We start from the raw sequence: 47,500 nt of genomic DNA on the forward strand, positions 1-47,500 counted from the left end.
GTATCGGCTTTCGCCGACGCTGCGCGAACGGATACACGGGTTACTTTATTAACGATACGGTCAGAAGTTACCGCTTAAAGAGTGGAGCCTTTATGGTTAGCAGGCTATGGGTAAAGGGTTAAAACTTATTGATTAAGGCGACCCTGTCTTGATGCAAAGCGCGAGTGGGGGAAACCACGCCAGTTGCTCATGGTTTGTTCGCGTTCGCCTTTGGCGTGGCCTACGGCCAAGCGTCGCCAAAGGCGATAGTTACCGTAAGATAGTGGAGCCTTGTCTTGATGCAGTCGCTCATGGGGGAAACCCCCAAGACCGCGCTGCATCGCTATTAACAAATATTTAACCCTTTTCTGCATAACCTGCTAACTATAAAGGCGACCCTATCTAAGGTTTCGTCTCCGGGGGAGACCCCCTTTGGCGGCACTGGCTCCCCAAGACCGCGCTGCATCGCTCTTCTAAGGTTTCGTCTCCGGGATGCCCCGACCCACCGGAACAATATAATGAGTTCTATTTTAAGCACTTAGGTGGCGGTTAGCTCTTAATTTGATTTACCCTACTACTTTCATTATAGACGATATAGGCGATATAAACGAATTTNTGGGGGAAACCACGCCAGTTGCTCATGGTTTGTTCGCGTTCGCCTTTGGCGTGGCCTACGGCCAAGCGTCGCCAAAGGCGATAGTTACCGTAAGATAGTGGAGCCTTGTCTTGATGCAGTCGCTCATGGGGGAAACCCCCAAGACCGCGCTGCATCGCTATTAACAAATATTTAACCCTTTTCTGCATAACCTGCTAACTATAAAGGCGACCCTATCTAAGGTTTCGTCTCCGGGGGAGACCCCCTTTGGCGGCACTGGCTCCCCAAGACCGCGCTGCATCGCTCTTCTAAGGTTTCGTCTCCGGGATGCCCCGACCCACCGGAACAATATAATGAGTTCTATTTTAAGCACTTAGGTGGCGGTTAGCTCTTAATTTGATTTACCCTACTACTTTCATTATAGACGATATAGGCGATATAAACGATTTTGAGTTCCCTGCTTGGTAAAAAAACTCTGTCCGCGATTCATCCCATGTTCGTTGTGAGGCTTCTCGCGGTTGAAGCTAAGGACTAATAGAACTCTGCTGAAAATCATGGCTCTACTGTTGGTCAGGTCTGAGCTAAACGTTAATTTTCCCAGAGTTCTAATTACTAATGACTAATGACTTTTTGAGTAGGATTAGTTAACCGTTTAAGTCAAACCCCTAAAAGAAATTCGGCTGATGGCGAATTAGGTTGAGGAATTCCTCACGAGTTTTTTGATCCTCTTGAAAAATCCCGACCATCGCACTGGTAGCGGTCCAAGACCCTGGTTTTTGCACACCGCGCATCACCATGCACATATGGGTAGCTTCCATCACCACAGCCACACCCTTTGGATCCAAGACAGCTTGAATGGCTTCGGCAATCTGGCGAGTCAGCCGTTCCTGAACTTGCAGTCGCCGTGCATACATCTCGACCACACGGGCTATTTTACTGAGTCCTACCACTTTTTGGTTAGGGATATAGGCGACGTGAGCCTTACCCATAAATGGCAACATGTGGTGTTCACAGAGGCTAAAGAAATTGATATCCCGCACGAGTACCATTTCATTATGACCTTCGTCAAAAATTGCCCCGTTGACTATTGCCTCTAAAGACTGATTGTAACCACTAGTCAAGAATCGCATTGCCTCGGCTACCCGCTTAGGGGTTTTGAGCAGTCCCTCTCGTTGCGGGTCTTCACCAACACCCAATAGGATAGTGGTGACAGCGTTGATCATCTCCTGGTTCAGTTCTTCCAAAGGAGCTTGTAAATTGGGCTGGTGACCATTCTGGGTATTGCGCTCAGGACGGGTCTCTAGCTGATGTTTCTCATTACCATTGATACTTTTAGCAGTTGAAACAGATTCAACACGGTTGAAACCATTGGAAGAAGCAATAGTCATGATTAATCTGATTAGATTGTAAACAAAAATGAACTTGATATTGCCAGACCATAGGGACAGGTTAAATTGACACAGCAATAACCTTTCAGTGAACCAAAAGTGTGCTATTATTTGTACCTATACCCTAAAGAATCCCGGCACTGGGCATCAGAGTCAAGGACTCGATGACAGCCTGTTGTGGTAGCTCGACGGTGTGCAAAATTGACTGGGCAACAATTTCTGGGGTCAACATCCCTGACCGATTTAATTGCACCTGAACTGTATCTGTATCCCATAAAGGGGTATTGACTGCACCTGGACAAATGCTTACTACCCGGATACCATGGCGGCTTTCCTCCGCTGCTAGAGTCTTGGAGAGGGCAATCATACCTGCCTTACTAACGCTGTAAGCCCCCCATTTAGGCAAGGCTTGCTTAGCAGCAATTGATGCCACGTTAACGATCGTGCCTCGGTGTTGGGCACGCATAGCAGGCAGAACCCCCTGGATGCACTGAAACACACTGGTCAGATTCAGGTCAATTAAGCGCTGCCAATCTGATAGCGGTGTCTCACTGAGATATCTAGCGTAAGCCATTCCCGCATTATTGACGAGAATAGTGATAGGAGCAAAATCTGCTGTGATTTTTTCTATCCAAGATCTAACCTGCTCCAGATCAGCTAAATCATATGGATAAGCCTTAGCTTGCACCCCAGCTGCCCTAGCAGCAGCAGCAACCATCTCTAAGTTGTTCCGGGAACGGCTGACTAAGGCTACACTGATTCCTGCCTTAGCAAAGGCTAAAGCTGTTTCCTTGCCAATACCACTGCTCGCTCCAGTAATTATGGCGCGTCGCTCAACAGTCGATATCATCAAATTTTACAAGATTTTGTTACAAATGCTTGTCTACCGTCTCGATAAAACTCAGGATTGATCCGAAGCAAATGCCCACATAACGCAGGTATTTGGTTTAAATCTGCTAGCTTTAAATCTGCTAGGTCAGCTACCAGGTCACCAGAGGTGGACGCCGTTGAATTAAGCTTAGGTTTAGTGAGTTGGTTAGGCACCGAGATTATAGACACTCCCTTAGGGCAGTTAATCTCCAAAGGCACAGCTAGGTTTTCGGTGTATCCGAAATTGTTTAGCAAACTGACTAACTACCTTAGACTATTGTGAACAATTGTTAATTGTATCATCATCCGCAGACTATTCAGCTACCATTCGGCTGTCAATAATAAACTTTGAGGATAGAAAAATCGGGATACGGTAATTCGTAATTGGGCTACCAACCTAAACATCAGACAAAATGCGGAGCATGATTAGCTCAATACCCCAGAGGATGAACCCCTTGCTATATATAGCAATATCATCTGTCACGCCTTAAGTTAGTAGCCGTAGCCGTAATTGGCAGGCGAACCTAACTATACTTGAGATTAGTCCTTAGTTCAGCAGCAACGCCTTGGCGACTTGACAGATAGACCTCTGACCCATTTACCTGTTAACTCCTTCAAGACTAACTTTCTAGAAAAATCCCCATATTTCGGAACTTCTGATAGCGCAAATCCCGGCGCTGTTGAGGGGTTAATTGAGTTAGTTCTGCCAGGTTTTCCAATAGAGCCTCTTTGAGGATAGAGGCGGTTGCCAAGGGATCCCCATGAGCTCCTCCTATGGGTTCCGATAAAACTTTGTCAATAATCCCTAATTCTTTGAGGTCCCAAGCGGTAATCTTTAACGCTGCTGCTGCCTGCTGTCCTTGGCTAGCATCTTTCCAAAGGATGGCGGCACAAGCTTCTGGGCTAGCTACGGTGTAGACAGCGTTTTCAAACATCAAAACCCGATCACCAACACCAATTCCCAAAGCACCGCCGGAACCTCCTTCACCAATGACTGTACACATAATGGGGACATCCAGACGAAACATTTCTCGGAGGTTATAAGCGATCGCTTCTCCTTGTCCGAGTTCTTCCGCCTTTACACCAGCCCAAGCACCAGGGGTATCAATAAAGGTCAAAATTGGCATATCAAAGCGATTAGCGTGTTCCATCAGCCGCATCGCTTTACGGTAGCCCCCAGGGGAAGCCATCCCGAAGTTGCGAGCTACATTATCTTTAGTATCACGACCTTTTTGATGTCCTAATATTACCACAGCACGACCCGCCAAAGAGCCAATCCCCCCTACTAGGGCTGGGTCATCATAACCACCGCGATCGCCATGCAACTCAAACCACTCATCAGTGATTGCCTGAATATAATCGAGGGTACTTGGACGCCTAGGGTGACGGGCTAGCTGTAGCCGTTGCCCTGGTGATAAACTATTGAAAATTTCCTGACGCAGTTGGATTGCTCTTGTCTCCAGTTGGCGGATTTGGTCAGAAACATCGACATTGTTTTCCTCTGCGAGTTCCCGAATTTGCTTAATTCGTTTTTCCAGTTCAACCAGTGGCTTTTCAAAGTCGAGACTAAAGGTTCTGTTTTTTGCTGGTGACATAGTTACTGGTCATTCGTCAATGGTCAGTGGGTTTCTGTGTAAGATTACAGGCCATAACTCCAGAGTAGCAAACCCATCTAAAGAGATGGGAATCCCACGCTTCTGTTATATCATCTGGTAGGATGAAAATTTTTGACAACTTAATATTTGCCTCAATCATTTGCTTCAATTGACCCTCTGCCCATCTGTCCATCTAGGGATCAGTGTTTAAGAGACCGTTTATAAAGTGATTATTAAGAAGCAAGGCGACGTACCATGAGTCGAATCATTGCGATGTAAATAAGAGCCTCGCTCACAACTGGAACGTGTTTCATAGTCCACCACTAAACGTCGACAACCCATAAACCAAGAAAAGGTACGTTCCACAACCGATGCGTCGAGGTAAAATTTGAAATCCTGATTCTGTTTTTTGAATGACTTCTACAAGAGCCGTACATAGTTGATCCACCACACGAGAAAAATTAGGACCACTATATCCACCATCAACCCAAAGAACGTTTCAAGTCGGATAGTTCTTCAATAGCTTCTAGCATGCAAGCTATACCTCCTAATCTTTCTGGAGTATACGCTTGCTGTAACTACTACTGCCAGTAATAACCCAAGGCTCATCTACCAGAATATGGCGCTTTCTTCCTTTGACTCTTTTCCCACAATCATTGCCATATACTTCCCCCTTTTTCCAGTGGTTTTCACTGATTGAGAATCGGTTGCTACCGGCAGATGGTTTTTCTTGTCGCTCTACACTTGTTCTCAACTGACGCCTGAGTTCTTGATTAATTTTTTTCCACACTCCCTTACGCTCAAAAACTCGAAAATAACTGTATACAGTTGAAGACGGTGGCAAATCCTTGGGCATCATTTCCCACGAACATCCTGTCAATAGAACGTAGAATATACCGTTAACTCTCAGTACAGGACAAAAGGCTTGAAAATTTGACCAGGGTGGGGTTTCATCAGAATTACCACAGTCATCAGAAACCCCATGAATCAATAAGCGCGAACTTAAGAAAGCTCTCCAACCCCATCTTGACTGGCATGGAGCCAGACTCTCGTTTAAGCGCCATGTTCTTGCTAGCGCTGATCAAAGTAAAAACTGTCAACCTCAGTGAGCTGGCATTAGGTATGGGATGATTAGCGTTACCAGAGTCGAACTACAAACGCATGCAACGGTTTTTCCGAAAATTTGACATCGATTACACCGTGATCGCGCTTACTAGTGGTAAGTTGGATGCAAATTCCGTGTGGAGTGGGTATTGAGTCTAGATCGTACTACCTGGGAGTTTGGCTCTCGGTGCTACAACATCCTAACCTTAGGCATTGTCCATGAAGGGGTGGCCTTTCCTGTACTGTGGTGGATACTCAACAAAAAAGGAAACTCCAACAGCGATGAGCGGATGCGATTTATCGAGCAGTTGTACAAAATTTTTCCGGATGCTCAGGTCTCCTGCTTGTGCGCCGACCGAGAGTTCATTGGGTTTTGCCTGGGTACGCTATCTACGGCTCGTGCCATCAATGCCATTTCGATTGAGGATTCGAGCCACAGACAAGATTGAGCACAATGGCCGTTCTCTGGCAGCCCAAGTAGTCTTTGCCCACTTGAAGGTGGGTCAATCCCAAACCCTCAAGGGAACTAGTCGCGTTTGGGGTCAATGTGATTGCCGTTGAGGGATTGCGCCTTGATAATGGCAAGCTTTTGGTGGTCATTGCTCCTGCCAACAGCGAGGGGCTGGTGGCCGATTACGCTTTGCGCTGGGGTATTGAAACCCTATGCAGGCATTTTCAAGACTCGGGGCTAATGCCCTTGAATCGACTCACTTCACCGAGGCAGAGCGCTTGGGAAAGCTCTTTGCGCTTTTGACTTTGGCATTATGCTGGTCGATGCGAACAGGGTTATTCCTTCATCAGCTCCAGCCCATTTCGATTAAAAAACATGGTCGCCGAGCCAAGAGTATTTTCCGATATGGTCTTGACCATCTTCGTCATATTGTACTTAATCCTTCTTTCCTCAATCAAAGAGATTTTCTTCAATCTCTGCAGTTTTTGTCCTGTACTTAGACCGTTAACTACTTCCCGCATATTTACTGTACGTGGACGACCTCCGGTTTTGGCTGCTGGAATCAGAGGCTCGATTATTTTCCACTGTGCATCTGAAATGGTCGCTCTTATAGGCTTTTCTTGAATTTGAACACACTTGGCTGGCTGGCTTGTTTTCTTCCCATAAACCTTAAGTCTATATTTGGCGTACGCTCACCTTCTTTATTTTTACTTTATAAATGGTCTCTAAGTAGGTGGGCTTAATTATCCGTAAAATAGCGCTTGAAATTTAAAATAATGAAACCCCTGTGAATAGAGGCTTCCAGCTTGATTTTCGTCTTTTAAGTTTTAACGTTTATTTATGCCCACCTACTTACAGTTGACCATGTAAACTGCAACGATATGATTACAAAAATCCCCCAAGCCTTCATCCCCGCTCTTTAGAGACGGGGATGAAGGCTCGCAGCGGCTTTAGCCGCCGTGAGAAAAATATTCTGGGAATCTCCAAAATTTGTCGCTGAATAGTATAGACTAAAATAGTAACAGTTGAGGTCGAAGCTGGTGATAATAATTGAGTTCAAAGCATACGGTAAAAAGCACCAATACCAAGCCATTGATGAGGCTATTCGGACGGTAAGATTTATCCGCAATAGCTGCATCAGGCTCTGGATGGACAATAAAGGAACTGGAAAATATGACTTAAGCAAATACTGCAAGGTCTTAGCCAAACAATTCCCATTTGCCGATGAATTGAACTCTACCGCTCGTCAAGCTGCTGCTGAAAGGGCATGGTCATCAATTGCCCGCTTCTACGACAACTGCAAGAAAAAAGTCCCTGGCAAAAAAGGTTTCCCTCGGTTCCAAAAGCACTGCCGAATCACGTTCAGTGACAAAAAGGGTATTGGGAAACTCAAACTCAAAGGTACATGGGATTTGTGGCGTTTCGAAAAAAAGCAAATCAAGAGGGTTAGGATAGTCCGACGAGCTGACGGGTACTATGTTCAGTTTTGTGTTTCAGTTGATGTCAACGAAGAGGTGAAACCAACTGGAAGCACTGTCGGACTAGATGTAGGGCTTAAGGATTTCTATACGGATTCCCAAGGTAATACTGAACCAAACCCTCGGTTTTATAGAACAGGAGAAAAACGTCTAAAGTTTTATCAACGTCGAGTTTCCCGAAAAAATAAAGGCAAGGCCGTAGGCCACGCTTCGCGAACAGCCAACCGCAAGAAAGCAATTAATAAACTAGGCAGAACGCACCTTAGAATAAGTAGGCAGCGTGAGGAGCATGCCAAGAGACTGGGAACGAAGTTACCGTAAGAATAAAGAAGCCTTTATGGTTAGTCGGCTATGCAGAAAAGGGTTAAATCTTTGTTATTAAGGCTTCTTTATTCTAAGGTTTCGTCTCCGGCACGCTGCGTAATCCGGTCTAACGACCTGGTCGCCTATGAAGATCTAAGGGGAAAAAATCTGGTTAAAAACCACTGTCTCGCTAAGTCTATTAATGATGCAGGTTGGTATCAGTTCAGGAGTGCGATTCGTTAGCTATAAACCTTATCAGATAAGGATTTGGAGGATTAGCTGCTTGGTCTAAGAACCATGACAACTTGATAACCATGGTGGTGAAAATCCACCCCGGAGACAAAACCTTAGAATAGTGCAGCCTTAGTACAAAACCTTACTCCTATGATGCCTAACCTGCTGACCATAAAGGCTGCACTATTCTTTCGGTAATTTCTGACCCTCGCGAAATCCGAGTGACAGCCCTACCCTGATTCATGAACCTAACAAACTCATGGATTGATGCAAGGGTCGAATAGTGAAGCACCCTTAACCTGACCGGTGTTAGTAACAGGCAAAGAACCCATGGGTACGAGAGAAAGATACATCTGAATCATCGTCATGGTAACGTAGCGAAATAAGGCTTGAAACGCTACAGACAAACAGTCAATGGAATAGAGGCTTAAATGGTTTCCTGACCATTTAAGGATTTCCCAAATTATTCCCGGTGAATAGTATCACCCTAAAGGTTCACAGAATGGTTATCAGGAACGAATTAAACCCCATATGTACTCTCAGTAAGGTCGATTACTGAGTAGGTAGTTAGCCGGATGTCACATGGGGGAGAGATTGAGTCAGAAGCCAAAGCCTGGATTAATACCCAGGATATGCTGACGGACTCACGTTATAGGAAAGGTATGGTTGTAAGTAGTAATGAAAATGTCTAAAACTCGGGGGTTCGCCCCACGGTCGGAATGGAATAAGGTCAATTGGCGGAAGCTAGAAATGACCCTATTTAAGTTACAAAAACGAATATACCGAGCCTCCCAACGTGGTGATGTCCGCGTGGTAAGAAAGCTGCAAAAGACTCTAATGAAGTCCTGGACTGCCAGAATGATTGCGGTCAGACGGGTCACTCAAGAGAACAAAGGTAAAAAGACTGCCGGAATAGACGGGGTTAAAGCTTTAACCAATAAGCAGCGCCTCGCCTTAGTAGCCAACCTAAAAGTCGCTAAAAAGGCGCAACCTACCAGAAGGGTCTGGATTCCCAAACCTGGACGGACGGAAAAACGCCCCTTGGGTATCCCAACCATGTACGACCGTGCTCTACAGGCACTTGCCAAACAGGCACGCTTAACCTGAATGGGAAGCTAAATTTGAATCTAACTCATACGGGTTCAGACCAGGACGCTCATGTCATGATGCAATCGAAGCAATATTTAAAGGTATCAATAAAAAACCCAAATGGGTACTTGATGCTGATATAGCCAAATGCTTCGACAAAATCAACCATAATGCACTTCTAACTAAATTAAATACGTATCCATCCTTAAGACGTCTAATAAAGTCCTGGCTAAAAGCCGGAGTGATGGATAATGGAACATTCTCACCTACAGAAGAGGGTACTCCCCAGGGAGGGGTAATATCCCCACTCTTGGCAAATATAGCCCTCCACGGAATGGAAAAGGTTATATGGGATTATGCAAACTCTGTTAAAAAGAAAAAGACCTATTATAAAAGGGGTTTAGTTATAATCCGATATGCTGACGATTTCGTCATCCTACACCCCGACCATAAAGTGGTAGAAGAATGTCTTGAAGTCATAGATGAATGGTTAACAGGCATGGGTTTGGAATTAAAGCCAAGCAAAACAAAAATTGTCCATACGTTTGACGGATTTGATTTCCTCGGATTCAATATTCGCCAGTATAAAGTAGGAAAAAATCACTCAAGACAAGGCTTTAAAACCATCATCAAACCATCTAAGGAAGCAATTTTAGAGCATTATGGACAGCTCTCAGAAGCCATAAACAAGCACAGAGCTGCCCCTCAGGAAGCTTTAATTAGCCACCTAAAACCCATTATAAAAGGATGGTGTAACTACTACAGGTCAGTCTGTAGTCAAGAAACCTTCGATGACTTGGGAAACATGCTCTGGAACAAACTCCAAAGATGGGGATATAGGAGACATCCCAACAAATCAAAATCCTGGGTAGTCAAAAAATACTGGGGAACCATTGGAGAGGATAAATGGACGTTTATGACTGGGAAAGACAACTACCTCCCTAAGCACGCCAAAACCGAAATAATACGGCATGTAAAAGTCAAAGAATCCAGAAGTCCTTATGATGGTGACCTGATTTACTGGGGTACCAGAATGAGAAAGCATCCTGAGATGACCACTCGGAAGGGAAGACTTTTAGAACGCCAATAAGGGAAATGCACTTATTGTGGCCTTACCTTTAAGGATGGTGATTTATTGGAAACGCATCATAGAAAACCACGCTCCCTAGGTGGAAGTGATAAAGATGAAAATCTGGAACTACTACACCTACACTGTCACGACACTAAACATGGAACTAAAACTAACCTTAATGATTTAGATGAAAATCCATTCTAGAGGTACCAATGTCAAGGGTTCCTATAATGAGGAGCCGTATGATGCGTGCATTGTCACGTACGGTTCTGAAGACGAGTCAGTGGGGTGACTCACTGGCTTAGTTTAATAATGGTTAGAGCATTTTGGTACTAAGTTTGGTAGAGTCACTGTCGCAGTGAATCCTGCCTACACTAGCCAAAACTGCTCTGAGTGTGGTGAGGTCGTAAAAAAGTCTCTATCAACTAGGACTCACACCTGCAAATGTGGCTGTCAGTTAGATCGCGACCATAATGCCGCTATAAACATCCTCCAAAGAGCCTTGAGTACTGTGGGGCACACAGGAACTTGGGTCATAGACCCGAACGCTTTGGGAGAATCGGCCTCTACTCTTCTTGGCTCCGGCCTGGATGAGCAAGCTGACTCTGTGAACAAAGAATCCCCGCGTCTAATGACCGGGGAGTGTCAATAGGCGTAGGGCTAATCTAGCGCGGACTTGGCTTAATCCCCAAATCTAGACATAGTGTCATTGCTATTGACCTGAAACTTTGCCAGATTGGTGAATTACTGGGGAAAATAGAGATCTCAACAAAAGGATGGGGAAGATTGGGAAGTAATACCATTGAAGATCCACATCATAAGTAGCTTCAGGGGAATAAATACCCCAGCTGGTTTTTCTTCCCCGGTCGCCCATAGGCGGGATTCGCACACTACCTGGGATTTTTGATGAGTAAAATTCGTTACACAGCTATCTATCTCAATGAATTGGATGACTATATTCCTTATTACCAATCAACTTAAAAATTTAGCGCGAGGGTTTCAGGAAGATGAGATTGTGGCTTTAGTGGAAAACTATCTGCACTGGGAACAAGAGCAATGAGTGTCAGCACGACGAATATCCCTGATCTTGACTTAACCAACTTCACTATTTTGGTGATTGATGATAATCCTACCAATTTAGGAGTAGCTGTTGATTATTTGGAAGATGCTGGTTTGACGATTTTGGTAGCCCGCAATGGTGAGAGTGGCTTGAAGCGAGCTAAATACGCCCATCCAGATATTATTTTGCTGGATGTGTTGATGCCAGGGATGGATGGCTTTGAAACCTGCCGCCGTTTGAAAGGGGATGACGAAACCAAAGATATTCCTGTAATTTTTATGACGGCTTTATCCGGTATAGAGGATAAGGTGAAAGGATTTGAGCTTGGGGGAGTCGATTATCTTACTAAACCGATTCAGTCACAGGAAGTGTTAGCAAGAGTCAAGGTACATTTACAACTGCGTTCCTTGACCAAAACCCTTGAAGACCAAACCAAGACCTTGGAGCAGCAGAATCGACGTCTGAAAACAGAAATCAAACAGCGCATGGAAGTGGAAGCAGAACTCAACGAAACCCTGCAACAGCTGCAAGCTACTCAAGACGAGTTGATCCAATCTGAAAAAATGGCTGCTCTCGGACAATTAGTGGCTGGAGTTGCTCATGAAATTAACACTCCCTTAGGTGCTATTAACTCCTCAGTTAGGAATCTTGCCAACTTTTTAGCTCACCACCTCAAGCAGTTACCTTCCTTTTTTCAAAAACTTTCAAAGGAACGCCAGTCGGATTTCTTTACCTTACTAGAACGCTCCAGCCAACAAACGACTCCTTTATCTACTCGGAACGTCAAATCAGAAAAGCCTTGACCGGCCAGATGACATCCCACTCGATTCAAAAAGCAGCAAAACTCGCCAATATTTTAGTGGGAATTGGGGTTTGGGACGACCTAGACACCTTGTTGCCTCTACTGAAAGACCCAGAGGGAGAAAAAATTTTACAAACTGCCTATCAATTTGCTAATCTCCAAACCAGTACCCGTAACATTGTTACCGCTGCTGAACGAGCTGCTAAAGTGGTGTTTGCCCTGAAAACTTATGCCCATGATGATTCTAGTGGTAACAAGATAGAGGCAAATATTATTGAAGGGATTTATACTATTTTAACTCTCTATTATAACCAACTCAAATACGGTGTAGAAGTAATCATAAATTATGAGGATTCCTTGCCTGCTATTCTTTGCTATCCCGACCAACTTAATCAAGTTTGGACGAACTTGATTCACAATAGCATTCAAGCTATGGATAGTAAGGGAACCTTAACCATTGATGTCAGACAGCAGGATGATCAGATAAAAGTCAGTTTCACTGATAGTGCTAAAGGAATTCCCCCGGAAATTATACCAAAAATATTTAAGCCTTTTTTTACGACTAAACCCCCTGGAGAAGGGAGTGGTTTGGGGCTAGATATTGTCAAAAAGATTGTGGATAAACATCAGGGTCAGATTGAGGTGGAGTCGGTGCCTGGAAAGACGACATTTACAGTAGTGTTACCAATCGAGATAGTTTCAGAGTAATATCCTAAATCCTATAGCCCTGCGCTTTATAGCAAGGGAAGTATAGTTTATGACATAGTATTTTCGTTTAAAGGGAACAGCGGATCTGGGAACAGCGGATCTGGGAACAGAAATATGTCTTAACCTTTACTTCGACTGCTATAACTATTAAACAACTGCTGCTCAAATAACATATCCTCCTGATTTGTCAAGTATTTTAACGAACATTACTGAATCTTTTAATTCCTAGAGAGACTAATTGGTTGGAGCCCAAGATAGTAACTGGAAGTTTAACTAAAACTTAAATAATTATTAATGTAAAGTACCCTTTGTTTACTAAGTTTCGCAAAAATTGTCAAGTCCTTGTCTTGATGCGTCGCTTATTTAAAAATACTGAATCCTTTACTCCGTCTAGGATTTAGAACTATGACCATAAAAAATAGTGAAGATTTGTCACTTATTTGGTTAAGGTTATGTCTTCTTTCTATAAGTCTGTGTATACTAATAATTGTTGGTTGGCTGAAGTTAACAAACCTGAAGCTAACGGACATTTAAATTTACTGCTTTTTAGATGAGCTTTAGAGGTCTAGTGATAACAAGGCTTAGCCTCTGAATATTTCTCTATGAAATCTAAATTTAAATGTCCTAGGAGTAGACCACACCAAAAAAGGTTAGATAAGGATAACCTAAAAATGAAGATGATGCAAAAATTATTGCAAAAGCTAAAAACAGCAACAGTCATAGTACTGATCAGTGTTTTTGTTCTGTTAAGTTCTGGATGGACTAGCACCGCAGTTGCTCAAAACCCTATGGATGAGCTCGTAACGGGCTATGTATCTAAAGTAAATGTCGTCGATCTCAAGCGAGCCATCTTCTTTTACGAGGAGCTTTTGGGCATGGAACGGGATACTTCCCGCGATACACCCAGTTGGACGCAGTTCTTTTACCCCAACGTGCCTGGCACCCTAATTGGCCTCTACGAAGACCAACCTACAGGAACGGGAGAAGCCGTACTAACACTAGTTGTGAAAGATATATTTTTGGCTAGGGATTTCCTCATCTCTGAAGGGATTGATGTGTCACCGATTAAAGATGTTGGTGCAGGAGTTATATTAGCATTCTTTAAGGATTTTGATGGCAACACGTTAAGCCTTCGCGAGAACTTGTTGTTCTAGTTGGTATTGACTTTTCAGTGACTGTTTATAAGGTAAATCTAATCACCGCTTAAGTCACAGAATATTGGTGGGTTACGGCAGATAGCTCTGTTCAAAGGTGAGCTTTTACAGATCTTGCAGCCTAACCCACCCTACGCAAGGATTGAAGCAAAGTTTAACAAACATAAACAGTCTTTAAAGGGGGTTTTTAACCAGCATTTGGAATTATTGGAATTATTGGGATTACAAGACTAGGACTACTTCAAGCGATTACTTCAAACAACGGCTATCTTAACCCAACTATTTTCAAATAAAGCGTTTCGCTCAAATTTCGGATGAATCCGAACAATATAAATAGACTTCTGATCACTAACAGATGTTCTATGTTCCGCTTCGGTAATTTTGTACCAATCTAGAGCAAAGCATTCACGGCTGTACAAGCTGTAGTAAATATCATGGGTTGTTAACAGGGATGGTGCTAGTTTAAATTGAATAGATTCTCCTTTTTTCAAGGCACCATAGTAAAACTTGGTTTCTGGATTCGGTACAGGTAAGAATACTTTTTTAACAAATGCCTGGGGTAACCATTGCTTAAAGCGCAACAGGTTGAAAACATAATAATTTAACCAGACATGAAGCCAATTTTTTCGTTTAATCAGGTCACGGTAAAAGCTGTTGATATCAGTAGGGGCGTTAATTTGCTTGGCATCTACGACTTTAACGCCATCTGCTTTAACAGTAGGTTGCTCTACTGTGTCTGACCAGTGATAATACCGCAAACCTAATAAGTATTTACCTGGTTTCAAGCTCACGGATTCCCATTGGTTTTTTCCGGATACGGTGAGGGAGCTGATATTAGTGATAGTTTCAAAATCTGGTAGACTGTAAACTACTAATGTCCAAGATTGGGCTGATTGTTTAGCTGCACTGGCATCAAAGCTAATTACTTCTTTGACTTCAATCGGTCCAACTAGAGAAATAATAGCGTGAAGATTCCAACGAGCTCGACTCATTGCCCAAATTAATTTGATGGGCTTTTTTAAAAACTCGGCTGATACGAGTTGCCACTGGAGATTTTTAGTGTTTTTTTTGGAGGTAAAGTATCCCCCTATGGTTTGCATCACAAATCTTAGGATGCGGGAAAAGATGAAAGAGAGTATGGATAAGGGGATTTCCCAGAAAAGCTCTAAATTAGTCATTTGTTTGTATAGGGGAGGGAACAGGGAACAGGGAACAGGGAACAGGGAACATTGGGAAAGAGCTCAGAAGATTTTTTGGTGTTATTATGAATCAGTATTTGGTTTCATGAACTAGTTGGTTTGGCTAGTTGGTTTGGCTATATTTGGTAATTGGTATTGTTAATTTTCCCTGTTACCTTTTCCCTGTTACTTGTTACCTTGTCACTTTTGAATTTTTCAGATTTAATTTTTGGTTGGCGATAATTGCAACTATAGCATCTGGTGCATCGACATGGAGGTTATGTCCTCCTGATAGTGTTACTGTTTTAGCATGAGGTATGGCAGCTTGTTGTAAGGCTAGGTCTTCGGCTCGGTTAAAGTTACTATTATTGCCATAAACTAAAGTAGTAGGAGCTTTAATTTGATTCAGTAACTGTGTGTATTTATCCCGATTAAAAGCTGTTCCACTTAAACCAATTCCCGTACGAATTTGCAGTCTTGGATCCCAGCGCCAACGTACACCACCCTCACCAGGTTCCGTAAGTCGCTCAGCATGTTTTAAAGCTAATTCTTCAGAGAGGTTGGGGGTTAAGCGGCGCAGACGATTAGCAGCAGCTTGGATATCCTCAAAGACTTGGTGTTGGGGTGGGGATGCTAGATAATCTAAATGAGTTGCTAACTGTTGAGCCGTTTCATCCTCCTTCCCTTCCCCTGGTAGCACTGGCTCCAGCAATACTAAAGACTTGACCTTTTCGGGTCTAACACTGGCAAAGGTGGCAGCAACTACAGCCCCCATGGAATGACCGACTAGAATAAATGGCTGGTCTGTCAGTGGATTTGGGTTAGGCTCTGCCGCGCCAAACGCGATCGCATCTAAATCCCCTAAGTAGTCAATTAATTGATAAGACCCTCCCATACCTACATGCTGGGAAAGTCCATGGCCTCGCTGGTCAGGTGCAACGACTCGATATCCCATACTTGCTAAGGGACGGGCAATTTCTTCCCAAGCCGCTCCATGTTCTAAAACACCATGGATACATAGGATTAAATCTCCATCGACTGGACCCCAACTACACAGACACAGCTGTAAACCCCGCACGTCTAGATAAGACTCCTGCATCGGTTCAAGTTGTTCGGGTAGCGTGGCCTTTTGGCCAAGGTTAGCTGGTTGGGCTGAAGGTTCAAGCAGTAACGGCAATTGATAATCCAACCGTGTCGCTACCTCTTCCGCAAAATTCCCCAAAGGCCGGGGCAACTGGATTTGCCGCCAAACCTCTCCCAAAGCCGAATCAATTTGGTTATGGTTGCGGAAATTGGGGTCATCTACCGGTAGGGATTGGGGATGAACTCCATCCGTCATCCGCTGGCCTTGATAGGGTTCTAAAACCGCCTCATCAAAAGGAATATCCAGAAACTCACACAACCTTGCCATGACCAAAGCAGGTTGCTTTACTAGTTCCTCGTAATACACTAAATGATGATTAGATGGTGCAATTTCCTCGCAGAAGTCTAGGATATTACGGTTACAGGTTGTCCAAACTTCCTCTGCTAGCCAATAAGGGTTCACCTCATCAATACCAAAGATTTTATCCATCCGATTTTTCACGAAGGAATCAATTACGGCATAGGGATGACGTACTAGATGAATATACTTGGCTTCTTCAAATAAATCTTCCGCGTGCCTTAGGGTTTCCAGACTGCCAGCATAGGTAGGAGACTTATCCACAAGAGTACGTTTACCCGTTAGTTCCTGTAACCTGCCATAAACCTTCTGAATTGACCAGTCTTGCTGGGTTATCTCCTCCACCAGTGTTGTACTTGCTTCGGCATCTAGGTTCATGATTTCCATGAAAGCTCGCGCTAACCCTTCTCCTAAGTGAGTTGAACCCAAGGATTGATTGCGCTCAGCCATGCTTTCAAAGGGCAATAGGTGTAATTCTGGTGGACAGAATAAATCCCGATGACCAGCTAGCATCACCCGCAGTAAGGTGGAGCCTGACCGAGGGCTACACAGCAAAAACACCATGCTCCGATTGCGCTGGGTGGGTTTGGTAAAATTTCGTTCGCTATTGTTCCATGCCCAAGGATTAGCCCAATTCTTAATATCTGAGAGACTAGTAGTGGTCAATGAGGTTTGGGTTGGCTGGGGCTGATGAAGCCGTTCCATCTCCAAAGCCAAGTACTCAGCTAGAGCTGTAATCGTTGGTCGCTCATAAAACTCCCTAGGATAAAGCGTTATCTTCAGGTCTTTCTTACAGGCATTGAGTACTTCTACAATCATCAAGGAATCAGCACCCAAATCCATCAGGTTGCTCGACCCTGAGATTTCGCGACTTATCCCTAAAGCCTTAGCAATCTGTTGCTTAAGGTAATCGTTTAATAACTCTTCCCGTTGGGTTGTTGTACTACCGAGCAGTTGATCAAAAATCCCAGAATTGTCGTTTTCCCGATCCCCCTGAGGCGGTAGTGTTTCTGTTGTGATTACCTCTGATAGGAATAACGGTAACTCTACCGGTAGTCGTTCTTTTAACTTTGACCACTCCACCGGTAATACCCCCACCTGAGCCCCATCTTGTGCCAGAAGTTGTTCGAGTATCTGTAATCCCTGTGGTGCTTGAATCGGCTCTATTCCCAGCATTGCCATCCGTTTACCGACGCCAGCGGCTAAACCCATCTCAGCCCAAGGCCCCCAATTAATACTTAAAGCGCTCGCACCTTGCCCTTGTCGATAATGGCTGAGGCTATCTAAAAATCCGTTAGCTGCGGAATAGTTTCCTTGACCAGGGGTACCTAGGATAGAGGTGGCGGAAGAAAATAGTACAAATAACTCTAGGGCTATATCCTGAGTCAACCTGTGTAAATTCCAGGCTCCCTCAACTTTCGGTTTCATCACCCTGGCAAATTTTGCCCAATCTTGGTGCAGCAGCACCCCATCCTCCAGCACCCCTGCACCATGGATAATTCCTTTGAGGGGGGGTAGGGAAACCTGAATTCTGTTGAGACAGTCTCTAACTTGTGCTTCCTGGGATACATCCACCTGCTCCAGGACTACCATCACACCTTGTTCTTCTAATTTCCCAATTATTTCTGACGCCCTAGGATTTGGTTGGCTTCGTCCTACTAATACTAAATACCTTGCCCCCTTATCGACCATCCATTCAGCTACCTTTAACCCCAGTGACCCCAAACCACCGGTAATTAAGTAGGTGCTATCTGGTTTTAGCTGTAATGGTAAAGCGGGGGGTTGAGACTGTTGCTGTTGATGAATCAGGCGAGGCACATAGGCTTGTCCATCCCTCAAAGCAATTTGGTTTTCTCCCTGTGGCTGTAATATCTGGTTGAGCAGCATTAATGATTGCTCTTGGTAGTGCTGCTCATTGTTCAGTGCTGAGTCTTGACTTGGTTCTAGGTCTATTATCCCTCCCCAGATTTCTGGATGTTCTTGGGCAATAACTGCACCTAAACCCCATAGGGGAGACTGGGCAATCTGTAGGGATTTTTTCGTCTTACCTTTTTTCTCTAATGCTACGGGTTGTGTGCCCTCGGTAACTAACCACAGACGAGGGGGTTGAGCTAATTCTGCTTTGACTAACCCTTGCAGCAGATGCAAGACACTACCACAACCGTTTTCTAAGGTGGCGTCTAGGGGAAATGTTTGCAATCGGTCCAGTGCGGGAGTATCTAAACTCCACATATGAACCACAATCACAGATGTTGCGTTTAGGGATTCGACTTCTTGAGCTAACAGACGCTGAAAGTGTTGCGGTTGCGCTGGGTTAATTTGATAATGGTTTGGTTGTAATTGTTCATAACTTGAGCCAGGGGAAATTAGCAAAACCTTTTGGCATTTTTCTGCCAGCTGTTGAATTAATGTTTCTCCAAATCTTTCTCCAAAGCCCTCTTTATCAGCAAAAATCAACCAAGTTGTACTAGATTTAGATATATCAGTAGATATATCAGATGAATCTACATCCTTAGGTCGCCATGCTATTTGATACAACCAATCCCCATAGGAGGGAGTCGATAGTTGGCCATAGGAAATCGGGGATAATGGTTTTACTGAAGTGGTATCTAGCCAATACCGTTGCCGTTCAAACGGATAAGTGGGTAGGGAAACTAGGCGACGGGGGTTATGCTGATGGAATCTTCCCCAGTCTACTGATGCGCCATGTTTATATAGGCTTGCCAAACTTTCCAGCATTTGCCGACTATCTGGTTTTCCTGGGCGCAAACTTGGTATAGCTGTGAGCTTTCCTTTCGGTAAGCACGCTTTGCCCATTCCCAATAGGCTAGGCTTCGGTCCTACTTCCACACACAGTTGATAACCCTCTTGATAAAGGGTTTCCATGCTCTGGTAGAATTTCACGGACCCACGCACATGGTCACACCAATACTCGGTCGTAGCTATCTCAGCAGTGGCTAATTTTCCAGTTAAATTCGAAATTATCTCTATTTGTGGGGGATGTAAGGATATTTCCGATAATACCTGAGCAAAATCTCCCACCATTGGTTGCATTAGGTGAGAATGGAAGGCATGGGAGACTGGCAACTTTAGTGATTTGACCTTTTGAGAGCGTAGTCGGGCTATCACGGTTTGAACCGCCTGACTTTCCCCAGAAATCACAATATTTTCCGGACCGTTAATGGCAGCGATTGAGACTTTGTCGGATAGGGATTGAATTGCCTCAGTGACCTGCTGCTCATTGGTCAAAATGACTGCCATTTCACCCCCTGCTGGCAACTGTTGCATCAAACGCGCTCTTTCGGCAATCAGCTTGAGCCCATCTTCTAAGCTAAAGACTCCTGCTACAGTTGCTGCCACATATTCCCCAACACTATGACCCATAACCACGGTTGGTTCGATTCCCCAAGACCGCCATAACTGAGCCAGGGAGTATTCTAGAGCAAATAATGCTGGTTGGGTGTAGGCCGTTTGATTTAATGTGGAGTTGTCACTGTTGTCGCTCAAGATTTCTGGATACAGGACATCCAGTAACGGCTGTTCTAAATAGGATTGCAGAATTTCGGCGCATTGGTCGAGAGTAGCCCGAAAGATTGGTTGGGTTTCGTAAAGTTGCCTTCCCATACCACTATACTGAGAGCCTTGACCGGTGAAAAGGAAAACGATTTCGGGGGGAGTAGGGCTATTTTGTGCTATTTTTTCCGAAATGGTTTCGCTTTCTGTCAACTTGGTCAGTTGTTGCTGCAACTGGTCAGTGGATTTAACTAGGAGGGCTAGACGATAGTTAAAATGCGATCGCCCTTTATTGCTGGTCAAACAAATATCTGCTAGTGTGCTTGATGGCTCAGATCCTATGAAGTCTATGTATCGCTTTCCTAGGGTTTGCAGGGCGGTTGCTGTTTTGGCAGACAAGGTAAATAGATGATAGTTTTGGTCTTGATCGTTTTCGTCTCTATCATTACTTGTCGCTTTTGTCAACTCTGGCGCTCCTTGTAGCACCACATGAGCATTGGTTCCTCCAAAACCGAAAGAACTTACACCAGCAAATGGGGGAATAACATCCCATGGCCAAGGCTCCCGTTGCTGCTGTACTCGCAGGGGCAGTTCATCAAAGGGAATGTGGGGATTTGGCTCCTGGAAATGGAGGCTGGGTAAACGTTCTTGGTGCTTGAGGGATAGGGCAACTTTGATTAAACTAGCAATACCAGCAGCTGCTTCTAGATGACCAATATTAGATTTGACCGAGCCAATCGCAACAGGCTTGTTGGTAGGATGGGTTGATAACGCACCGTAGTTATCAGAGTTATTATCAGAGTTATTGTCAGAGCGATGTTCCTTTGGAACCGCTTTGCGATCGCGTTTTAGGACATTTCCCAAGGCCATCGCTTCAATCGGGTCTCCCAGTAGGGTTCCGGTGCCATGGGTTTCTACATACTGCACATCTGAAGGTGAAATGCCCGCGTGCTGGTAGGCCGAGACTAGAACAGCTTCCTGAGCGTCTCGATTGGGAGCAGTTAGCCCATTAGTGCGCCCATCTTGGTTCACCGCACTGCCTCGAATCACAGCATAAATTGGATCTTTATCGATCAGGGCTTTGGATAGGGGCTTTACTACTATCACCCCAGCGCCCTCGCCCCTGACAAAGCCATTGGCACGGGAATCAAATGCTTTACAGCGACCATCGGGAGATAAAGCCGTTAACTTACTCAACCCAACCGTCACCACTGGGGTTAGCATCAAATTCACTCCCCCTGCTATGGCTACGGTTGACTCACCATTCCAGATACTCTGACAAGCCAAATGAACAGCGACTAGGGATGAGGAGCAAGCCGTATCAACCGTTAGACTTGGCCCTTTGAAATTCAGTAGGTAGGAAATGCGATTAGCTGCCATAGTGGAAGCTACACCAGTATTGGTATAGGTATCCACCACCTCTGGACTTTGGAGAAGCAGCTGACCATAATCATGAGTAGAAATGCCAACAAAGACCCCCGTTTGGCTACCACTGAGTTTACTAGGCACTTGGCCTGCATCCTCTAGTGCTTCCCAAATTACTTCCAACAGTAGTCGCTGCTGGGGGTCGATATAGGTAGCTTCCCGAGGAGCAATGCCAAAGAATTCTGGATCGAATTTATCAACATGCGCCAGGAAACCACCATAACGACAATACATTTTGCCTGGTGCTGTGGGGTCCTTGTCGTAAAATCTCTCGATATCCCAACGCTCTGGTGGCACTTCAGTAATAGCATCGACACCATTTTTGAGCAGTTGCCAGAATGATTTTGGGGAAGAGGCACCTGGAAAGCGGCAGCCAATCCCGATAATAGCAATAGGTTCTTTTAAGCCTTTCCTCTTTTGCAGCTGCAATTCAAGAAGGGCGCGTTTTTCGGGGGAGAGATTGGCAATCCGCTTAGCAATATCATCCACTGGCAACATAGATCGAAACATAGATCTAGGAATTATTTGATGGGTTTTCCCAGAATTTCTTGGATTTGTGCTTCTGAAAGCATTTCCAACTCAGCTAAGAGTTGGTCTACCTCTTGATCACCACTGGAGGCAATCGATTTAACCGTTACGGGTGAACGATAAAAGGGAATCGAGGTGAACCGATCCAGATTCTGGAACTGTGCCTCCCATAATTGTTGCATCTCACTACCTGCACTCGAAACTCTCGGTTCGATTTTTCTTGGGCTGTCCCCCTGGTTTGAGTTGCTTTGTTGACTTACTTTCGCCAGATATTGGGCAAGGGACTCGATATTGGGATAATCATAAGCCAGTGTAGGAGACAGAGGCACCCCTAACCATTCTTCGAGATCATCAGCTAGTTCAACTGCTGTTACTGAATCTAGACCATAATCAGCAAAAGACTTGCTGATGTTAATAGACTGGGGAGGAAGTTTTGTTTCTCGCGCTAGCCAATCTATTATCCACTTTTGAATTGATTTGGAGCTTTGCTGAAGGCCGATAGTATTAGTGGTGAGTTCTTTTTCTGGTTTAGTTGGGGCAATGGTTGGCTGTTGTGCCAAACTCCATTGCCCTACAACTGTCAAGCTATTGTTTAGAAATCCAGCTCGACAAGCATGGCGCTGTACTTTGCCACTGGATGTCTTGGGAATACTATTGGTCTTGAGCAATAACACAGCATAGACTTGAAGCTGGTATTCTTGGGAGATGGCACTCCGGATTGCTTCAACCACTTGATCGACATCTAGTTTCCGCAGGTAATTCCTGGAAACTTCTTGGACAATCACCAATTGCTCAGCCTCTTCCACTTCCACAGAAAAAGCTGCGCCATAGGCAGGGCGAAGAGCTGGATGACTCTTTTCCGCCGTCAATTCTATATCTTGGGGATAATGGTTGCGACCCCGGATAATAATTAAATCCTTCAGACGACCTGTTACAAACAACTCGCCATCCTGGATAAATCCTAAATCACCAGTACGCAGCCATGGTCCTAAACCAGTATCAGCTAGATAGGCATTAAAGGTTTTTTCCGTCACCTCTGGTTGATTCCAATAGCCTTGAGCAACACTTGGACCTTTTACCCAAATCTCTCCGACGGCACCGGCTTCAACTTGGGTTAGGGATTGGGGGTGTGCGATCGCAATTTTTTCATTTAACCAAGTCCGGCCACACCCAACCAGGATTCGAGTCGGCACATTACCATTAGACTGACCATTAGACTGACCATTAGACTGACCATTAGACTGACCATTAGACTGATTGAGACGATTTTCTGGCAGGGGAACCACTCGATTTTGTTCAAGAGCTTCCCCTTCAAATTCCCTTACCACTGGAGGTTGGTCTTTCAAGCCTCCAGTGACTAATAATGTGGTTTCTGCCATGCCATAACAGGGGTAAAATGCTTCCCGATGGAAACCACAAGGGGCAAATTTTTGAGCAAATCGCTCTAATGTTGAGGCTCGAACCGGCTCAGCACCGGTAAAGGCCATTTGCCAGCTGCTCAGGTCAAGGGTTTCTAATTGCTTAGGGGTAATTTTATGTACACACAGCTCATAGGCAAAATTCGGAGCACCACTGGTAGTCACCTGGTATTTGGAAATTGCTTTTAGCCAGCGGTAAGGCTTGCGGAGGAAATCTACTGGAGCCATCAGGATGATGGGAAGACCAACATAAAGGGGTTGTAGGATGCCGCCAATCAGTCCCATATCATGGTAAGCAGGTAACCAAGACAATCCTCTGCTTTGGGGTGTATCTTGGAAACACTGATTAATCAAAGCTGAGTTATATAACAAATTCCCGTGGCTAACCATTACTCCTTTGGGTTTACCCGTTGAGCCAGAGGTGTACTGTAGAAAAGCCAGGGTCTTTTCGTTACAGTCCGGGTGCTGCCAATCCGATTCATGGTTCGTAGGTTGCTTGTGGGGAGGTATCCCCACACCCCTCGTCTTGTCAGTAGCCAGCCACTTTAAGCTAGCACTGGCGGGATTTTCAGCTAGCTGAGTCTCTATTTTCTCTAATAGAGGGGTAGTAGTCAGGGCAAATTTGGCCTGAGCATCTGCCACAATTGCCTCTAGCCTGGACAAATTTTGATTGGAGCGGGGGGGATAAGCGGGAACGGCTAACACTCCTGCATACAAACAGCCGAAGAAAGCTGTGATAAACTCTAAACCGGGTGGATAGAGTAGCAAAGCTCGCTCCCCTTTTGCGTTTTGGTGTAGAAGCTCGGATGCGATCGCTTGGGCGTGGTTGTCTAACTGTTGATGGGTTAGGTAGCGGTCTGGGGTTTCCCCGTTCAGTAAAAATGTATAGATAATCTGATCCGGCTGGTGTATTGCTCGGTAACGTAGCAGGTCTACTAAGGTAGAAAATTTTGGTATATTCTCGCTCATCTGATCTAAACTGTCTTTCATACCTGCATGCCTTATTTTCACAGCCAAATCGTCGTCCATCCCCTGATCGATAGATTTATTAGCCTTTTTCTAGGCTACAACAATCGTTTATTATCTATTAAGATGGGCATTATTGGCCAATAGCTTAATGAACTACCAATTCCCCTTAGTAAGGTAAGCATTCAGCTATCAGATTCAGCCAAGGACTTGTGTCCACGCTACTTGATGTGATTTTGAATAAAAGAGGTAAGCTAAGGCCAAAGGCAGCACTACGCGAACGTAAGGTCTGAGTTACGGCTGACGGCTGACAGCTGATTGCTGATACCTTAGGTTTCGCTCATAACTTTCAGCCGAATCAGCTGCTCTCCACTCTCGTCCAAAGGAACTTCAATCACGTCACCGGCTAGACGATCCATACAGGTCAGCAGCAATCGCAAGTGGGGAGTACTTGCCCCGGTATCTACATACAATCGGTCTGACAGGCTACCTAAACGCTTCCAGGTAGTATAGAGTTTGCCAACAGTCTTTTCTAGTGCCAAGGCTTGTTTCACTAAATCAGCAGCAGTGTTTAAACACTCAAGCCGTAGCGCTTCATCTAAAGCTAGTTCCATATCCAAGGATGTGTGATTAATAGCTTGGACTTGGGCAGATGCATCTAAATACTTGGCTAAGCAACGGGCATCTGAGGTCACGTGTTTAACGGTGTCCACATCTGGGTTTGTAGCAATTGCTTCTTGTAATGGAATCAGGTGGCTTTCTGGCAGCTTTTCCATCTCTTTGACCAATGGAGCCAGGTAACTGGATGGGAGACCCCCTTCAGCAGATTTTTCTTTAACTTCCTCTGGTAGTAATTCTGAGGACATGGCAGTCCATTGATCAGACGCCTGTTTGACCTCCCGGCGGGTAATGCGATCGCCTTTTTGAGCTCGTTCTGTCACCATCTGCTGGACTTCGGGAGCAGACTTAGCTGTTTCCACAAATGCCCGTTTACTGAAGTTATTAATGGCATCATGACTAAGCTGACCCTCGGTTAACAGAGTATCGGCACTGTTAGCCAGTTCAATTAGGGAGTAAGCCTGACTTTTGCCGATTTCCCGACTTTTGAGCCAATTTAAAAATCCAGCTCCCCGTCCTTCACCGCCTTTTTTCTCCCGGTCTCTTACTACTCGTAAAATCCGTCCCCGCCAGATATCGGTCTGTAGGTCAAAGCGATCGCATACTCGCCAAGCGTGATCCACTAGCTGTTCAAAGTCGGTTTCCTGAATTTCTTCATCCTCTGGGTCCGGGAGTTGGAAATCCAGATCCATGGGTTCGTTGAGCAGGGCAGCGAGTTCGGCGGTAGAGTCAGGCACTTGCACCATAGGGAAAGATTATCCAGTCACGGTAAACACGATTATTGCACGGTTTCCAAATTATAAAACTGCACGCTACCCCTAGATGAGTCTGACTTGATTATCTGGCATAATGCACCAGATGTATAGGTTATTAGTGGTTAGTCATTCTTCTGTCAGTCGAGACGACGGTATTTAGGAACTTGTACAAACTACATACAATAAGGTATTCTTGTAGAAATAAACCTTCACCCCACCTAGTTGTGATCCCTTTAAAGTAAGACAGGCATTGCTGAATCTTCGAATGAATAGGAGTAGAGTCGGCATCCTGCCCGCCCGAAAATTTAAGGAACGGGCAAGATACCCATTCCACCAGAATGCCCATTCTACAGGTGCGACCCAAGGGCGATTTACTCGCCCATTGGAAAGCGCACCTACTCTTAAAATCATTCCATTATTAAGGAACGCCGTAAGACAAGTTAAGGCAAGTTAAGGAGGTTGCGATCGCTTGAGAGCAGTTGGGTATTTAAAGATTTGATGAACCCCTTGACATGCTTTGACATGCTGTGGTTAGTATGTAGTTGTTTTGTAGGCATTGTCATCAGTAGGTCTCAAATTGCCGTCATAATTGCCCTGTACCTTCTCAAAGAGCTTAACAGTTACGTTAAGCGAATTGGTATTTCTAAGACTGAGGTGGTGGTCGGTGCTTTGGCACTGTATTTAGGGTGCGAGTCGGATGTGCCATTGAATCAGAGGCTGGCATTGCTGAAAGCCAAAGTATAACCACTACAGGCTTTGGTGTAAAAATAGTTCAGCAGGTGAGAGAGTCAGGAAGAACGATGAGCGATCACCAACGATTAGTAGACTTAAAGAATAACCTAGAGCTGCTATATGAAAAACTTGGCTCCTTTGAACAGGAGTTGATTATCTCCCCAAGTGCCTCTGCCAAGTTTGAACTCAAACAGCGGATTAAGCGAGAAATTTTCCCCAGTATCCGTAAGTATGAAGCCGAGTATTGGGAGTTGTACCCACAAGAGGCTATTCTAATTTCTGATGAAGAAGCTCAAATTCAACTAGCTCAAGTAAAACAGGCTGTTGAATCCCTTGAGCGCATTACACCTGTTGAGTACCCCCCAGAACTAGTGCAGTTGCTGCAAGATATCCGAACCAAATTGGAAGAAGGGGAAAAGGCAGCCTCAGCTAAGTTGAAGGTAATGCTGCCGTTAATTCCTGCGATCGCATCTTATGAGCTGGAAATCGATACAGAAGGGTTTATGTACAAATCCTGGAAGGCAATTAAGAAGCTGGTGAGGAGATAGGGGATGTTAAGGGAAAAGCACGAACAAGCACTATTAAATTGGAAAGAAAAGCTTTATAATTATGAGATTGAACTATCAATAACTGCTAGTACGGAACAAAAGTTTGAACTACGAAAGAAGATTGAAGAATGTGAAAACGAAATTGAACGAATACAAAAAGAGCTAAATATTGCTCAAGAAGATATAAATCAATCTCCAAAGTATCCTAATCATACTTCAATAAACCAACCTCCTATAGATAAGGATAATTCAAAAAATTCTAATAATCCAACAAGATTACTATATTGGAAAGTTATTGGATTGCTTAGTATACCTGTTATTTCTATAGTATCTGTATTAAGCGTTTACAACAACAATTGGAAATCATATCAACCATCACCAATAGAAGAAAAAGACTTTTCATCTTTGACTGAGGGTAATGCCAGGAATAAAAATGATGAGTTAAATAAAAAATCTTCTTCTTTACTTTCTAATAAAAAATCTTCTTCTTTGCTTTCTAATAAAAAATCTCCTTTGATTGCACCAGATGTTGGTGAGGGGAATTCTAGGAATGAAAATTATTTACATACACCATCTACTTTGATTTCATCAGTGACGGGAGTTGATTATAGCCATCTAGATTATCTGTTAGCCAATGGTAAGTGGAAAGAAGCTGATCTCCTTGTTGTTCCTGAATTAGAAGAAGTATCAAAACTTGAAAATTTTGAAAATTTTCCCTGTGTTGATCTTAAAATTATTGACAAACTTTGGGTAAATTATAGCCGGGGAAAGTTTGGTTATAGCGTACAACATGAAATATACAAAAGTATTGATAGAAATATAGCTGGATCCAGAATCAAAGATGAACAAATTATACGTTCGATCCTTATCAATTTTCTAGATAGGATTGGATGGTTAACCTATGGTGAAATTAAGGATTACAACAATATGATATTTGACCCTGTTAAGGCTCCGAAAGGTCATTTACCACGTGGTCGATCTGATTCATCCTCAACGAATAAAGATAGATCCGAGTCTATTTCTCTTTTTTTAAAATATTTCAGTTACTTAGATTCATGTGGTTTGTAATGTTACATTAACTAATTCTTTCTCCAAAACTAAAAACAATAATATTTATGGCTGTTAATTCTTAGATTTAGTTTTTAAATTTCCTAGCGGGGCTACATTGTTGCCTGTAGAGTAGCTGGGAATACGGATTGAGACAAGTAACAAAATTAGAGCTAATTTTATTTATTTTTTATATTTTTAATATTGATAAAATATTAAATTATAATCACCTAAATCAATTATAATTTAATATTTTCAATGGCATACAGTATTCACCGTTAATCGTATAATCATAACCAACTTATCCCCTCTCTAGCAACATAGATAAAATAAAAAAAGGGCTAGTATAGCATTCCATAGTAAGCCTGACCTATATCTAAATTCAATTATTATTACCTATTACCTATTACCTATTACCTATTACCTACTCCCTACTCCCTAAAAACCAGTACAAAATTACATCACCTACATGTAGTTTTATTAAGCCTGAGATCATCGGGAAAAAAAGTGGTAAATTATAGCCAACATAGCAAAATAATCACAGGTGCATCAAGATGACTCAAAAGAAAACTACCGACAATAAAATAATCCCAGGGAGCTTGGCATTAGGATTTGCTTTACTCATCGGTGCTGCCTGGTGGGTAACTAGCTCTAACTCTCGCTCCTTGCAATTGAACCGTATTAGTAATCCACCTATAGAAGATGTCAACTCTTCTACTACATCTTCTACTACAACAGAGAATGCAAGCCAGAATGCTGATGCTCAAACAAACCTTAACCTTGAGGGATTAGGGGATACCGACCGTGGTTATTCAATCCTCAGTAGTGCTAACTTCCGAGACGCTCTGGTTAAGCGGGGGATTGGTTTCAATTATGCTCAAGAGTCAGACCAGGAAGCTCGTGCAGCAGCTCTCGGTCAGGAACAAGCTGATCTAATTGGCACTAGCTTAGAGCAATTCCTGACTCACAAGCCTAACGGCAAAATCGTTGCTCTGTTGAACCGAACAGATAAAACAGATGGTACTCAACCCAACTTAGATGTAGTAGTGGCCTCTGAGCGTATCCTGAAATCCAATCCCAAAGAGATACAAGATTTTGTAGAAACATACTACGACCAGGTAGAGAAAGGTAATCTCAGGGATGGGGAAACTGCCGGTAAGGGGATGCAGTTTTTTACAGCAACTGAGGCGAAAGATTGGATGAAATCAGGAACTTTGGCAACAAGAATAGGGGAAACTGCGGGAGTGTTGGCAGCTTCCGGTAAGGCAAAAGATGTTCCTGTTAATACCACAGAACTGTTTACCGCTAACTATCTGCCCCCAACAGCTGAGCAAAGTATAGCTACAACCCCTCCCACTGATCAGAATCCGCCGGAAGTTGGGGCTCAACCTCAGGTAGCTGATTCTACTGAAGCCGATCAAGCTCAGGGATCACAACCGGAAAAAACCGTTGCTGAACCAGAACAAAAACCTGACTCTACCGCCACTCAAGTGGCTGAGGCAGATGATAAAGCCAAGGAATCCCAACCAGAACAAAAATCTGAACCTAATGGCACTCAAGTGGCAGAGGCTGAGGGACAAAACCCCCAGCCGCTAACTAACTTAGAAGTTTTAGGTGAAGTCAAGTTTGCCAGGGCTTCGTTTCAATTAAGTCCCCAGCAGCAGCAAAAGCTCAATGATTTGGCAGAGGCAATTCATAATTTTAACCCTAGTAGTGTAGTTGTCAAGGTGCAAGGTCATACCTCCCGTACTGGCAATCCTGAATCTAACCAGGAACTATCTAAAGCCAGGGCTCAAGAGGTAGTAAACTATCTCAAAAGCAAGTATCCCTCCCATCAATTTGTTGTGGAAGGATTAGGTTTCTCTGAACCCCAACCTGGTACTGACCCGACTTCTCCGGTTAACCAACGTACTGTGATTAGTTTGGCACCGATTCAATCTGGAAATTAGGGACAGATCAAGGCGTTGCCCAATTCTGGAATAGCCAAGGGTAATTGGTATAGAAAAGGGAACAGGGAACAGGGAGTAGGGAGTAGGGAACGATGAACAAAAATTATCACAATTAATTTAGGTACCCTATAACTGGCTCAAGTATAAGCTGTTGTGCATTTAAACTTTATATTAGTCAAATCACATCAAAAAGATAGATCCCAGTCCCCTTTTGCCAATAGCCATGCATGCTTTTTGCCTTCCTAAAAAGCATTTTAACCGTTTAGCTTACTTGAATATGATTCCAATATTCAGCAACGGCGAAGCGACCCGGTCAATAACCTTACATTGCCCTTTAATTATTCGTGAATCGACTTTCTCAACCACAACCGACAGATAGTGATCAATCTCGATGGCATGGCAGCCTTGAATTACGCTTTGCCTTAGCCCATGGAAAAACTCAACCTATTCACACCTACGCCAAAGCTCCCTTGAAGGTACAGCGACCGTTTTATCCAGAAGGGCTAGGGGTTTGTCACACTGTGGTACTTCATACCGCTGGAGGAATGGTAGCAGGGGACAAGCTATCTCAAGATATCCACCTTGAATCGGGGACTCATGCTTTAATCACCACTGCTGCTGCTAGTAAAGCTTATGGTAGGGGCAGTGCTAGCGCTAGTCTAAGAAACTATAGCACTAATAATCAAAAGCTTAGCGCTACTCTAAACCAAACAGAAGCTAGAAATATTTTTTCTAGCGCTAATCCAGAAAACAATAGCGCTAGTTTAAAGCAGCCAGAAACTAGACAAATCATCCGGCTCCAAGTAGATACTGGTGCTTGTTTAGAATGGTTTCCCCAAGAAACGATTGTATTCAATGGTGCAGTTTACCGGCAGGATTTGCGGGTAGAATTAGCGCCGGAAGCCAGTTGGTTAGGCTGGGAAATTACTCGATTTGGACGCAGTGCAAGAGGAGAAAGGTTTGTGGAGGGAAATTGGCGATCGCATACGGAAGTTTGGCAGCAAGGACATCCACAGTGGATTGACCGACAATGGTTACCAGCTAGCGAAGCCACCTTCTCTAGTCCTTATGGTTTAGCAGGACAACCAGTGGTAGGAACATTAGCTTTGGTAGGGCAACCGGTATCATCAGAGATTCTCGAACAAGCCAGAGGACTGTGGAGTGCTAGGGAGTATGTGGGGGAAGCTGGGGTAACTCAGCTGATGTCAGGATTATTATGCCGCTATCGTGGTGCTTCGACTGAGGAGGTGAGACACTGGTTTACAGAGGTTTGGCAACTGTTGCGTGTTAATCTATTCGGGCGTCCTATTATTAAGCCACGAGTTTGGCCGTTGTAATATCAAAATTGCTACTAACCAAAGGATCAAACAATGCAACTGACACCCCAAGAAAAGGATAAATTACTAATTTTTACTGCCGCCTTATTGGCAGAACGGCGCAAGGAAAAGGGGTTGAAGCTAAATTACCCAGAAGCCGTTGCCTACATTTCTGCGGAAATTTTGGAAGGTGCAAGGGAAGGACGTCCAGTAGCTGATTTAATGAGTTACGGCACTACCCTGCTGACCCGGGATGATGTGATGGAAGGAGTACCCGAAATGGTGAATGAAGTCCAGGTAGAAGCAACCTTTCCCGATGGGACTAAACTGGTTACTGTACATGACCCAATTCGTTAGTCTCACAAAACGCTTGATCAATAACTCTTTAACTGATCTTAAATCATCAGAGGATTCAAAGAAGTTGACAGAGTTCTTCTCTGAGATTGATAAGTTGGTTTCTCAGGTCATTGATTTGCTCATTGCTCAGTTGTGCAGTTGTTTGATGAGCTACTATGTTATTCAGGCTATTGATACAGTCATCAGTCGTATTACGACAGTTCTGAACAACCTGGATTCGTTCATTAAAGATTTCTTGGAAGTGAGGCTCAACTGATTGAATAATAGTTGTGTTGTTGGGTTGAGATTCATTCAGTTGGAACTTGAAAATATTCCATAACTTAACTAGTGAAGGGAGTCCCATAAGCACCAAAAAATGGTAAAAAAACTTTAAAAAAATAAAACACCAGACAGGAAAACTAAAAAAGTAGAGAGAGGAGTAATGACTATAGTCATTACTAATTTAATATTAATAGAATTAATGGCGAAAATAGTTTCCAAAATAAATTTATGAATAACCTGCAGCTGCTCAAGCAAAAGTTTTCCATAATTAGGATAAACTTCCTGGCGATTAGTATAGCTTTAAAAGCCATATAAGATGTCAGCGTTGACCAAAAAGGAATCATTAACTGTAGAAATAGAACCATCAACGAGTTAATAAGTAAGAATTAAATAACACCTATATCGATTATTCAGAACAGACTAGAGAAGTCAGGATTAATTGATTAAAGAGTGTGTGAAGAGAAGATAAGCTAGAAAAAAAACTATGGTAATAGTCATAGGTAATAGGTAGTAAGTAATAAGTAATAAGTAATAGCTAATAAGTAATAGGTACAAAAAAAAGCAGTTGACACCTTCTGTGCTAAGATCGCGCAGCTTCATACCCTGGTCAGAATCCTAGAGCCATTAAATCTAGACCCTTGATGCCTAGAGCCAATAACATAAAAAAAAACTAAACTCTACTCCCCATCTACTTCAGTGTGTCAATTAAGGCTACCAACAAAAATCGAATGTACGAGATAATCAACTAATTCACGAGATAATAAAAAGCTAGTCAGGGTTTAAGGAGTTAGTTAGTGATTCCAGGCGAAATCATTCCCCAAACAGGGGAAATAGAACTCAATGCTGGTCGTGCCACCATCAGAGTACGGGTAGCGAATACAGGCGATCGCCCTATTCAAGTAGGGTCTCATTTTCACTTCTTTGAAGTCAACGAAGCTCTCCAATTTGACCGGGAAGCTACTACAGGCATGCGCTTAAATATTCCAGCTGGCACCGCTATCCGCTTTGAACCGGGAGACGAACGAGAGGTGGAATTAGTCACTCTTGTCGGTAGCCGTCAGGTGTACGGCTTCAATGGCAAAATTAATGGTCAACTTGATAGCTCAAGTTGATATATAGTTACTATTTTTTTTAAGCAAGCGCTACCGAGAGGTAATCCCAGAGTTTTGCCAAGGGGATAAAATTACCCATTACCCATTACCTATTACCCATTACCCATTACCCATTACCCATTACCCATTACCCATTACCCTCAATCAAGGAGTTATTGATGAGTTATCGTATGGATCGTCGTGCCTACGCCGAAACTTATGGTCCTACTGTAGGCGATCGCATCCGCTTGGCTGATACAGAACTAGTGATCGAAGTGGAACAGGACTACACCACCTATGGTGATGAAGTTAAATTCGGTGGTGGCAAAGTGATTAGAGATGGGATGGGACAATCCCCCATCTCCCGCGCCGAGGGTGCTGTGGATTTGGTGATCACTAATGCCCTGATCCTGGATTGGTGGGGTATTGTTAAAGCCGATATTGGTATTAAAGACGGGAAAATAGTCAACATTGGCAAAGCCGGAAATCCCTACATCCAGGACAATGTCACTATTATTATTGGTCCTAGCACCGAAGCAGTTGCTGGGGAAGGAATGATTCTCACCGCAGGGGGGATTGATGCTCACATTCACTTTATTTGTCCCCAACAGATTGAAACTGCGATCGCATCTGGTATCACTACTATGATCGGCGGTGGTACAGGTCCAGCCACTGGCACTAACGCCACTACCTGTACTCCTGGTGCTTGGAATATTCACCGGATGCTGCAAGCTGCGGATGCATTTCCTGTGAATCTAGGGTTTTTAGGGAAAGGCAATAGTGCCAAACCCGAGGGATTACAGGAACAAGTGATAGCGGGTGCCATGGGATTGAAGCTGCACGAAGACTGGGGCACTACTCCAGCCACTATTGATACCTGTTTAAGTGTAGCGGATCAGTTTGATGTCCAGGTGGCAATTCATACCGATACCCTTAATGAAGCCGGGTTTGTGGAAAATACCATTGCTGCCTTCAAAAACCGAGTCATTCATACCTACCACACCGAAGGAGCAGGGGGAGGTCATGCTCCAGATATTATTAAAGTGTGTAGTGAAGCTAATGTATTGCCCTCTTCTACCAATCCTACCCGTCCCTATACCCTTAATACCCTAGAAGAACATCTCGATATGCTCATGGTGTGCCATCACCTAGACCGGGGCATTCCTGAAGATGTGGCCTTCGCTGAGTCCCGGATTCGTCGGGAAACTATTGCTGCTGAGGATATCCTTCATGATTTAGGGGCATTCAGTATGATTGCCTCTGATTCTCAAGCCATGGGACGGGTGGGTGAAGTGATTATCCGTACCTGGCAGACAGCCCACAAAATGAAAGTGCAACGGGGAGTGTTATCCACTACTCCTGGGGAAACTGGGGAAAATGACAATTTCCGAGCCAAGCGTTACGTTGCCAAGTATACGATTAACCCTGCGATCGCTCACGGAATTGCTAATTATGTTGGTTCCATCGCAGAAGGGAAGCTAGCCGATTTGTGTCTGTGGCGTCCAGCCATGTTTGGAGTCAAGCCAGAGATAGTGATTAAAGGTGGTGCGATCGCATGGTCCCAAATGGGTGATGCCAATGCTAGTATTCCCACACCCCAGCCGATTCATATGCGTCCGATGTTTGGTAGTTTTGGTGGTGCGATCGCAGCCACATCCGTTACCTTTGTCTCCCAAGCTGCCTTAGACCAAGACATCCCAGCTCAAATTGGCTTACAAAAATCCGCTGTTGCCGTTTCCAACACCCGCAACTTGAGTAAGACCGACATGAAACTCAACGACGCCTTGCCACAGATTGAGGTCAATCCAGAAACCTATGAAGTCAGAGCTGATGGGGAATTATTAACATGCGAGCCCGCAACAGTTTTACCTATGGCACAGCGTTACTTCTTATTTTGATGAGTTGCTAGTCAATCACTAGAGCATTTTTTATATTAATGAGGTACACAAGATTTTTTTATGTTGCCTGTTGCCTTTTGCCTGTTTATTTTTGCCTGTTGCCTAAAATTAAAAATGTACCTCACCAATTTAATGTCAGTTGGGCAGTGGATCAGACCGATTGACCAACCTTGCCAATCCCGTTGCTAGGCACTGCCCACCCTACGATTAATGACTAGATCCAATCTCCCTACTCCCTACTCCCTACTCCCTACTCCCTACTCCCTACTCCCTAATGTTAAGTTTTCTGCTGAACTGACCATAGAGGTATCGAGCTAGAGGTATAACTTAGTTCAGTTTGACAAAAAATTTAATGATGAATCTAAGTATTGCAGCAGTACTCTTATACGGCATCTTAGCCCTGATTGGGGGAATCATGGGCTATGCTAAAGCCAAAAGCAAAATATCTCTGATTTCTGGTGTAATTAGCGGTTTATTGCTAATATTTGCTGGAATAATGCAGCTTCAAGGACAACCCTGGGCACAAACCTTAGGGATAGCCGTAGCAGCTGCACTGGTGATTGTGTTTGCCATCCGGCTCGCTAAAACTCGCAAGTTTATGCCAGCTGGACTCATGATCATTGCTGGTGTGGTGTCTCTAGGGGTGATGCTTTATCCAGCTATGGCTTAAAACCAGGGGGCGACCGATGAAGGCGCTCATAGAAGCGAAAGGGGTAAGAGCCTTTCCACGGTCAGGATTCAGGCCAAGTTCCCACCCAAAGGAGCGTATTGAGATGGATAACTCGGTGAAAACTAGGTTACTCCCGAATCAATGGGTTTCACAGCTAGAGGGTAAAGCCAAAGGAAACCAGAATGTCGAGAAGGTGAACAGAGGCAGGGAAAGAATCAAAAGGTTGACGAGTAGGAACCGTTGATATAAGGCACCGTAATAAGCAATACCTCTGCCAAAACGACAATGGAGGTAATAGCTCCAGGATTAGCCTCGCCTTGATGGGGCAATCAGAATCACAAACGGACTCGGTGTAGAGACGGCAACCTGAGATTCGTATCTTCTATGTGTGTAACCGGGTAAGCCGAGGTTGAGTCCAATATCTAGGTCGATTGATATTGGTAGCCAAATCGTAAGAGGAGGTCTAACTCTGGGCCCGGTAAAAGACTGAACCAAGCGAAAGCCAACAACCGAAAGGAAACAGGAAAGCCGGAAGGTCATAACTGGTTGGATAGAGGGAAATCCCTCAACTCGTGCAGAGTGCTGAATTTCAGAACTAATTCCGAGCCAAGGAAAAAATACGTTTTGATTCCCTAATTGTATATGGAAAAGATAGAATCGAAACCTTCGGGGGACGGTATCGTAACTGAGCAAACCACCAATTGGCACTCCATAGACTGGAAAAATGCCTACCGGATGGTTAGGAAACTTAGACGTAGAATTTTCAAAGCGACACGTGAAGGCAACTGGAAAAAGGTAAACAAGTTGCAGAGGTTAATGCTCCGCAGCTACTCCAATATCCTTACTTCCGTCAGACAGGCTACCCAGATAAATGGTGGAAAAAAAACCCCAGGGATAGATGGACAGGCAAAACTTAATCCCAAGGAAAGAGGCGAAATGGTCGATGCCCTCACCACTTACAAAGCATGGAAGCCAATCCCAACAAAACGCATCTACATACCCAAATCCAACGGAAAACAAAGGCCATTAGGAATCCCTAGCATGACGGATAGATGCCTACAGGCAATCGTCAAGAATGCATTAGAGCCTACATGGGAAGCCAGATTTGAACCCGTATCATACGGTTTCAGGCCAGGAAGAAGTGCCCATGATGCTAGACAAAGGATATTCCAAAACATATGTGGTGAAAAGAACAGGAAATGGTGGGTCTTAGACGCAGACATCTCAGGATGTTTTGATAATATCGCCCACGAACCACTCCTAGAAACCATTGGAAGCTTCCCAGCAACACATCTTATTAAAGAGTGGCTTAAAGCAGGATATGTCTACAAAGACGTATTCTACAATACAGAGGAAGGAACCCCCCAAGGTGGAATAATTAGCCCATTATTGGCCAATATAGCCCTCCACGGATTAGAAAAAGAATTGGGAATCAAATACAGATGGAGTAGAGACAAAAGGAAGAAAGATGGTGGAGGATGGTACAACGTGACACCTAGGACTTACGTCCGCTTTGCTGATGACTTCGTAATCCTAACAGAAAGCGAGGAAGATGCGGCGAACGCTAAGGAAATCACAGAAAAGTGGTTATCTGAAAGAGGACTAAAACTATCCAAGGAAAAAACCAAAATAAGCCATGTATCCACAGGATTCGACTTCCTAGGATGGACTTTCCGAAAGTATAAGACCACCAGTAGAAAAACGGGATTAATAACCCTCATCAAACCCTCCCAGAAAAGCGTAAAGAAAGTCAAGAATAAACTGAAAGAAGAATTCAAAAAACTCAAAGGGGTATCCCAGAGAGAAGTGATACATAAACTCAATCCAATAATAAGAGGATGGAGCAACTATCACAGCGGAGCAGTCTCCAAGGAAATCTTCTCACAGCTTGATAACTACGTATACTGGAAACTCCAACGGTGGGGTAGACGAAAGCACTCAAAGAAATCTCATGAATGGGTTAATAAAAAATACTTCGGTAAATTATGTCCCGGCAGAGATGACAATTGGGTATTTGGAGAAGAAGGATATCACATAAACAAATTCGCTTGGACAAGAATTGAAAGACACACTTTAGTGACTTTCGATAAATCCCCAGACGACCCAGGACTAATAGAATACTGGAAGGAAAGGGAAGTCAAGCAGAAAGAAAAAACGGCGAGGAGTAAACTTTCTAGCGGACGAGACAAAATAGCCAACAGACAGGGATATAAATGTCCCTTCTGTCAGCAAAATCTAGGTAATTACGATAAAGTGCATCTACATCATATTATGCCAAAAAGCCTAGGGGGTCTCGACAAATACGATCACCTCATCTACCTGCATAACGATTGCCATCACTCCATCCATGCCTTGGGTGCGACTAATCCCGACATACAACAAATGTTAAGAAGCGGGATGGAAAAACCCTCTAAGACCCGGAACAAAAGCCAAAAGGTACAAAACCGGAAATCGAAGAAAAGCAAGTCGCAAAAAATAACGTGTTCAAAAGGAATTAGGTGCGCCGTGTACTTGGAGACTTGTTCGCACGGTGCTTAGGGGGCGAAGCGGGGGCAACCCCGCCGACCTACCCAATCTTTTATATAGTCCCCCCTGAATGCATTTGATCAACCAGAAAAGCACACCATGGATTTTTACACACAGATACCGGATAGGCTAACCGATCGACTAATCTGAGTCTATTTGGTATCTGTGTACATCGGTCTCGTGCTGAGAAGAGCAAAATGCCAACAGTATTAGCCCCTAAACTTCCTTTGAGCTTATTTTTCTTCCTGTCTTCGCAGTTGACTTATGTATAAATCCTATCTATAAATCCTGGGGGGGCGACGAAATAAGCTAAAACCCAGACTCTATAAGCGACCTAGCCCTTATACCTCGTTGATAATACTTTCGTTTATTAGGACCCACGTCTCATTAATTCGGTTACTAACTCTATACAAAAATCTTTAAAATTAACCCAGGTGTGACCGTATAAACCAATGTAAAAACTGCTATGCCTCCGCTCTATTCGACCAGATTCTTTCACACGACCAACATATTTTTGTATTCCTTGACGTTTAATATGCTGACCTTGAAATGTTGCGGAAGTGTAAGCTATTGCTATCAATAAAACTAGAGAAATAAAGCGTTCACCCTGAAGCTTAGTGTCCTCTAAATTATAACCACCTGTTTTAAAATCTCTAAACATCTCCATGCCTCGCTTCGCTCGCCAGGCTTCGCCAACGAATCAAATCTTTTTTTATAAGCTGAAACTGCCGACTCTAAGTTAGAAAAGTTTGTCAGTAAAAACCATGGTTCTTTGGCCTTTGGCCACGCTACGCGAACGGAGATGTACCTTTGAGTTTACGTTGCCATTTACAAGCTACATTGAAATTAAAGAATCCCCTGGTCTTGGTCACTTTAACTCCTTGGATAAATAAAGATACTCCAGGGACTAAACCTAAATCATTGAGTTCAACCCAATTCTATTTTTTATATTCAACAAATTCATTCTTTTTTAATCGCAAACAAAAAGATACACCTAAGTCCTGTAAATACTTTGCTAATTTCACTGAGCAAAATTCTCTATCTCCTAACAGGCAGGTTTTATAGTTTTTAAAAATTGGAATAACCTTGGACAAGACACTTTTTTGTTCTGTTAAATTACTACTCCCTAACTNCTTGACGTTTAATATGCTGACCTTGAAATGTTGCGGAAGTGTAAGCTATTGCTATCAATAAAACTAGAGAAATAAAGCGTTCACCCTGAAGCTTAGTGTCCTCTAAATTATAACCACCTGTTTTAAAATCTCTAAACATCTCCATGCCTCGCTTCGCTCGCCAGGCTTCGCCAACGAATCAAATCTTTTTTTATAAGCTGAAACTGCCGACTCTAAGTTAGAAAAGTTTGTCAGTAAAAACCATGGTTCTTTGGCCTTTGGCCACGCTACGCGAACGGAGATGTACCTTTGAGTTTACGTTGCCATTTACAAGCTACATTGAAATTAAAGAATCCCCTGGTCTTGGTCACTTTAACTCCTTGGATAAATAAAGATACTCCAGGGACTAAACCTAAATCATTGAGTTCAACCCAATTCTCTTTTTTATAGTCAACAAATTCATTCTTTTTTAATCGCAAACAAAAAGATACACCTAAGTCCTGTAAATACTTTGCTAATTTCACTGAGCAAAATTCTCTATCTCCTAACAGGCAGGTTTTATAGTTTTTAAAAATTGGAATAACCTTGGACAAGACACTTTTTTGTTCTGTTAAATTACTACTCCCTAACTTGGCCAACAAAGTCAAATAGATGGGAAATGCCCTGTCTTGATGCAGTCGCTCATGGGGGAAACCCCCAAGACCGCGCTGCATCGCTTTTATCCCAAATGAGACTAACCATGACTAAGTTAATACGACCCCAATTTGTTCTATCAATTGCTAGATAAATTAGGCTTTCCGAGGTAAAGTATCCTTTCAANATGCTGACCTTGAAATGTTGCGGAAGTGTAAGCTATTGCTATCAATAAAACTAGAGAAATAAAGCGTTCACCCTGAAGCTTAGTGTCCTCTAAATTATAACCACCTGTTTTAAAATCTCTAAACATCTCCATGCCTCGCTTCGCTCGCCAGGCTTCGCCAACGAATCAAATCTTTTTTTATAAGCTGAAACTGCCGACTCTAAGTTAGAAAAGTTTGTCAGTAAAAACCATGGTTCTTTGGCCTTTGGCCACGCTACGCGAACGGAGATGTACCTTTGAGTTTACGTTGCCATTTACAAGCTACATTGAAATTAAAGAATCCCCTGGTCTTGGTCACTTTAACTCCTTGGATAAATAAAGATACTCCAGGGACTAAACCTAAATCATTGAGTTCAACCCAATTCTATTTTTTATATTCAACAAATTCATTCTTTTTTAATCGCAAACAAAAAGATACACCTAAGTCCTGTAAATACTTTGCTAATTTCACTGAGCAAAATTCTCTATCTCCTAACAGGCAGGTTTTAGAGTTTTTAAAAATTGGAATAACCTTGGACAAGACACTTTTTTGTTCTGTTAAATTACTACTCCCTAACTTGGCCAACAAAGTCAAATAGATGGGAAATGCCCTTTTATCCCAAATGAGACTAACCATGACTAAGTTAATACGACCCCAATTTGTTCTATCAATTGCTAGATAAATTAGGCTTTCCGAGGTAAAGTATCCTTTCAATAATTCTTCAACTATTGGGACCCAAATTTTTTCAAGTGTTAAGTTTGGTAATGATAAAAATCTTTGAATTCTTTTTCTTCTACTTTCAAATTTAATGGGTAAAGGGAGAGCATTGGCTATTTTTTCTAAGTTAACTTTTTTAATTGACTGTAAGAGATTGAGCAAAATTTTCAATAAAATATATTCGGCTAGACTCAATTGACTTTTTAGGTGGTTTTGGTAAAATGCTGGTCACATTGTCGATAAGTAGGTCTTGTTGCAAATTTAGAGACCTACTTTTTTTTACCACAAAATGCTACTACCTTTACATAGCGAGCCTTTCAGCCTGTTTCGTCACCCCTTCAGCTATAAATCCTATCTATAAATGCTAAGATTGGGCTAGAAACCCCTATAGCCTAGGCGGTGCTTTATCTGTAACCTTACCAATAGTACTAATTATTAGTCAAGTGTCTCTCACCACAGATATCTATTATAACTCAACCAGTCCAGCCATCGCCAGGACTGCTAACGTTACCGGTAAGTTGGTTTTTGAAGAATTAGCCGAAGTCAGTCCGATGGATCAATCTGTTTCTCTAGTGTTTATCAATCCCCAAGAGCCTAGTTATGAACCTAGTTATTCTTATTTCCAAGAAGTCCAGTTTAACAATCCCATAAATCTGGAAAATGTGGTCAGACCGACAGTCAATTTTCTTGAAAACCCTCAATCTACCCTACCTGTCGAGAATCTCGTTATTGGTTTTGTCCTAATTTCCATCTTCTCTTTCATATTTATGAAGAGTTCTTGAAAGCTGAAAACCCCCGTGCTTGGGGCGGGGGACGAAAGCTACACCAAGTCTAGTACCTTGCGTTTCTGAGTTAGTAATTTTTAAGGTATAAATCCAGGTTAATTAGCTATAAATAAGAGCTTGAGCAGCCAAACAATTCGGTATTATTTCCAGGAATTATCGATTATTTTGCTGAATTATTATTACTTGTTAAGTGTTAAGTATTACTTTAAAATTGACCTTTGACAAGTAACAAGTAACAAGTGTCAAGTTTAAAACCGAGGAGAGATGTGAATGTCTTATAGTGATTTTAAATCTCTAGACACACTAGCTTCTCTAGGGATTGATATGCTAGAACCTGTGCCATCCCTGATTCAAGCAGACCCAATTTCCCCCAGTGACTTTCTTCAGGAAGCTCTCAAACGCTTTGTGCCACTAGCAACTGCTATCAATACTGAAAAAGCTCGCTCTGAATATCTAATCGCTCCTATTTTAAGTGAAATTACAGTCATAAACCCTCCTATTAGTCTGTTTTCTGGCAAAAACTTTAATGTAGACCCAGCACAGGGACTTACTGGATTTTTTGATTTCATCCTTACTGATAACCCAGATAAGTTAACCATCAAAGCTCCAGTGGTGGTAGTGGTAGAGGCAAAAAACGAAAATATTAATGAGGGACTGCCTCAATGCTTGGCTACGATGTATGCAGCTCTATTAGTTAACCAAAAAGAGCCAGAGATGGCTGAGCGAACAGTATATGGAACTGTTACGACGGGACAAGTGTGGCGATTCCTGGCTCTTACACCAGAAGGCAAGGCGATGGTGGATCTTAATGACCGCTATCTAACACCTGTGGATGAGTTACTGGGAGTTCTGGTTGCTATGACAACTAGATAGTTGACTCTCAGTCGTGATAACTGCTAGGAATCCCTTGCTGCTACCGATTGGGTCAAGCTCTTTGTGTTCTAGATTCAAGCTATGGTCTGTTTATTGAGCGGGAACCCTAACATCTCTCGTTGTTGCAAATAGAGTTGAGCCACTCGCCTGGCTAGATTGCGAATTCTACCGATATAACGAGTGCGCTCAGTCACTGAAATCACACCCCTAGCGTCCAGTAAGTTGAACGTGTGAGAACACTTCAGAACGTAGTCTAGTGTAGGCATAACAAGTCCTCGTGTGCTGAGTTGTTCTGCCTCTTGCTCATAAAGACCAAATAGCGTGAACAGTAAATCTGGGTTAGAGGATTCAAAATTATAAGTACATTGTTCAACTTCTCCCTGAAGGTGAACATCTCCATAGCTAATTTGGTCATTCCACTGGATTTTAGTAAAAGCCTCTACTTCCTGGAGATACATCGCTAATCGTTCCAAACCATAGGTGATCTCAATGGGTACAGGACGACAATCAATGCCACCACACTGTTGGAAGTAGGTAAATTGAGTAATTTCCATGCCATCTAACCAGACTTCCCAGCCAACTCCCCAAGCCCCTAGGGTAGGAGATTCCCAATTGTCTTCAACAAACCGAATGTCATGGTCTTCAGGACAAATCCCTAAAGCTTTGAGGGAATCTAGGTAAATATCTTGAATATTATTCAGTGACGGCTTGATCAGTACTTGGTATTGGTAGTAGTGCTGGTAGCGATTCGGGTTTTCGCCGTAGCGTCCATCGGTGGGTCTTCGGCATGGTTCAACATAAGCAACTGACCAGGGTTCTGGACCAATAGCTCTCAAGAATGTATGAGGACTCATGGTCCCTGCTCCTTTCTCTGTATCGTAGGACTGGGCAATCAAGCAACCATGTTTTGCCCAGAATTGATTCAATGTTGCAATCACTGATTGAAAATTCACTGACACCTCCAGTGTTTAGTAACGGTAACTTATGGCCAAGACATTTATTGATGCAAAAGGGGAGTAGGGAGGGGCTGTGTGGGTCACGCCGTGATTCTCCTTTCTCTTTTGGAGACGCTGTACGAACAGAAATACTAAGTAAACGCACCTGTCTTGATGCAGTCGCTCTCCAGCCCCGTGGAAACCAAGCCAGTTGCTAATGGGTTAAACCCTATCATAAACCCATGTTTTCCCTAAAAGCACCCTGCATCCCTATAGTTTATTCTGGCGCAAATGCCTTGTCAGAGCTAGGTTAGTAAGTTGTTCAAGAATGGATTTAATGGTGCCAGTACAAAGGGCTCTTCACTAATCTTGCCTCTGATTAATCCTGGACAATTACCGTAAATCCAGGTGAATTTCCCGTTTCACTCAGGAGCATCGGAGCAGTTATCCCAATCCGCACTTACAGGCAGGATCTACAGACACGTCCTTCACCAGGTATGTATCTAAGGATATACAAGAATTACCTAAATAATTCTCCCGACTCCCAGGGCGTGCGCTTAAAGTCGTCGAATTAAATTCGCCACGGGTCGCACCGCTCCCGACTTCCGACTCCTGACCCAACTCTAACGAACCCACCTCCGTAAGCTTCCCCCTCTTCCCCTGGTCAGACCGGCAAAATGGATTAAAAAAAAAAATTCTTAAATTCCAAAACCCTTGCCATACCTAGATTGCAAGGATTTCTCAAAAAAAAGTTTCGGTTTTAGGTTGACAAACGCTTTTTTCCCCTTTACATTAGTAAATGGCGATGAGGAAAGCCAAGCGCACCGCACCGCCCCGAACCAAGAAAAATCTATAGTTTGAGAGCCAATATACGGTCGCTACTCGTCAAGAAATTTTCAGGTTAATCTGACCTCATTATAGGACAGATTGACCAAAACTAAAACCTAAAATTCCGAACCGGTTCGAAGTTAACTGTAAGGGTTGACTAAGAGTCGGGGAAAGAAAAAAACAACTTGAGTACCATGGAGAGTTTGATCCTGGCTCAGGATGAACGCTGGCGGTATGCTTAACACATGCAAGTCGAACGCCCCTTCGGGGGAGTGGCGGACGGGTGAGTAACGCGTGAGAATCTGCCTTAGGGTCGGGGACAACCACCGGAAACAGTGGCTAATACCGGATGTGCCGAGAGGTGAAAGATTTATTGCCATAAGAGGAGCTCGCGTCTGATTAGCTAGTTGGTAGGGTAAAGGCTTACCAAGGCAACGATCAGTAGCTGGTCTGAGAGGATGAGCAGCCACACTGGGACTGAGACACGGCCCAGACTCCTACGGGAGGCAGCAGTGGGGAATTTTCCGCAATGGGCGAAAGCCTGACGGAGCAATACCGCGTGAGGGAGGAAGGCTTTTGGGTTGTAAACCTCTTTTATCAGGGAAGAAGAAAGTGACGGTACCTGAGGAAAAAGCATCGGCTAACTCCGTGCCAGCAGCCGCGGTAATACGGAGGATGCAAGCGTTATCCGGAATTATTGGGCGTAAAGCGTCCGTAGGTGGTACCTCAAGTCGGCTGTTAAAGACCAGGGCTTAACTCTGGGCAGGCAGTGGAAACTGAGGAACTAGAGGGCAGTAGGGGTAGAGGGAATTCCCGGTGTAGCGGTGAAATGCGTAGATTTCGGGAAGAACATCGGTGGCGAAGGCGCTCTACTGGACTGAACCTGACACTGAGGGACGAAAGCTAGGGGAGCGAATGGGATTAGATACCCCAGTAGTCCTAGCTGTAAACGATGGATACTAGGTGTAGCTTGTATCGACCCAAGCTGTGCCGAAGCCAACGCGTTAAGTATCCCGCCTGGGGAGTACGCACGCAAGTGTGAAACTCAAAGGAATTGACGGGGGCCCGCACAAGCGGTGGAGTATGTGGTTTAATTCGATGCAACGCGAAGAACCTTACCAGGGCTTGACATGTCGCGAATCCCGGTGAAAGCTGGGAGTGCCTTCGGGAGCGCGAACACAGGTGGTGCATGGCTGTCGTCAGCTCGTGTCGTGAGATGTTGGGTTAAGTCCCGCAACGAGCGCAACCCTCGTTTTTAGTTGCCAGCACGTGGTGGTGGGCACTCTAGAGAGACTGCCGGTGACAAACCGGAGGAAGGTGGGGATGACGTCAAGTCAGCATGCCCCTTACGCCCTGGGCTACACACGTACTACAATGGTCAGGACAATGGGCAGCCAACTCGCAAGGGGGAGCTAATCTCATCAAACCTGGCCTCAGTTCAGATTGCCGGCTGCAACTCGCCGGCATGAAGGAGGAATCGCTAGTAATCGCCGGTCAGAATACGGCGGTGAATCCGTTCCCGGGCCTTGTACACACCGCCCGTCACACCATGGAAGCTGGCCACGCCCGAAGTCGTTACCCTAACCCGTATGGGAGGGGGATGCCGAAGGCAGGGTTGGTGACTGGGGTGAAGTCGTAACAAGGTAGCCGTACCGGAAGGTGTGGCTGGATCACCTCCTTTTCAGGGAGACCGACTGAGACCCACTCGAAGCCAAAGGTGCAAGAGCGGTAATCAGGTCAACCGAGGTCGAAGGGTAGAGAACGGGGCTCTCAAACTAATGATGGTTCGGATATGGGCTATTAGCTCAGGTGGTTAGAGCGCACCCCTGATAAGGGTGAGGTCCCTGGTTCGAGTCCAGGATGGCCCACATCTATATAAATGGTGAAGCGGCTAACAGCCAAAAGCTAATTAAAGCCAAGAAAACAAAGAACGGAAAACAAGCTCAGCACCGGAACTGCAGGAAAAAACCAGTTCAGGATGCTGGACTTTGAGTCCAGTAAAGAACCAAGAAAATTGCATAGCGAAGTGTAGAAAAGCCAAAAAGTCGAGCCGCGAGCGAAACGAGAGTTATCGTAAAAGCGGTAAAACAGAACAAGTATGGTCAAGCTACAAAAGGCTAACGGTGGATACCTAGGCACACAGAGGCGAAGAAGGACGTGGTGACCGACGATAAGCTTCGGGGAGCTGGAAACAAGCAGAGATCCGGAGATTTCCGAATGGGGCAACCCAAAAACGGCTGACTGAATCAATAGGTCAGTACGAGCGAACCCAGCGAACTGAAACATCTTAGTAGCTGGAGGAAAAGAAAGCAAAAGCGATACCCTCAGTAGCGGCGAGCGAAAGGGGCAGAGCCTAAACCATCAGCAATGCTGGTGGGGTAGTGGGACAGCAGAACGGTAACTGGAAACTAGATCAAGCAGCTGAATACTGCACCAGAGAAGGTGAAAGTCCTGTAGTCGAAAGTGGAAAGTTGTCAGCTGAATCCCGAGTAGCACGGGGCACGTGGAATCCCGTGTGAATCAGCGAGGACCACCTCGTAAGGCTAAATACTCCTGTGTGACCGATAGGGAAACAGTACCGCGAGGGAAAGGTGAAAAGAACCCCGGGAGGGGAGTGAAATAGAACATGAAACCGTTAGCCCACAAGCAATGGGAGGACGATTAAACGTCTGACCGTGTGCCTGTTGAAGAATGAGCCGGCGACTTACAGCCAGTGGCAGGTTAAGAGGGAGAAACTCGAAGCCAAAGCGAAAGCGAGTCTGATCAGGGCGCTAGTCACTGGTTGTAGACCCGAACCCGGGTGATCTAACCATGTCCAGGATGAAGCTTGGGTGACACTAAGTGGAGGTCCGAACCGACCGATGTTGAAAAATCGGCGGAGGAGGTGTGGTTAGGGGTGAAATGCCAATCGAACCCGGAGCTAGCTGGTTCTCCCCGAAATGCGTTGAGGCGCAGCGGTTGGGAAAAGCCTGGGGGTAAAGCACTGTTTCGGTGCGGGCTGCGAGAGCGGTACCAAATCGAGACAAACTAAGAATACCAGGTGTAGTCCCAGCCAGTGAGACAGTGGGGGATAAGCTTCATTGTCAAGAGGGAAACAGCCCAGACCACCAGCTAAGGCCCCAAAATGCGTCCTAAGTGAGAAAGGAGGTGGGAGTGCAAAGACAACCAGGAGGTTTGCCTAGAAGCAGCCATCCTTGAAAGAGTGCGTAATAGCTCACTGGTCAAGCGCTCCTGCGCCGAAAATGAATGGGGCTAAGGACGATGCCGAAGCTGTGGGATAGAAATATCGGTA

27 protein-coding genes, 1 tRNA gene, 2 rRNA genes and 8 pseudogenes (1 of these 38 cut by a window edge) are annotated in these 47,500 nt (G+C 44.2%); 22 read left to right on the top strand and 16 right to left on the bottom strand.

Annotation, left to right across the window (positions count from 1 at the left end; genetic code table 11):
- Positions 1-125 precede the first annotated feature (125 nt).
- The 6 genes from BJP37_RS36765 to BJP37_RS36770 all read right to left on the bottom strand — a co-directional run bounded on the left by BJP37_RS36765 (position 126) and on the right by BJP37_RS36770 (position 5,418).
- Positions 126-320 carry a hypothetical protein gene (locus BJP37_RS36765; RefSeq protein WP_143727662.1) on the bottom strand — a complete coding sequence of 65 codons (195 nt, stop codon included), beginning with the start codon at positions 318-320 and terminating at the stop codon, positions 126-128.
- A gap of 919 nt (positions 321-1,239) precedes the next feature.
- Positions 1,240-1,962 carry a GTP cyclohydrolase I FolE gene (gene folE / locus BJP37_RS17695; RefSeq protein ID WP_075906212.1) on the bottom strand — a complete coding sequence of 241 codons (723 nt, stop codon included), beginning with the start codon at positions 1,960-1,962 and terminating at the stop codon, positions 1,240-1,242.
- Positions 1,963-2,086: 124 nt separating this feature from the next.
- Positions 2,087-2,812 carry an SDR family oxidoreductase gene (locus tag BJP37_RS17700; protein WP_198954090.1) on the bottom strand — a complete coding sequence of 242 codons (726 nt, stop codon included), beginning with the start codon at positions 2,810-2,812 and terminating at the stop codon, positions 2,087-2,089.
- Positions 2,812-3,087 carry a hypothetical protein gene (locus tag BJP37_RS17705; protein WP_143727664.1) on the bottom strand — a complete coding sequence of 92 codons (276 nt, stop codon included), beginning with the start codon at positions 3,085-3,087 and terminating at the stop codon, positions 2,812-2,814. The genes BJP37_RS17700 and BJP37_RS17705 overlap by 1 nt, the downstream gene beginning before the upstream one ends.
- A gap of 365 nt (positions 3,088-3,452) precedes the next feature.
- Complete coding sequence (gene accA, locus BJP37_RS17710; RefSeq protein WP_070391836.1) at positions 3,453-4,427, bottom strand: acetyl-CoA carboxylase carboxyl transferase subunit alpha; 975 nt, start codon at positions 4,425-4,427, stop codon at positions 3,453-3,455.
- Positions 4,428-4,974: 547 nt separating this feature from the next.
- Positions 4,975-5,418 (bottom strand): transposase, encoded by a 444-nt coding sequence (locus BJP37_RS36770; protein WP_158069643.1) that lies wholly within the window; start codon positions 5,416-5,418, stop codon positions 4,975-4,977.
- Here BJP37_RS36770 and BJP37_RS36775 point away from each other — a divergent pair.
- A pseudogene (locus BJP37_RS36775) lies at positions 5,414-6,482 on the top strand (IS4 family transposase). The gene BJP37_RS36770 and the pseudogene BJP37_RS36775 sit on opposite strands and share 5 nt — an antisense overlap.
- Here BJP37_RS36775 and BJP37_RS42620 read toward each other — a convergent pair.
- Positions 6,480-6,593: pseudogene (locus BJP37_RS42620) on the bottom strand (transposase); the annotation flags it as partial. The pseudogenes BJP37_RS36775 and BJP37_RS42620 overlap by 3 nt on opposite strands.
- Before the next feature lie 429 nt (positions 6,594-7,022).
- On the opposite strand from BJP37_RS42620, the pseudogene BJP37_RS17735 reads away from it, so the two are divergent.
- The 6 genes and pseudogenes from BJP37_RS17735 to BJP37_RS17760 form a co-directional block, all read left to right on the top strand.
- Positions 7,023-7,991 (top strand): annotated as a pseudogene (locus BJP37_RS17735) (RNA-guided endonuclease InsQ/TnpB family protein); the annotation flags it as partial.
- Positions 7,992-8,681: 690 nt separating this feature from the next.
- Positions 8,682-10,463: pseudogene (gene ltrA / locus BJP37_RS42625) on the top strand (group II intron reverse transcriptase/maturase).
- A gap of 8 nt (positions 10,464-10,471) precedes the next feature.
- Positions 10,472-10,810 (top strand): annotated as a pseudogene (locus BJP37_RS17750) (zinc ribbon domain-containing protein); the annotation flags it as partial.
- A gap of 404 nt (positions 10,811-11,214) precedes the next feature.
- Complete coding sequence (locus BJP37_RS42630) at positions 11,215-12,021, top strand: response regulator (protein WP_081431239.1); 807 nt, start codon at positions 11,215-11,217, stop codon at positions 12,019-12,021.
- Entirely contained in the window at positions 12,018-12,728 is a 711-nt protein-coding gene (locus BJP37_RS42635; RefSeq protein WP_143727665.1) for a sensor histidine kinase, read from the top strand. The genes BJP37_RS42630 and BJP37_RS42635 overlap by 4 nt, the downstream gene beginning before the upstream one ends.
- Positions 12,729-13,399: 671 nt before the next feature.
- Complete coding sequence (locus BJP37_RS17760; protein ID WP_075900701.1) at positions 13,400-13,882, top strand: VOC family protein; 483 nt, start codon at positions 13,400-13,402, stop codon at positions 13,880-13,882.
- A gap of 254 nt (positions 13,883-14,136) precedes the next feature.
- On the opposite strand, the gene BJP37_RS17765 is transcribed toward BJP37_RS17760, so the two are convergent.
- The 4 genes from BJP37_RS17765 to BJP37_RS17785 form a co-directional block, all read right to left on the bottom strand.
- Positions 14,137-15,060: a DUF6208 family protein gene (locus BJP37_RS17765; RefSeq protein ID WP_143727666.1), complete on the bottom strand. Its 924-nt coding sequence runs from the start codon at positions 15,058-15,060 to the stop codon at positions 14,137-14,139.
- A gap of 193 nt (positions 15,061-15,253) precedes the next feature.
- On the bottom strand, positions 15,254-21,949 hold the full coding sequence (locus tag BJP37_RS17775) for a type I polyketide synthase (RefSeq protein ID WP_081431241.1): 6,696 nt from the start codon (positions 21,947-21,949) through the stop codon (positions 15,254-15,256).
- An 11-nt stretch (positions 21,950-21,960) separates the two neighbouring features.
- The gene (locus BJP37_RS17780) at positions 21,961-24,375 is read right to left on the bottom strand and encodes an AMP-binding protein (RefSeq protein WP_229415349.1); all 2,415 of its coding nucleotides are present in this window, start codon (positions 24,373-24,375) and stop codon (positions 21,961-21,963) included.
- Between the two features lie 305 nt (positions 24,376-24,680).
- Entirely contained in the window at positions 24,681-25,715 is a 1,035-nt protein-coding gene (locus BJP37_RS17785) for a hypothetical protein (RefSeq protein WP_075900709.1), read from the bottom strand.
- Between the two features lie 507 nt (positions 25,716-26,222).
- On the opposite strand from BJP37_RS17785, the gene BJP37_RS17790 reads away from it, so the two are divergent.
- The 6 genes from BJP37_RS17790 to ureA all read left to right on the top strand — a co-directional run bounded on the left by BJP37_RS17790 (position 26,223) and on the right by ureA (position 31,673).
- Positions 26,223-26,468: a hypothetical protein gene (locus tag BJP37_RS17790; protein WP_198954092.1), complete on the top strand. Its 246-nt coding sequence runs from the start codon at positions 26,223-26,225 to the stop codon at positions 26,466-26,468.
- Between the two features lie 56 nt (positions 26,469-26,524).
- Entirely contained in the window at positions 26,525-27,004 is a 480-nt protein-coding gene (locus BJP37_RS17795) for a hypothetical protein (protein WP_075900711.1), read from the top strand.
- A 3-nt stretch (positions 27,005-27,007) separates the two neighbouring features.
- The gene (locus BJP37_RS17800) at positions 27,008-28,072 is read left to right on the top strand and encodes a GUN4 domain-containing protein (RefSeq protein ID WP_075900713.1); all 1,065 of its coding nucleotides are present in this window, start codon (positions 27,008-27,010) and stop codon (positions 28,070-28,072) included.
- A gap of 533 nt (positions 28,073-28,605) precedes the next feature.
- Positions 28,606-30,000: an OmpA family protein gene (locus tag BJP37_RS17805; protein WP_075900715.1), complete on the top strand. Its 1,395-nt coding sequence runs from the start codon at positions 28,606-28,608 to the stop codon at positions 29,998-30,000.
- Between the two features lie 344 nt (positions 30,001-30,344).
- Complete coding sequence (locus BJP37_RS17810) at positions 30,345-31,337, top strand: urease accessory protein UreD (protein ID WP_075900717.1); 993 nt, start codon at positions 30,345-30,347, stop codon at positions 31,335-31,337.
- A 33-nt stretch (positions 31,338-31,370) separates the two neighbouring features.
- On the top strand, positions 31,371-31,673 hold the full coding sequence (gene ureA / locus BJP37_RS17815) for an urease subunit gamma (RefSeq protein WP_008179425.1): 303 nt from the start codon (positions 31,371-31,373) through the stop codon (positions 31,671-31,673).
- Between the two features lie 55 nt (positions 31,674-31,728).
- On the opposite strand, the gene BJP37_RS17820 is transcribed toward ureA, so the two are convergent.
- Entirely contained in the window at positions 31,729-32,016 is a 288-nt protein-coding gene (locus BJP37_RS17820) for a hypothetical protein (protein ID WP_075900719.1), read from the bottom strand.
- Between the two features lie 712 nt (positions 32,017-32,728).
- Here BJP37_RS17820 and BJP37_RS17825 point away from each other — a divergent pair.
- From BJP37_RS17825 to ltrA (BJP37_RS17845), 4 genes are all read left to right on the top strand, one after another.
- Positions 32,729-33,046: an urease subunit beta gene (locus BJP37_RS17825; RefSeq protein WP_075900721.1), complete on the top strand. Its 318-nt coding sequence runs from the start codon at positions 32,729-32,731 to the stop codon at positions 33,044-33,046.
- A 158-nt stretch (positions 33,047-33,204) separates the two neighbouring features.
- Positions 33,205-34,923, top strand: coding sequence for an urease subunit alpha (ureC, locus tag BJP37_RS17830; protein WP_198954093.1), 1,719 nt, complete (start codon positions 33,205-33,207; stop codon positions 34,921-34,923).
- Between the two features lie 355 nt (positions 34,924-35,278).
- Positions 35,279-35,593, top strand: coding sequence for a TMEM14 family protein (locus tag BJP37_RS17835; RefSeq protein ID WP_075900723.1), 315 nt, complete (start codon positions 35,279-35,281; stop codon positions 35,591-35,593).
- Between the two features lie 642 nt (positions 35,594-36,235).
- On the top strand, positions 36,236-38,131 hold the full coding sequence (gene ltrA / locus BJP37_RS17845) for a group II intron reverse transcriptase/maturase (RefSeq protein ID WP_075900727.1): 1,896 nt from the start codon (positions 36,236-36,238) through the stop codon (positions 38,129-38,131).
- A gap of 297 nt (positions 38,132-38,428) precedes the next feature.
- On the opposite strand, the pseudogene BJP37_RS42640 reads toward ltrA (BJP37_RS17845), so the two are convergent.
- The 3 pseudogenes from BJP37_RS42640 to BJP37_RS42645 all read right to left on the bottom strand — a co-directional run.
- Positions 38,429-39,249, bottom strand: a pseudogene (locus BJP37_RS42640) (IS4 family transposase); the annotation flags it as partial.
- Positions 39,242-39,644, bottom strand: a pseudogene (locus BJP37_RS45080) (IS4 family transposase); the annotation flags it as partial. The pseudogenes BJP37_RS42640 and BJP37_RS45080, both read right to left, overlap by 8 nt.
- 398 nt (positions 39,645-40,042) lie before the next feature.
- Positions 40,043-40,982 (bottom strand): annotated as a pseudogene (locus BJP37_RS42645) (IS4 family transposase); the annotation flags it as partial.
- A gap of 248 nt (positions 40,983-41,230) precedes the next feature.
- Between BJP37_RS42645 and BJP37_RS17870 the strand changes: the two are divergent.
- Together BJP37_RS17870 and BJP37_RS17875 are read left to right on the top strand one after the other, a co-directional pair.
- Positions 41,231-41,569 carry a hypothetical protein gene (locus tag BJP37_RS17870; RefSeq protein WP_075900733.1) on the top strand — a complete coding sequence of 113 codons (339 nt, stop codon included), beginning with the start codon at positions 41,231-41,233 and terminating at the stop codon, positions 41,567-41,569.
- A 273-nt stretch (positions 41,570-41,842) separates the two neighbouring features.
- Positions 41,843-42,445, top strand: coding sequence for a hypothetical protein (locus tag BJP37_RS17875; RefSeq protein WP_075900735.1), 603 nt, complete (start codon positions 41,843-41,845; stop codon positions 42,443-42,445).
- Between the two features lie 74 nt (positions 42,446-42,519).
- Here the strand turns inward: BJP37_RS17875 and glyQ are convergent, their stop codons facing one another.
- Positions 42,520-43,398, bottom strand: a complete 879-nt coding sequence (gene glyQ, locus BJP37_RS17880; RefSeq protein WP_075900737.1) for a glycine--tRNA ligase subunit alpha — start codon at positions 43,396-43,398, stop codon at positions 42,520-42,522.
- 1,001 nt (positions 43,399-44,399) lie between these two features.
- Here glyQ and BJP37_RS17885 point away from each other — a divergent pair.
- The 3 genes from BJP37_RS17885 to BJP37_RS17895 form a co-directional block, all read left to right on the top strand.
- Positions 44,400-45,889: ribosomal RNA gene (locus BJP37_RS17885) — 16S ribosomal RNA — on the top strand.
- Between the two features lie 113 nt (positions 45,890-46,002).
- Positions 46,003-46,076: transfer RNA gene (locus BJP37_RS17890), tRNA-Ile, on the top strand.
- Positions 46,077-46,308: 232 nt separating this feature from the next.
- Positions 46,309-47,500, top strand: a 23S ribosomal RNA gene (locus tag BJP37_RS17895); it runs 1,682 nt beyond the window's last position.
- Together the 16S and 23S rRNA genes with 1 tRNA gene alongside form the textbook arrangement of a ribosomal RNA operon.

Origin of the sequence: Moorena bouillonii PNG, assembly GCF_001942495.1 — a bacterium.
GTDB classification, from domain to species: Bacteria; Cyanobacteriota; Cyanobacteriia; order Cyanobacteriales; family Coleofasciculaceae; genus Moorena; species Moorena bouillonii.

Excerpts from the sequence above, each read along its gene's own strand:
- BJP37_RS17760 (WP_075900701.1), top strand. The coding sequence starts at position 13,400 with ATGAAGATGATGCAAAAATTATTGCAAAAGCTAAAAACAGCAACAGTC.
- BJP37_RS17820 (WP_075900719.1), bottom strand. The coding sequence starts at position 32,016 with ATGGGACTCCCTTCACTAGTTAAGTTATGGAATATTTTCAAGTTCCAA.
- BJP37_RS17700 (WP_198954090.1), bottom strand. The coding sequence starts at position 2,812 with ATGATATCGACTGTTGAGCGACGCGCCATAATTACTGGAGCGAGCAGT.
- BJP37_RS36765 (WP_143727662.1), bottom strand. The coding sequence starts at position 320 with ATGCAGCGCGGTCTTGGGGGTTTCCCCCATGAGCGACTGCATCAAGAC.
- BJP37_RS17805 (WP_075900715.1), top strand. The coding sequence starts at position 28,606 with ATGACTCAAAAGAAAACTACCGACAATAAAATAATCCCAGGGAGCTTG.
- BJP37_RS17795 (WP_075900711.1), top strand. The coding sequence starts at position 26,525 with ATGAGCGATCACCAACGATTAGTAGACTTAAAGAATAACCTAGAGCTG.
- BJP37_RS17835 (WP_075900723.1), top strand. The coding sequence starts at position 35,279 with ATGAATCTAAGTATTGCAGCAGTACTCTTATACGGCATCTTAGCCCTG.
- BJP37_RS17765 (WP_143727666.1), bottom strand. The coding sequence starts at position 15,060 with ATGACTAATTTAGAGCTTTTCTGGGAAATCCCCTTATCCATACTCTCT.
- accA (WP_070391836.1), bottom strand. The coding sequence starts at position 4,427 with ATGTCACCAGCAAAAAACAGAACCTTTAGTCTCGACTTTGAAAAGCCA.
- BJP37_RS17785 (WP_075900709.1), bottom strand. The coding sequence starts at position 25,715 with ATGGTGCAAGTGCCTGACTCTACCGCCGAACTCGCTGCCCTGCTCAAC.
- BJP37_RS17790 (WP_198954092.1), top strand. The coding sequence starts at position 26,223 with ATGAACCCCTTGACATGCTTTGACATGCTGTGGTTAGTATGTAGTTGT.
- BJP37_RS17780 (WP_229415349.1), bottom strand. The coding sequence starts at position 24,375 with ATGAAAGACAGTTTAGATCAGATGAGCGAGAATATACCAAAATTTTCT.
- ureA (WP_008179425.1), top strand. The coding sequence starts at position 31,371 with ATGCAACTGACACCCCAAGAAAAGGATAAATTACTAATTTTTACTGCC.
- folE (WP_075906212.1), bottom strand. The coding sequence starts at position 1,962 with ATGACTATTGCTTCTTCCAATGGTTTCAACCGTGTTGAATCTGTTTCA.
- BJP37_RS42630 (WP_081431239.1), top strand. The coding sequence starts at position 11,215 with ATGAGTGTCAGCACGACGAATATCCCTGATCTTGACTTAACCAACTTC.
- BJP37_RS17775 (WP_081431241.1), bottom strand. The coding sequence starts at position 21,949 with ATGTTTCGATCTATGTTGCCAGTGGATGATATTGCTAAGCGGATTGCC.
- ureC (WP_198954093.1), top strand. The coding sequence starts at position 33,205 with ATGAGTTATCGTATGGATCGTCGTGCCTACGCCGAAACTTATGGTCCT.
- BJP37_RS17800 (WP_075900713.1), top strand. The coding sequence starts at position 27,008 with ATGTTAAGGGAAAAGCACGAACAAGCACTATTAAATTGGAAAGAAAAG.
- BJP37_RS17875 (WP_075900735.1), top strand. The coding sequence starts at position 41,843 with ATGTCTTATAGTGATTTTAAATCTCTAGACACACTAGCTTCTCTAGGG.
- ltrA (WP_075900727.1), top strand. The coding sequence starts at position 36,236 with ATGGAAAAGATAGAATCGAAACCTTCGGGGGACGGTATCGTAACTGAG.